The 57,671-nt window shown below is 42.0% G+C and carries 45 protein-coding genes, 19 tRNA genes, 5 rRNA genes and 1 pseudogene (2 of these 70 cut by a window edge); 66 read left to right on the top strand and 4 right to left on the bottom strand.

Features of this window, described 5'->3' with window-relative positions; genetic code table 11:
* The 43 genes from mfd to purH form a co-directional block, all read left to right on the top strand.
* Positions 1 to 2,254 carry the 3' portion of a transcription-repair coupling factor gene (gene mfd, locus LG375_RS07070; RefSeq protein WP_225745548.1) on the top strand. The gene continues 1,253 nt to the left of window position 1, outside the view, so the window shows 2,254 of its 3,507 coding nt (coding positions 1,254-3,507); the start codon falls outside the window, past its left edge; its stop codon occupies positions 2,252 to 2,254.
* Positions 2,255 to 2,438: 184 nt separating this feature from the next.
* Positions 2,439 to 2,714, top strand: coding sequence for an RNA-binding S4 domain-containing protein (locus tag LG375_RS07065; RefSeq protein ID WP_002886275.1), 276 nt, complete (start codon positions 2,439 to 2,441; stop codon positions 2,712 to 2,714).
* Positions 2,698 to 3,069: an FtsB family cell division protein gene (locus LG375_RS07060; RefSeq protein ID WP_002886276.1), complete on the top strand. Its 372-nt coding sequence runs from the start codon at positions 2,698 to 2,700 to the stop codon at positions 3,067 to 3,069. The genes LG375_RS07065 and LG375_RS07060 overlap by 17 nt, the downstream gene beginning before the upstream one ends.
* On the top strand, positions 3,069 to 3,200 hold the full coding sequence (locus LG375_RS07055) for an SP_0009 family protein (RefSeq protein WP_002883955.1): 132 nt from the start codon (positions 3,069 to 3,071) through the stop codon (positions 3,198 to 3,200). The genes LG375_RS07060 and LG375_RS07055 overlap by 1 nt, the downstream gene beginning before the upstream one ends.
* Entirely contained in the window at positions 3,197 to 4,489 is a 1,293-nt protein-coding gene (locus LG375_RS07050; RefSeq protein WP_225745547.1) for a serine hydrolase, read from the top strand. Before LG375_RS07055 ends, LG375_RS07050 begins: the two co-directional genes overlap by 4 nt.
* Positions 4,489 to 5,754, top strand: coding sequence for a tRNA lysidine(34) synthetase TilS (tilS, locus tag LG375_RS07045; RefSeq protein ID WP_225745546.1), 1,266 nt, complete (start codon positions 4,489 to 4,491; stop codon positions 5,752 to 5,754). The genes LG375_RS07050 and tilS overlap by 1 nt, the downstream gene beginning before the upstream one ends.
* A gap of 81 nt (positions 5,755 to 5,835) precedes the next feature.
* Positions 5,836 to 6,378, top strand: a complete 543-nt coding sequence (gene hpt, locus LG375_RS07040) for a hypoxanthine phosphoribosyltransferase (RefSeq protein ID WP_060972955.1) — start codon at positions 5,836 to 5,838, stop codon at positions 6,376 to 6,378.
* Between the two features lie 19 nt (positions 6,379 to 6,397).
* Positions 6,398 to 8,377, top strand: a complete 1,980-nt coding sequence (gene ftsH / locus LG375_RS07035; protein WP_073690159.1) for an ATP-dependent zinc metalloprotease FtsH — start codon at positions 6,398 to 6,400, stop codon at positions 8,375 to 8,377.
* A gap of 363 nt (positions 8,378 to 8,740) precedes the next feature.
* Positions 8,741 to 10,288 (top strand): 16S ribosomal RNA (locus tag LG375_RS07030).
* Between the two features lie 54 nt (positions 10,289 to 10,342).
* Positions 10,343 to 10,415, top strand: a tRNA-Ala gene (locus LG375_RS07025).
* A 146-nt stretch (positions 10,416 to 10,561) separates the two neighbouring features.
* Positions 10,562 to 13,461 (top strand): 23S ribosomal RNA (locus tag LG375_RS07020).
* A gap of 83 nt (positions 13,462 to 13,544) precedes the next feature.
* Positions 13,545 to 13,660: ribosomal RNA gene (gene rrf / locus LG375_RS07015) — 5S ribosomal RNA — on the top strand.
* Together the 16S, 23S and 5S rRNA genes with 18 tRNA genes alongside form the textbook arrangement of a ribosomal RNA operon.
* A 5-nt stretch (positions 13,661 to 13,665) precedes the next feature.
* A tRNA-Val gene (locus LG375_RS07010) sits at positions 13,666 to 13,738 on the top strand.
* Between the two features lie 2 nt (positions 13,739 to 13,740).
* A tRNA-Asp gene (locus tag LG375_RS07005) sits at positions 13,741 to 13,813 on the top strand.
* Positions 13,814 to 13,832: 19 nt separating this feature from the next.
* Positions 13,833 to 13,905, top strand: a tRNA-Lys gene (locus LG375_RS07000).
* Between the two features lie 5 nt (positions 13,906 to 13,910).
* Positions 13,911 to 13,992 (top strand) — tRNA-Leu (locus LG375_RS06995).
* Positions 13,993 to 14,004: 12 nt separating this feature from the next.
* Positions 14,005 to 14,077: transfer RNA gene (locus LG375_RS06990), tRNA-Thr, on the top strand.
* A 6-nt stretch (positions 14,078 to 14,083) separates the two neighbouring features.
* A tRNA-Gly gene (locus tag LG375_RS06985) sits at positions 14,084 to 14,155 on the top strand.
* Between the two features lie 6 nt (positions 14,156 to 14,161).
* Positions 14,162 to 14,247: transfer RNA gene (locus tag LG375_RS06980), tRNA-Leu, on the top strand.
* Positions 14,248 to 14,261: 14 nt separating this feature from the next.
* Positions 14,262 to 14,335 (top strand) — tRNA-Arg (locus tag LG375_RS06975).
* Positions 14,336 to 14,341: 6 nt separating this feature from the next.
* Positions 14,342 to 14,415 (top strand) — tRNA-Pro (locus tag LG375_RS06970).
* 5 nt (positions 14,416 to 14,420) lie between these two features.
* Positions 14,421 to 14,494, top strand: a tRNA-Met gene (locus LG375_RS06965).
* A gap of 16 nt (positions 14,495 to 14,510) precedes the next feature.
* Positions 14,511 to 14,584 (top strand) — tRNA-Ile (locus LG375_RS06960).
* Between the two features lie 19 nt (positions 14,585 to 14,603).
* A tRNA-Ser gene (locus LG375_RS06955) sits at positions 14,604 to 14,693 on the top strand.
* A 9-nt stretch (positions 14,694 to 14,702) separates the two neighbouring features.
* Positions 14,703 to 14,776 (top strand) — tRNA-Met (locus LG375_RS06950).
* A 3-nt stretch (positions 14,777 to 14,779) separates the two neighbouring features.
* Positions 14,780 to 14,852 (top strand) — tRNA-Phe (locus LG375_RS06945).
* Between the two features lie 9 nt (positions 14,853 to 14,861).
* Positions 14,862 to 14,932, top strand: a tRNA-Gly gene (locus LG375_RS06940).
* A gap of 31 nt (positions 14,933 to 14,963) precedes the next feature.
* Positions 14,964 to 15,037, top strand: a tRNA-Ile gene (locus LG375_RS06935).
* Between the two features lie 4 nt (positions 15,038 to 15,041).
* Positions 15,042 to 15,129: transfer RNA gene (locus LG375_RS06930), tRNA-Ser, on the top strand.
* A gap of 57 nt (positions 15,130 to 15,186) precedes the next feature.
* Positions 15,187 to 16,017, top strand: coding sequence for a rod shape-determining protein MreC (mreC, locus tag LG375_RS06925; RefSeq protein ID WP_225745545.1), 831 nt, complete (start codon positions 15,187 to 15,189; stop codon positions 16,015 to 16,017).
* 1 nt (position 16,018) lies between these two features.
* Entirely contained in the window at positions 16,019 to 16,543 is a 525-nt protein-coding gene (mreD, locus tag LG375_RS06920) for a rod shape-determining protein MreD (protein ID WP_107372435.1), read from the top strand.
* Positions 16,544 to 16,627: 84 nt separating this feature from the next.
* On the top strand, positions 16,628 to 18,139 hold the full coding sequence (locus LG375_RS06915) for a CHAP domain-containing protein (protein ID WP_225745544.1): 1,512 nt from the start codon (positions 16,628 to 16,630) through the stop codon (positions 18,137 to 18,139).
* A 211-nt stretch (positions 18,140 to 18,350) separates the two neighbouring features.
* Positions 18,351 to 19,316, top strand: coding sequence for a ribose-phosphate diphosphokinase (locus LG375_RS06910; protein WP_225745543.1), 966 nt, complete (start codon positions 18,351 to 18,353; stop codon positions 19,314 to 19,316).
* A gap of 91 nt (positions 19,317 to 19,407) precedes the next feature.
* Positions 19,408 to 20,583 carry a pyridoxal phosphate-dependent aminotransferase gene (locus LG375_RS06905; protein ID WP_073685338.1) on the top strand — a complete coding sequence of 392 codons (1,176 nt, stop codon included), beginning with the start codon at positions 19,408 to 19,410 and terminating at the stop codon, positions 20,581 to 20,583.
* Entirely contained in the window at positions 20,570 to 21,343 is a 774-nt protein-coding gene (gene recO / locus LG375_RS06900) for a DNA repair protein RecO (protein WP_225745542.1), read from the top strand. The genes LG375_RS06905 and recO overlap by 14 nt, the downstream gene beginning before the upstream one ends.
* Positions 21,344 to 21,554: 211 nt before the next feature.
* Positions 21,555 to 22,559, top strand: a complete 1,005-nt coding sequence (gene plsX, locus LG375_RS06895; RefSeq protein WP_013989885.1) for a phosphate acyltransferase PlsX — start codon at positions 21,555 to 21,557, stop codon at positions 22,557 to 22,559.
* Positions 22,559 to 22,804 carry a phosphopantetheine-binding protein gene (locus LG375_RS06890; protein ID WP_002889565.1) on the top strand — a complete coding sequence of 82 codons (246 nt, stop codon included), beginning with the start codon at positions 22,559 to 22,561 and terminating at the stop codon, positions 22,802 to 22,804. Before plsX ends, LG375_RS06890 begins: the two co-directional genes overlap by 1 nt.
* A gap of 262 nt (positions 22,805 to 23,066) precedes the next feature.
* Positions 23,067 to 23,774: a phosphoribosylaminoimidazolesuccinocarboxamide synthase gene (gene purC / locus LG375_RS06885; protein WP_155198566.1), complete on the top strand. Its 708-nt coding sequence runs from the start codon at positions 23,067 to 23,069 to the stop codon at positions 23,772 to 23,774.
* A gap of 66 nt (positions 23,775 to 23,840) precedes the next feature.
* On the top strand, positions 23,841 to 27,566 hold the full coding sequence (locus LG375_RS06880) for a phosphoribosylformylglycinamidine synthase (RefSeq protein ID WP_225745541.1): 3,726 nt from the start codon (positions 23,841 to 23,843) through the stop codon (positions 27,564 to 27,566).
* 154 nt (positions 27,567 to 27,720) lie between these two features.
* Positions 27,721 to 29,160, top strand: coding sequence for an amidophosphoribosyltransferase (purF, locus tag LG375_RS06875; protein WP_013989889.1), 1,440 nt, complete (start codon positions 27,721 to 27,723; stop codon positions 29,158 to 29,160).
* Positions 29,161 to 29,371: 211 nt separating this feature from the next.
* Complete coding sequence (gene purM / locus LG375_RS06870) at positions 29,372 to 30,394, top strand: phosphoribosylformylglycinamidine cyclo-ligase (protein ID WP_013989890.1); 1,023 nt, start codon at positions 29,372 to 29,374, stop codon at positions 30,392 to 30,394.
* Complete coding sequence (purN, locus tag LG375_RS06865) at positions 30,394 to 30,948, top strand: phosphoribosylglycinamide formyltransferase (RefSeq protein WP_225745540.1); 555 nt, start codon at positions 30,394 to 30,396, stop codon at positions 30,946 to 30,948. The genes purM and purN overlap by 1 nt, the downstream gene beginning before the upstream one ends.
* 76 nt (positions 30,949 to 31,024) lie before the next feature.
* Positions 31,025 to 32,572 (top strand): bifunctional phosphoribosylaminoimidazolecarboxamide formyltransferase/IMP cyclohydrolase, encoded by a 1,548-nt coding sequence (gene purH, locus LG375_RS06860; RefSeq protein ID WP_048790887.1) that lies wholly within the window; start codon positions 31,025 to 31,027, stop codon positions 32,570 to 32,572.
* Positions 32,573 to 32,764: 192 nt separating this feature from the next.
* On the opposite strand, the gene LG375_RS06855 is transcribed toward purH, so the two are convergent.
* Positions 32,765 to 33,604, bottom strand: coding sequence for a CHAP domain-containing protein (locus tag LG375_RS06855; RefSeq protein ID WP_155213439.1), 840 nt, complete (start codon positions 33,602 to 33,604; stop codon positions 32,765 to 32,767).
* A 306-nt stretch (positions 33,605 to 33,910) separates the two neighbouring features.
* Here LG375_RS06855 and purD point away from each other — a divergent pair, with 306 nt between their 5' ends.
* From purD to LG375_RS06810, 9 genes are all read left to right on the top strand, one after another.
* Positions 33,911 to 35,173, top strand: a complete 1,263-nt coding sequence (gene purD, locus LG375_RS06850; RefSeq protein WP_155213438.1) for a phosphoribosylamine--glycine ligase — start codon at positions 33,911 to 33,913, stop codon at positions 35,171 to 35,173.
* Positions 35,174 to 35,374: 201 nt separating this feature from the next.
* Positions 35,375 to 35,866, top strand: a complete 492-nt coding sequence (purE, locus tag LG375_RS06845; RefSeq protein ID WP_006150912.1) for a 5-(carboxyamino)imidazole ribonucleotide mutase — start codon at positions 35,375 to 35,377, stop codon at positions 35,864 to 35,866.
* A complete protein-coding gene (gene purK / locus LG375_RS06840) occupies positions 35,853 to 36,944 on the top strand; it encodes a 5-(carboxyamino)imidazole ribonucleotide synthase (protein WP_155213436.1) in 1,092 nt (363 codons plus the stop codon). Before purE ends, purK begins: the two co-directional genes overlap by 14 nt.
* Positions 36,945 to 37,895 (top strand): ketopantoate reductase family protein, encoded by a 951-nt coding sequence (locus tag LG375_RS06835; RefSeq protein WP_173018432.1) that lies wholly within the window; start codon positions 36,945 to 36,947, stop codon positions 37,893 to 37,895.
* Positions 37,896 to 37,903: 8 nt separating this feature from the next.
* Positions 37,904 to 38,131, top strand: coding sequence for a phosphoribosylaminoimidazole carboxylase (locus LG375_RS06830; protein ID WP_060972885.1), 228 nt, complete (start codon positions 37,904 to 37,906; stop codon positions 38,129 to 38,131).
* A 160-nt stretch (positions 38,132 to 38,291) separates the two neighbouring features.
* Positions 38,292 to 39,590 carry an adenylosuccinate lyase gene (purB, locus tag LG375_RS06825; RefSeq protein WP_070475791.1) on the top strand — a complete coding sequence of 433 codons (1,299 nt, stop codon included), beginning with the start codon at positions 38,292 to 38,294 and terminating at the stop codon, positions 39,588 to 39,590.
* A gap of 186 nt (positions 39,591 to 39,776) precedes the next feature.
* Positions 39,777 to 39,971 carry a class IIb bacteriocin, lactobin A/cerein 7B family gene (locus LG375_RS06820; protein ID WP_004181980.1) on the top strand — a complete coding sequence of 65 codons (195 nt, stop codon included), beginning with the start codon at positions 39,777 to 39,779 and terminating at the stop codon, positions 39,969 to 39,971.
* A gap of 26 nt (positions 39,972 to 39,997) precedes the next feature.
* Positions 39,998 to 40,198 (top strand): hypothetical protein, encoded by a 201-nt coding sequence (locus LG375_RS06815; protein ID WP_013989905.1) that lies wholly within the window; start codon positions 39,998 to 40,000, stop codon positions 40,196 to 40,198.
* Entirely contained in the window at positions 40,191 to 40,346 is a 156-nt protein-coding gene (locus tag LG375_RS06810; protein ID WP_013989906.1) for a class IIb bacteriocin, lactobin A/cerein 7B family, read from the top strand. Before LG375_RS06815 ends, LG375_RS06810 begins: the two co-directional genes overlap by 8 nt.
* 624 nt (positions 40,347 to 40,970) lie before the next feature.
* Here LG375_RS06810 and argS read toward each other — a convergent pair.
* The gene (gene argS, locus LG375_RS06805) at positions 40,971 to 42,662 is read right to left on the bottom strand and encodes an arginine--tRNA ligase (protein ID WP_225745539.1); all 1,692 of its coding nucleotides are present in this window, start codon (positions 42,660 to 42,662) and stop codon (positions 40,971 to 40,973) included.
* Positions 42,663 to 42,816: 154 nt separating this feature from the next.
* Here argS and argR point away from each other — a divergent pair, with 154 nt between their 5' ends.
* From argR to mutS, 3 genes are read left to right on the top strand one after another with little or no spacing between them, the layout of a single operon-like run.
* Entirely contained in the window at positions 42,817 to 43,245 is a 429-nt protein-coding gene (gene argR / locus LG375_RS06800; RefSeq protein WP_171963598.1) for an arginine repressor, read from the top strand.
* A complete protein-coding gene (locus tag LG375_RS06795; protein WP_198463554.1) occupies positions 43,245 to 43,604 on the top strand; it encodes a YlbF family regulator in 360 nt (119 codons plus the stop codon). The genes argR and LG375_RS06795 overlap by 1 nt, the downstream gene beginning before the upstream one ends.
* On the top strand, positions 43,597 to 46,155 hold the full coding sequence (gene mutS, locus LG375_RS06790) for a DNA mismatch repair protein MutS (RefSeq protein WP_225745538.1): 2,559 nt from the start codon (positions 43,597 to 43,599) through the stop codon (positions 46,153 to 46,155). The genes LG375_RS06795 and mutS overlap by 8 nt, the downstream gene beginning before the upstream one ends.
* Positions 46,156 to 46,188: 33 nt before the next feature.
* Here mutS and LG375_RS06785 read toward each other — a convergent pair whose 3' ends face one another.
* Both LG375_RS06785 and LG375_RS06780 read right to left on the bottom strand, forming a co-directional pair.
* Positions 46,189 to 46,644, bottom strand: a complete 456-nt coding sequence (locus tag LG375_RS06785; RefSeq protein ID WP_002889588.1) for a DUF3021 domain-containing protein — start codon at positions 46,642 to 46,644, stop codon at positions 46,189 to 46,191.
* On the bottom strand, positions 46,641 to 47,078 hold the full coding sequence (locus LG375_RS06780) for a LytTR family DNA-binding domain-containing protein (protein ID WP_013989911.1): 438 nt from the start codon (positions 47,076 to 47,078) through the stop codon (positions 46,641 to 46,643). The genes LG375_RS06785 and LG375_RS06780 overlap by 4 nt, the downstream gene beginning before the upstream one ends.
* Before the next feature lie 178 nt (positions 47,079 to 47,256).
* Here LG375_RS06780 and LG375_RS06775 point away from each other — a divergent pair, with 178 nt between their 5' ends.
* The 11 genes and pseudogenes from LG375_RS06775 to LG375_RS06725 form a co-directional block, all read left to right on the top strand.
* Positions 47,257 to 47,562: a hypothetical protein gene (locus tag LG375_RS06775; protein ID WP_037603797.1), complete on the top strand. Its 306-nt coding sequence runs from the start codon at positions 47,257 to 47,259 to the stop codon at positions 47,560 to 47,562.
* Positions 47,563 to 47,613: 51 nt separating this feature from the next.
* A complete protein-coding gene (mutL, locus tag LG375_RS06770) occupies positions 47,614 to 49,557 on the top strand; it encodes a DNA mismatch repair endonuclease MutL (protein ID WP_225745537.1) in 1,944 nt (647 codons plus the stop codon).
* Positions 49,558 to 49,687: 130 nt separating this feature from the next.
* Entirely contained in the window at positions 49,688 to 49,909 is a 222-nt protein-coding gene (locus LG375_RS06765; RefSeq protein WP_037597288.1) for a hypothetical protein, read from the top strand.
* 157 nt (positions 49,910 to 50,066) lie between these two features.
* Complete coding sequence (gene ruvA / locus LG375_RS06760) at positions 50,067 to 50,657, top strand: Holliday junction branch migration protein RuvA (protein ID WP_037599413.1); 591 nt, start codon at positions 50,067 to 50,069, stop codon at positions 50,655 to 50,657.
* 8 nt (positions 50,658 to 50,665) lie between these two features.
* Positions 50,666 to 51,220, top strand: a pseudogene (locus LG375_RS06755) (DNA-3-methyladenine glycosylase I).
* 96 nt (positions 51,221 to 51,316) lie between these two features.
* Positions 51,317 to 52,582 carry a competence/damage-inducible protein A gene (locus LG375_RS06750; RefSeq protein WP_225745536.1) on the top strand — a complete coding sequence of 422 codons (1,266 nt, stop codon included), beginning with the start codon at positions 51,317 to 51,319 and terminating at the stop codon, positions 52,580 to 52,582.
* 40 nt (positions 52,583 to 52,622) lie between these two features.
* Positions 52,623 to 53,762: a recombinase RecA gene (gene recA, locus LG375_RS06745; protein WP_002889600.1), complete on the top strand. Its 1,140-nt coding sequence runs from the start codon at positions 52,623 to 52,625 to the stop codon at positions 53,760 to 53,762.
* A 167-nt stretch (positions 53,763 to 53,929) separates the two neighbouring features.
* On the top strand, positions 53,930 to 54,328 hold the full coding sequence (spx, locus tag LG375_RS06740; RefSeq protein ID WP_002886328.1) for a transcriptional regulator Spx: 399 nt from the start codon (positions 53,930 to 53,932) through the stop codon (positions 54,326 to 54,328).
* A gap of 426 nt (positions 54,329 to 54,754) precedes the next feature.
* Positions 54,755 to 56,302 (top strand): 16S ribosomal RNA (locus LG375_RS06735).
* 54 nt (positions 56,303 to 56,356) lie between these two features.
* A tRNA-Ala gene (locus LG375_RS06730) sits at positions 56,357 to 56,429 on the top strand.
* A gap of 146 nt (positions 56,430 to 56,575) precedes the next feature.
* Positions 56,576 to 57,671: ribosomal RNA gene (locus LG375_RS06725) — 23S ribosomal RNA — on the top strand (it continues 1,804 nt past the right edge of the window).

Below are 57,671 nucleotides of genomic sequence, written 5' to 3'. Positions count from 1 at the left end.
GGAAGAATATGATTTAGATTTACCACTTAGTAGTTTTGGAGATTTGATTCCTTATAAGCCTCAATTAGTTCTAGGAAACTTATCCAATGGTTTTTACTTTGCTGATGAAAAGCTTGTTCTGGTCACTGAACGTGAGATTTTCCATAAAAAAGTAAAACGTCGTGCGCGTGCCAGTCACGTTTCCAATGCTGAGCGTCTAAAAGATTACAATGAGCTTGAAAAAGGTGATTATGTTGTACACCAGACTCATGGTATCGGACAATTTAAAGGTATTGAGACTATTGAGATTAAAGGGGTGCATCGTGACTACTTGACCATCCAATATCAGGATGCTGCAACAATTTCTCTACCTGTTGAGCAGATTGAGAGTCTCTCTAAGTATGTGTCAGCGGACGGAAAAGAGCCTAAAATTAATAAACTCAATGATGGGCGTTTCCAAAAGACTAAACAAAAAGTAAGTAAGCAAGTAGAGGATATTGCTGATGATCTCTTAAAACTTTACGCTGAGCGTAGTCAACTTAAAGGTTTTGCTTTTTCACCAGATGATGATAATCAAAGAGATTTCGAAGATGATTTCGCCTATGCTGAGACAGAGGATCAATTGCGTTCTATCAAGGAAATTAAGGCAGACATGGAGTCAGACAAACCCATGGATCGTCTCTTGGTTGGTGATGTTGGTTTTGGTAAGACAGAGGTAGCTATGCGTGCCGCCTTCAAGGCAGTCAATGATGGAAAGCAAGTTGCTATCTTAGTTCCTACAACGGTTCTTGCCCATCAGCACTATTTGAATTTTAAAGAGCGTTTTGAAAATCATGCCGTTGAAGTAGATGAACTCAGTCGTTTTAGAAGTAAAAAAGAGCAGAATGAGACTATTGAAAATCTAGCTAAAGGGCGTATTGATATTATTATTGGTACTCACCGCCTACTGTCTAAAGATGTTAAGTTTTCTGACTTAGGCTTGCTAGTAATTGATGAAGAACAACGTTTTGGCGTGAAGCATAAAGAGAAACTTAAGGAGTTGAAAGCTAAAGTTGATGTCCTTACTCTAACTGCGACACCTATTCCTCGTACGCTTCATATGTCTATGTTAGGTATTCGTGATTTGTCGATTATTGAGACAGCACCTACCAACCGTTATCCAGTTCAAACTTATGTTATGGAAACCAATCCTGGTCTTATTCGAGAAGCGATATTAAGAGAGATGGACCGAGGTGGTCAGATTTTTTATGTTTATAATCGTGTTGAAACCATTGATCAAAAAGTTTCTGAATTACATGAGCTAGTCCCTGAAGCACGTATCGGATTTGTTCATGGTCAGATGAGTGAGGTTATGTTGGAGAATACCCTCTTGGATTTCTTGAATGGTGATTACGATGTATTGGTAGCAACGACCATTATCGAGACAGGGATTGATATCTCCAACGTTAATACTCTCTTCATTGAGAATGCAGATCATATGGGCTTATCTACCCTTTATCAGTTGAGAGGTCGTGTGGGACGTAGTAATCGAATTGCTTACGCCTATCTCATGTATCGTCCTGACAAAGTGTTGACGGAAGTCTCTGAGAAGCGATTGGATGCTATTAAGGGCTTTACAGAACTGGGATCAGGTTTCAAAATTGCCATGCGTGATTTATCAATTCGTGGTGCAGGGAACATTCTTGGTGCTTCTCAAAGTGGTTTCATCGACTCAGTCGGGTTTGAGATGTACTCGCAACTCTTGGAAGAGGCTATCAATAAACGTCAAGGTAAAACTCAAGTTCGACGTAAAGGAAATGCAGAGTTCAATCTTCAGATTGATGCTTACCTCCCTTCTGACTATATTTCTGACGAGCGCCAAAAAATTGAAATTTATAAGCGTATTCGAGAAATTGAGAATCAGAAAGATTATCAAGACCTTCAAGATGAGCTTATTGACCGCTTTGGAGAATATCCAGACCAAGTTGCCTATCTCATTGAGATTGGTCTGGTTAAGGCCTATTTGGATGCTGCCTTTGCAGAATTAGTTGAGCGTAAGAACGATACTATCACTGTTCGTTTCGAAAAAGCCTCTCTCAAATTCTTCTTGACTCAAGATTATTTCGAAGCCATCTCTAAAACGCATTTAAAAGCAAAAATCAGTGATAACCAGGGGAAAGTAGAGATTACTTTTGATGTTCGTAACAAGAAAGACTATGAAATTCTTGAAGAATTAAAGATTTTTGGTCAGAAATTTATGGAAATCAAAGAACGTAAAGAAAAAAAAGAAGCTTAAGGAAAGTTTAAGTAAGTCTCTCTATACTATAAAACATCCTAAAACTTTTCTTTTTCATAAATCTCCTGAGAGGGTCGACTAGTGTCGATCCTCTTATTTTTGTATTGAAAAGGCTTTAGTCCCCTATTTTCTAAAAAAAATGCTATCATAGAAGAGATATCCTAACGAAAAGGAAACAGTAACATTGAGATTAGACAAATATTTAAAAGTATCACGAATTATCAAACGCCGTCCAGTTGCTAAAGAAGTGGCTGATAAAGGGCGTATAAAAGTAAATGGTGTACTCGCTAAGTCATCTACAGATTTAAAAATTGGTGACCAAGTGGAAGTTCGTTTTGGAAATAAACTCTTGACTGTCCGTGTTCTAGAAATGAAAGATAGTACGAAAAAAGAAGATGCGACAAAAATGTACGAGATTATAAGTGAAACAAGGATTGAAGCAGATGAGCAAGAAGCCTAATATTGTACAGCTTACGAATGATTATATTGATAATGCCAATCAAGAGCAACGATTAGAGCGTGCCGAACACGAACAAAGGAATCGCTTTATGGGGTGGATTCTCTTTGTGGTTGTTTTACTCTTTATCTTGCCAACCTACAATCTGGTTGAGACCTATATGAACATCAAACAGCAAGAGAAGGAAGTCTTGTCGCTTCAGAAAGACTATGATAAATTGTCAGATCAGACAAAGGAACGAAAGGATTTGGCTAAGAAACTTAAGGATGATGCTTTCGCCGAGAAATATGCGCGTGCTAAGTACTATTATTCACGTGAAGGAGAGTCTATCTATCCTGTACCAAGCTTATTACCCTAATGAAAGATTTACTTAAAACTGTAGAAACTTTTTTAACCTATTCAGAAGCCAAGTTAGAGGAACTATCAGAAAAAAATCAGCAACTTAAAACGGAATTACCGAGGAAAGAGGAGGTGAAGAAACAAGCATGAAAAAGCTCTTAATAGCTGCAACTGTTGTGCTTGTATCTTCTAGCCCTCTAGTCCTACTTCCTATGGAGAAGGAGCTAGCTCTGACCCCAAAACAGGTTCAAAAATTGACTCAAAATACTACAGCTAGCTTGAGTCAATTTAAACAGATTCCTAAAAATCCAAGAACGATAACAAATATCCTAACTTATAAGAACAAGGAATTAACCGAATTTAAAACCAGTATCCAAGCGGATACCAAACTATCGATTTCTGCTATTTTTTGGAATGCAAAAGGTGAACCTGTTTTCCAACTTCAAGATGGTGATTATGTAGCCGCTAGTCAGAAATCAATTGTGGATGATAGTATCTATAATCAAAAACCAGTAGATATGACCTTCTGGACTAAAGATGGTTTAACGGTATACAAAGAACCTTACGTGTTAGGAACCGAAAAAGCTGACTCTAAACTCGCTAGTTTCAAACCTATTAAGGTTAGCCAAGCAGCTCAGACGCATGCAGGGACCTACTATTTGGTAGACGGAGAGGGGTGGATTAACGCTTCTGATTTGTCAACGACTGATAATCGCATCGAGTCTGTTCAAAAAGTCCTTAATGAGAAGTATAACAATCAAGAGCGCATTTCAGTTTATGTTAAACAGCTTGATACGAACCGAGTAGCTGCTATCAATGACGAAAAAAGCATGTATGCAGCTAGCGTAGCGAAGCTTGGTGTACTCTACTATGCACAGGAACGTCTGTCTCAAGAGAAATTAGCATTATCAGATGAGTATCAATATACCTCTGCTGTGAATGGTTTTCCAGGTGCTTATGATCCAGATGGTTCTGGAAAGATTAGTAAGATGCCTGATGATAAGAATTATAGCTTGGAAAATCTGTTAAAGGCTGTAGCCCAAAACTCAGATAATGTAGCGACAAATATATTAGGTTATTATGTAACCAATCAGTATGACAAGGCCTTCCAAAAATCAGTAGATAAAGCCGCAGCGACTTCGTGGAATATGGATAAAAAGGAGTTGACTGCTAGAGCCGCAGGTACTTTGATGGAGGCTGTTTATAGACAAAATGGAGATATTATCAATTATCTTTCAAGTACGGACTATGATGGCGAACGTATTTCCAAAAACATTGATGTGCCTGTCGCTCATAAAATTGGTGATGCCTACGACTTTAAACATGACGTCGCTATTGTTTATGCAGATTCTCCCTTTATTCTATCGATTTTTACGGATAAAGAGGGCTATGACAAAATCACCTCAATTGCAGATGATGTTTATGGAATTTTAAAATAATGACACAAAAATTGTTGCAAATGATGCAAGCCAAGGGTTATTTTAACCAGCACAAGAAAATTTTAGTAGCAGTATCAGGTGGAGCAGACTCTATGAGTTTGCTGCACTTTTTGTATAACCATCAAAAAGATTTGGATATTCAGTTGGGGATTGCTCACGTTAACCATAAACAACGACAAGAGTCGGAGCATGAAGAAGCGTATTTACGTCATTGGGCAAAGGAACATAAGGTCCCTTTTCACTATAGTGCCTTCTCAGGAAAGTTTTCAGAAAATGCTGCCCGTACCTTTCGCTATGAGTTTTTTAAGCGGGTCATGAAAGATTATGAATATTCTGCTCTTGTAACAGCCCATCATGCAGATGATCAAGCAGAGACGATTTTTATGAGACTGTTGAGAGGAAGTCGTTTAAGACACCTGACAGGAATTTCAGCTATCAGACCATTTGGTACTGGTCAGATTATTCGTCCCTTTTTGCATCTTACGAAAGATCAGCTTCCCGTAACTTTCCATTTTGAAGATAGGAGTAATATGTCACTAGCCTATCTTCGGAATCGTATCAGATTGACCTATCTTCCTACCTTATCTCAGGAAAATCCTAAATTTAAGGAGCACCTTTGTCTTTTAGCCGAGGAGATTGGTCTTATGAAGCAAGCTTTAGGGGAGTTAACAAAGAATATTACTATTACTGATTTATCTGTTTTTCAGCAACAGTCAGATGCTGTCCAGATCTTTCTTCTTCAGAACTATTTAGATACCTTTCCTGATTTACAGCTTTCTAAAGGCCAATTTAATCAATTGATAAGTTATCTAAGGAAAAATGTTTCAGGAAAGATCCCCCTAAAAAATGGTTACGAACTAGTAAAAACACAGACATATTTCTTGATAAGGAAAGAAGCGTCTATTTCTTTATCGCCTCCTTGTCTCTTAGAATTTGGAAAATCTGTTGAGTTTGAGGCTTATACCTTGACTTTTTCAGAATTCAATGACGTTTCTAACACAGATGCTATTAGTATTTGGTCAGATGCCCCAATAGTGATTCGTCATAGAAAAGAAGGCGATAAGATTGACCTTGGTAGTCACCATAAAAAATTAAGACGACTGTTTATAGACAATAAGATTTTAGAGAAGGATCGTCAAAAAGCCATTGTAGGAGAACAAGATGGTCATATTATTTTTCTTTATGTTGCTGGGCGTCTCTATTTGAAAAAAAGACCTGAAAATGCTATACTTTATGGCACTGTAGTCATTTATAGGAATTTCTAATCAAATACCATGTTCAAATAACGATGATTGAAGTAAAAGTGGTATAATAACAGAATATTGACTTCGAGAAAGGGAACCCAAATGTTAGAAAAAGACATTAAAAAAGTCCTCTTTTCCCAAGAGGATATCGTAGCTAAAACTAAAGAACTAGGACAACAACTGACAGAGGATTATGCGGAGAAAAATCCTCTTCTAGTCTGTGTTTTGAAAGGTGCTGTTCCATTTATGGCAGAACTTATCAAACATATCGACACCCATATTGAGATGGACTTTATGGTCGTTTCAAGTTATGGTGGCGGAACTGTCAGCAGTGGTGAAGTAAAGATTCTTAAAGATGTTGACACTAATGTTGAAGGACGAGACATCATCTTTATTGAAGATATCATTGATACAGGTCGTACGCTCCTTTATCTTCGAGATATGTTCAAGTACCGTAAAGCCAATTCAGTCAAAATCGCAACTCTTTTTGATAAACCAGAGGGTCGTGTTGTTGATATTGAGGCAGATTACGTATGTTATGATGTCCCTAATGAATTTATCGTTGGTTTCGGACTAGACTATGATGAAAAATACCGTAACCTCCCTTATGTCGGTGTCCTAAAAGAAGAAATTTATACAAAATAAGTAAAGGTCTAATTAATTTATGAATAATAAAAATAATAATGGCTTCTTACGGAACGCTTTTCTCTACATCATAGTTATTATTGCGGTTGTAACCGGAGTACAATACTTTGCAGGAGGAAGCCAAAGCCCAAGTCAACAATTGTCTTACACACAGTTGGTTAAGAAAATTGAAGATGGTAAGGTAAAATCTATCACTTATCAGCCAGACGGTAGTATCATTGAAGTTAAAGGTAGCTACAAAAAGGCTGAGAAGGTTGATACTGACCTTAGTCTACCATTTTTAGGTGGTGCATCATCAGAGACACGTAGCTTTACGTCAACTGTGCTTCAGAATGAAACAACCATGCAGGCATTGCAATCAGCATCAGAAGCAGCTGATGTTAATGTTAAAATGATACGTGAAAGTTCAAGTGGTGCTTGGATTTCATATCTTTTTAGTTACCTACCTTTGATTGGGATTGCTATTTTCTTCCTTTTCATGATGAATCAAGGCGGTAACCGCGGTGCAATGAATTTTGGCCGCAACCGTGCTAAGACTCAATCAAAAGAGAATATTAAAGTTCGTTTCACAGATGTGGCTGGTGCTGAAGAAGAAAAAGAAGAACTTGTAGAAGTCGTAGATTTCCTCAAAAATCCACGTAAATATAAGGCACTGGGTGCACGTATCCCTAAGGGTGTTCTCCTTGAAGGCCCTCCAGGGACAGGTAAAACTCTGCTTGCTAAAGCTGTAGCTGGTGAAGCAGATGTTCCTTTCTTTAGTATCTCAGGTTCTGACTTTGTAGAGATGTTTGTCGGTGTCGGAGCAAGTCGTGTTCGTAGTCTTTTTGAAGACGCTAAAAAGGCTGAACGTGCTATTATCTTTATTGATGAAATCGATGCGGTTGGCCGTCGTCGTGGTACTGGAATGGGCGGCGGTAACGACGAACGTGAACAAACCCTTAACCAACTGTTGATAGAAATGGATGGTTTTGATGGAAATGAGAATATCATTGTCATTGCTGCAACCAACCGTAGTGATGTTCTTGATCCAGCCCTCCTACGTCCAGGACGTTTTGACCGTAAAGTTCTTGTTGGTCGCCCAGATGTAAAAGGCCGAGAGGCTATCTTGAAAGTCCATGCCAAGAATAAACCATTGGCTGAAGATGTTGACCTTAAGGTTGTGGCTCAACAAACTCCAGGTTTTGTCGGAGCCGACTTAGAGAATGTCTTGAATGAGGCAGCTCTAGTTGCAGCACGACGTAGTAAGACTAGAATTGATGCTAGTGATATCGATGAAGCAGAGGATCGTGTTATTGCCGGACCATCTAAGAAAGACCGCCAAGTTTCAGAAAATGAACGTAAAGTTGTGGCTTACCATGAAGCAGGTCATACAATTGTTGGTTTGACACTTTCTAGCGCTCGTGATGTTCACAAGGTTACTATTGTTCCACGAGGTCGAGCAGGTGGTTATATGATTTCTCTACCAAAAGAGGATCAGATGTTGTCATCTAAAGATGAGCTAAAAGAACAATTGGCAGGCCTTATGGGTGGACGCGTTGCAGAAGAAATTATTTTCAACGTTCAAACCTCAGGTGCTTCAAATGACTTTGAGCAAGCAACACAGCTGGCACGTGCAATGGTTACTGAATATGGTATGAGCGAAAAACTTGGACCAGTCCAATATGAGGGAAATCATGCGATGAATCCAGGACAATTTACGACAGATAAGTCTTACTCAGCTCATACAGCTCAACTTATTGATGAAGAAATTCGATCACTTTTAGTTGAGGCACACGATAAAGCGGCTGAAATTATCAATGCAAACCGAGAAACACATGCTCTCATTGCAGAAGCTTTGCTTAAGTATGAAACACTCGATGCTGCACAAATCAAGTCAATTTATGAGACTGGTAAGATGCCGGTGGATTCTCTTGCAGACTCAGAAGAGGATAACCATGCCCTATCTTACGACGAAGTCAAAGAAAGAATTGAAAATAAAAATAAAGATGAAGAAGAGTAAGGAGTTTTACTCTTCTTTTTTTTAAAGTAAAATCGAGAGAAAAAATACCATTTAAAAGCATTATAAAAAAAGAAAATTAAAATCACTGCAAGTTATTGACAAGATAAGTCAGAGATGATATTATAAATAAGCTGTTTCGGAAGAGGCGGCGAACACAAGAAGTAAAAAAACTTCAAAAAAGTGTTGACAAGTTATTCTAGATTTGCTAGAATATAGGAGTTGTCTTAAGAGAGACAAAGACCTTTGAGAACTGAATAAGAAACCAAGTGCAGGGTTATGATAGAAGAATTATAACCTGTCAATTTACAAGAATAAATCGTCAGACGACGGTAATGAGTTAACGCTCGAACAATTATTAAAGATTTTAATGAGAGTTTGATCCTGGCTCAGGACGAACGCTGGCGGCGTGCCTAATACATGCAAGTAGAACGCTGAAGAGAGGAGCTTGCTCTTCTTGGATGAGTTGCGAACGGGTGAGTAACGCGTAGGTAACCTGCCTTGTAGCGGGGGATAACTATTGGAAACGATAGCTAATACCGCATAACAATGGATGACACATGTCATTTATTTGAAAGGGGCAATTGCTCCACTACAAGATGGACCTGCGTTGTATTAGCTAGTAGGTGAGGTAACGGCTCACCTAGGCGACGATACATAGCCGACCTGAGAGGGTGATCGGCCACACTGGGACTGAGACACGGCCCAGACTCCTACGGGAGGCAGCAGTAGGGAATCTTCGGCAATGGGGGCAACCCTGACCGAGCAACGCCGCGTGAGTGAAGAAGGTTTTCGGATCGTAAAGCTCTGTTGTAAGTCAAGAACGAGTGTGAGAGTGGAAAGTTCACACTGTGACGGTAGCTTACCAGAAAGGGACGGCTAACTACGTGCCAGCAGCCGCGGTAATACGTAGGTCCCGAGCGTTGTCCGGATTTATTGGGCGTAAAGCGAGCGCAGGCGGTTTGATAAGTCTGAAGTTAAAGGCTGTGGCTCAACCATAGTTCGCTTTGGAAACTGTCAAACTTGAGTGCAGAAGGGGAGAGTGGAATTCCATGTGTAGCGGTGAAATGCGTAGATATATGGAGGAACACCGGTGGCGAAAGCGGCTCTCTGGTCTGTAACTGACGCTGAGGCTCGAAAGCGTGGGGAGCGAACAGGATTAGATACCCTGGTAGTCCACGCCGTAAACGATGAGTGCTAGGTGTTGGATCCTTTCCGGGATTCAGTGCCGCAGCTAACGCATTAAGCACTCCGCCTGGGGAGTACGACCGCAAGGTTGAAACTCAAAGGAATTGACGGGGGCCCGCACAAGCGGTGGAGCATGTGGTTTAATTCGAAGCAACGCGAAGAACCTTACCAGGTCTTGACATCCCGATGCTATTTCTAGAGATAGAAAGTTACTTCGGTACATCGGTGACAGGTGGTGCATGGTTGTCGTCAGCTCGTGTCGTGAGATGTTGGGTTAAGTCCCGCAACGAGCGCAACCCCTATTGTTAGTTGCCATCATTCAGTTGGGCACTCTAGCGAGACTGCCGGTAATAAACCGGAGGAAGGTGGGGATGACGTCAAATCATCATGCCCCTTATGACCTGGGCTACACACGTGCTACAATGGTTGGTACAACGAGTTGCGAGTCGGTGACGGCAAGCTAATCTCTTAAAGCCAATCTCAGTTCGGATTGTAGGCTGCAACTCGCCTACATGAAGTCGGAATCGCTAGTAATCGCGGATCAGCACGCCGCGGTGAATACGTTCCCGGGCCTTGTACACACCGCCCGTCACACCACGAGAGTTTGTAACACCCGAAGTCGGTGAGGTAACCTTTTGGAGCCAGCCGCCTAAGGTGGGATAGATGATTGGGGTGAAGTCGTAACAAGGTAGCCGTATCGGAAGGTGCGGCTGGATCACCTCCTTTCTAAGGAAAAACGGAATGTACTTGAGTTTCTTATTTAGTTTTGAGAGGTCTTGTGGGGCCTTAGCTCAGCTGGGAGAGCGCCTGCTTTGCACGCAGGAGGTCAGCGGTTCGATCCCGCTAGGCTCCATTGAATCGAAAGATTCAAGTATTGTCCATTGAAAATTGAATATCTATATCAAATTCCATATGTAATTAATTACATATAGATAGTAACAAGAAAATAAACCGAAACGCTGTGAATATTTAATGAGTTAGGTCGAAAGACCAAAATAAGGTTAAGTTAATAAGGGCGCACGGTGGATGCCTTGGCACTAGAAGCCGATGAAGGACGTGACTAACGACGAAATGCTTTGGGGAGCTGTAAGTGAGCAATGATCCAGAGATGTCCGAATGGGGGAACCCGGCAGGTAATGCCTGTCACTCATTACTGTTAAGGTAATGTAGAGGAAGACGCAGTGAACTGAAACATCTAAGTAGCTGCAGGAAGAGAAAGCAAAAGCGATTGCCTTAGTAGCGGCGAGCGAAACGGCAAGAGGGCAAACCGAAGAGTTTACTCTTCGGGGTTGTAGGACTGCAACGTGGACTTAAAGAGTATAGAAGAACTACCTGGGAAGGTAGGCCAAAGAGAGTAATAGCCTCGTATTCGAAATAGTCTTTATACCTAGCAGTATCCTGAGTACGGCGAGACACGAGAAATCTCGTCGGAATCTGGGAGGACCATCTCCCAACCCTAAATACTCTCTAGTGACCGATAGTGAACCAGTACCGTGAGGGAAAGGTGAAAAGCACCCCGGGAGGGGAGTGAAATAGAACCTGAAACCGTGTGCCTACAACAAGTTCGAGCCCGTTAATGGGTGAGAGCGTGCCTTTTGTAGAATGAACCGGCGAGTTACGATATGATGCGAGGTTAAGTTGAAGAGACGGAGCCGTAGGGAAACCGAGTCTTAATAGGGCGCATTAGTATCATGTCGTAGACCCGAAACCATGTGACCTACCCATGAGCAGGTTGAAGGTGAGGTAAAACTCACTGGAGGACCGAACCAGGGCACGTTGAAAAGTGCTTGGATGACTTGTGGGTAGCGGAGAAATTCCAAACGAACTTGGAGATAGCTGGTTCTCTCCGAAATAGCTTTAGGGCTAGCGTCGATGTTAAGTCTCTTGGAGGTAGAGCACTGTTTGGGTGAGGGGTCCATCCCGGATTACCAATCTCAGATAAACTCCGAATGCCAACGAGATATAATCGGCAGTCAGACTGCGAGTGCTAAGATCCGTAGTCGAAAGGGAAACAGCCCAGACCACCAGCTAAGGTCCCAAAATATATGTTAAGTGGAAAAGGATGTGGGGTTGCACAGACAACTAGGATGTTAGCTTAGAAGCAGCTATTCATTCAAAGAGTGCGTAATAGCTCACTAGTCGAGTGACCCTGCGCCGAAAATGTACCGGGGCTAAAACATATTACCGAAGCTGTGGATACCTTTATAGGTATGGTAGGAGAGCGTTCTATGTGCGAAGAAGGTGTACCGTGAGGAGTGCTGGAGCGCATAGAAGTGAGAATGCCGGTATGAGTAGCGAAAGACAGGTGAGAATCCTGTCCACCGTAAGACTAAGGTTTCCAGGGGAAGGCTCGTCCGCCCTGGGTTAGTCGGGACCTAAGGAGAGACCGAAAGGTGTATCCGATGGACAACAGGTTGATATTCCTGTACTAGAGTATATAGTGATGGAGGGACGCAGTAGGCTAACTAAACCAGACGATTGGAAGTATCTGGCCAAGCAGTGAGGTGTGATATGAGTCAAATGCTTATATCTATAACATTGAGCTGTGATGGGTAGCGAAGTTTAGTAGCGAAGTTAGTGATGTCACACTGCCAAGAAAAGCTTCTAGCGTTAATTATACTCTACCCGTACCGCAAACCGACACAGGTAGTCGAGGCGAGTAGCCTCAGGTGAGCGAGAGAACTCTCGTTAAGGAACTCGGCAAAATGGCCCCGTAACTTCGGGAGAAGGGGCGCTGACTTATGGTCAGCCGCAGTGAATAGGCCCAAGCAACTGTTTATCAAAAACACAGCTCTCTGCTAAATCGTAAGATGATGTATAGGGGGTGACGCCTGCCCGGTGCTGGAAGGTTAAGAGGAGTGCTTAGCGTAAGCGAAGGTATGAATTGAAGCCCCAGTAAACGGCGGCCGTAACTATAACGGTCCTAAGGTAGCGAAATTCCTTGTCGGGTAAGTTCCGACCCGCACGAAAGGCGTAATGATTTGGGCACTGTCTCAACGAGAGACTCGGTGAAATTTTAGTACCTGTGAAGATGCAGGTTACCCGCGACAGGACGGAAAGACCCCATGGAGCTTTACTGCAGTTTGATATTGAGTATCTGTACCACATGTACAGGATAGGTAGGAGCCTATGACCTCGGGACGCCAGTTTCGAGTGAGGCGTTGTTGGGATACTACCCTTGTGTTATGGCTACTCTAACCCAGATAGGTTATCCCTATCGGAGACAGTGTCTGACGGGCAGTTTGACTGGGGCGGTCGCCTCCTAAAAGGTAACGGAGGCGCCCAAAGGTTCCCTCAGAATGGTTGGAAATCATTCGCAGAGTGTAAAGGTATAAGGGAGCTTGACTGCGAGAGCTACAACTCGAGCAGGGACGAAAGTCGGGCTTAGTGATCCGGTGGTTCCGCATGGAAGGGCCATCGCTCAACGGATAAAAGCTACCCTGGGGATAACAGGCTTATCTCCCCCAAGAGTTCACATCGACGGGGAGGTTTGGCACCTCGATGTCGGCTCGTCGCATCCTGGGGCTGTAGTCGGTCCCAAGGGTTGGGCTGTTCGCCCATTAAAGCGGCACGCGAGCTGGGTTCAGAACGTCGTGAGACAGTTCGGTCCCTATCCGTCGCGGGCGTAGGAAATTTGAGAGGATCTGCTCCTAGTACGAGAGGACCAGAGTGGACTTACCGCTGGTGTACCAGTTGTTCTGCCAAGAGCATCGCTGGGTAGCTATGTAGGGAAGGGATAAACGCTGAAAGCATCTAAGTGTGAAGCCCACCTCAAGATGAGATTTCCCATGATTTTATATCAGTAAGAGCCCTGAGAGATGATCAGGTTGATAGGTTAGAAGTGGAAGTGTGGTGACACATGTAGCGGACTAATACTAATAGCTCGAGGACTTATCCAAAGAAAGTAACTGAGACATATTGACAACGATTTGGTTTCTTGATACAGTATAGATATTCAATTTTGAGTTGAGAATACTCAGAGTTAAGTGACGATAGCCTAGGAGATACACCTGTTCCCATGCCGAACACAGAAGTTAAGCCCTAGTACGCCTGATGTAGTTGGGGGTTGCCCCCTGTTAGATACGGTAGTCGCTTAGCGCAAAGGGAGTTTAGCTCAGCTGGGAGAGCATCTGCCTTACAAGCAGAGGGTCAGCGGTTCGATCCCGTTAACTCCCATAGGTCCCGTGGTGTAGCGGTTATCACGTCGCCCTGTCACGGCGAAGATCGCGGGTTCGATTCCCGTCGGGACCGTTCAAGTAGAAATATTTGAGACTCGTTAGCTCAGTTGGTAGAGCAATTGACTTTTAATCAATGGGTCACTGGTTCGAGCCCAGTACGGGTCATATATGCGGGTGTGGCGGAATTGGCAGACGCACCAGATTTAGGATCTGGCGCTTAACGGCGTGGGGGTTCAAGTCCCTTCACCCGCATTAGAAAAGTTAGCCGGCTTAGCTCAGTTGGTAGAGCATCTGATTTGTAATCAGAGGGTCGCGTGTTCAATTCATGTAGCCGGCATAAAATGCGAACGTAGTTCAGTGGTAGAACATCACCTTGCCAAGGTGGGGGTCGCGGGTTCGAATCCCGTCGTTCGCTTGAGGAGCCGGGGTGGCGGAACTGGCAGACGCACAGGACTTAAAATCCTGCGAAAGGAAACTTTCGTACCGGTTCGATCCCGGTCCTCGGCATAATATAAGAATGAGCACCCTTAGCTCAACTGGATAGAGTACCTGACTACGAATCAGGCGGTTAGAGGTTCGACTCCTCTAGGGTGCATTTTATCGGGAAGTAGCTCAGCTTGGTAGAGCACTTGGTTTGGGACCAAGGGGTCGCAGGTTCGAATCCTGTCTTCCCGATTTATGGCGGTGTAGCTCAGCTGGCTAGAGCGTCCGGTTCATACCCGGGAGGTCGGGGGTTCGATCCCCTTCGCCGCTATGTATATGGATTTCTTGGACCTTTAGCTCAACTGGTTAGAGCACTCGGCTCATAACCGAGCGGTCGTAGGTTCGAGTCCTACAAGGTCCATATATTAATTATAATATTTGGAGGATTACCCAAGTCCGGCTGAAGGGAACGGTCTTGAAAACCGTCAGGCGTGTAAAAGCGTGCGTGGGTTCGAATCCCACATCCTCCTTATAATTAACGCGGGATGGAGCAGCTAGGTAGCTCGTCGGGCTCATAACCCGAAGGTCGTAGGTTCAAATCCTGCTCCCGCAATATGGCTCGGTAGCTCAGTTGGTAGAGCAATGGATTGAAGCTCCATGTGTCGGCGGTTCGATTCCGTCTCGCGCCATTTTGTTAAGCGGGTGTAGTTTAGTGGTAAAACTACAGCCTTCCAAGCTGTTGTCGCGAGTTCGATTCTCGTCACCCGCTTTATTTGGATATTATAGCCAAGCATTTGCTTGGGCGCGTAGCTCAGATGGTTAGAGCGCACGCCTGATAAGCGTGAGGTCGGTGGTTCGATTCCACTCGTGCCCATATTGGAGAATTACTCAAGAGGCTGAAGAGGACGGTTTGCTAAATCGTTAGGTCGGGTAACTGGCGCGGGGGTTCGAATCCCCCATTCTCCGTACTATTATGACGAATTATCTTTTAGATAATTCGTTTTCTTTTTTTGAGGTGACAAAATGAAAAATAGTTTTTATCGATTTCTTCTTTATGGGTTTATTATTATTCTATTTTTTGTAATGCTTTTTTCTTTTGTCTTTACTAATAATAAATTAACGAAGGATATCTCTTTTAATGTATCTGGTTTAGTTACAAAAGTAGACTCTGTGGTTTCTGTTCCATTTACTGCACTATCAAAATCTCACAATGTTCTTTCTGATCTTTTATCAACTTATTCTGAGAATCGTGATTTAAAAAAATCTTTATCAAATTTAGAGAATCAATCGGCTATTATTTCTAACTTGCAAGAAGAGAATGATTCTTTAAGAGCATCGCTTAATCTTTCGGACAAGCTAAGTCGTGATAATGTTCTCACTGCTGAAGTTTCTATGAGACCTTCTGTGACTTGGTTAAAAGAGTTAACTATTAATGTGGGTAAGTCTAAGAATGTTAGTAAATCTATGCTAGCAACTTCTAATGGTGGAGTTATTGGCTTTGTAACTAAAGTTTATGATGATACAACAACTATTTCTTTACTCTCTAGTAGTTCTAGTGATAGCTACCTTGCATCTAGTGTTAAATCAGAGGACGATAATCAGATTTTCGGGATTATATCACGTTATGACAATAAAAAGAAGCTATTAGAGATGACACAACTCAATTCATCTTCTAACGTTAAGGTCGGCACTGAAGTAGTCACAAGTGGTCTTGATGATGTATCAGTAAAGGATGTTCCAATTGGTACTGTAGACTCTGTTATTGATTATGAAGGAAATCGTACGATTTTGGTAAAACCTTATGCTGATTTTAATAAAATTTCTTATGTTACTTTAGTTGGAGATGGTAAATAATATGAAATTATCCAAGTATTCTATTATTCCTTTCTTACTGAGTATTGTTCCTTTTCTATGGGATGGTCATATTTCGATGATACTTAATCATTATTTATCTCCTGAATTTTTTCTATCATCTCACCTTTTTATTATTTATATCTTCATCTTAACTCTTGATTTTCCAAATAAGTATGCATTTCTTTACCTAGTTTGTTTTGGATTTCTTTATGATACCTATTATTTCAAAACAGTTGGTATAGTGATTCTAACTCTGCCACTGTTATGCTATCTGTTAACTCAGCTAGGTCGAATTGTTAAGAGAAATACCTATGTTGATTTTTTGTTAATGTTTTTATTCTTATTTCTCTTTGATACCATAAATTTTGGCTTTGCCTTATTCTATGGTTTCTCCAATGAGTCTGTGACGGATTTTATTATTTATCAACTAAGTCCTAGTATAGTGTTTAATCTTTTGATCTTTATCTTTATTAAACCTATTCTTGAAAAATTATTTTTGTATCTGTCAGTTGATAGATTTAAATAGAACTGTAATATTGGCGTAACAAAGTTTGCGCCATTTTTTGATACAATAAGAAGGTCTTATCGAAAAGGAGTAGTATTTTATATTATGAAAAAACGTATTCTTTCAGCAGTGTTGGTAAGTGGTGTAACCTTATCAGCAGCTGCATCAGTACATGCAGAGGATTATGATTCGCAAATCGCTGCTGCAGATAACGCAATTAGTAACCTTGCTTCTCAACAAGAGACTGCACAAGCGCAAGTTGCTACAATCCAATCTCAAGTATCTACACTTAGAACACAAAAATCAGATTTGGAAACTAAAAATGCTGAACTTGAAAAAGTATCAGCAGATTTGGAATCTGAAATTCAAGAATTATCAAGTAAAATTGTAGCTCGTCAAGATTCTTTGGCGAAACAAGCTCGTAGTGCTCAACAAAATAACACTGCGACTAGCTACATCAACTCTATCTTGAACTCTAAGTCAATCTCTGAAGCTATTACTCGTATCACAGCTATTTCAAAAGTTGTTACGGCTAATAATGACATGTTGACAAAACAAGAGTCTGATCAAAAAGAGCTTGCTGCTAAGCAAGAACAAAACCAAGCTGCTATTAATGAAATTGCAACTAATAAAGCTGAGCTTGAAACAACAGAAGCTGGTTTGACAACTCAACAAGCTGAACTAGAAGCAGCACAAGTTACTTTGGCTGCAGAATTGGCTACAGCACAAGATGAAAAAACTTCACTTGTTTCTGCTAAATCAACTGCAGAAGCTGTGGCAGCTTCAACTGCAGCATCAGTTGCTCAGTCTCAAGCAATTGCAGAATCAGAGGCAGCAGCACAAGCAGTAGCATCTTCAGAAGCGGCAGCATTTGTAGCTCAATCAGAGGCGGCAGCAACTTCAGAAGCTGTAGCTCAACCTTCTGAAGCTACTGTTTCAGAAACAGCGACAGCCTCAGAAGTAGCACAAGAACCGGTTTCATCAGAAACTTCAGAAACTACTCAAGCACCAACTGTTGCAACTTCAGAAGCAACACAAGAGCCTGCTGCTCCAGCAACATCTGAAGCACAGCCAGAATCAGCTGCGTCAGAGGCACAACAAGAGCCTGCTGCCCCAGTAACATCTGAAGCACAACCAGAATCAGCTGCTCCAGCAGCTTCAGAAGCTCCTGCTAGCGAAGCACCTGCAGCAACATCTGAAGCACCAGCAAGTCAAGCACCTGCAGCTTCAGAAGCACCAGCTCCTGCTGCTGAAACTCCTAAAGTATCAGCTGCATCAACTCCTAATACATATCCTGTTGGTCAATGTACTTGGGGTGCTAAATCATTAGCTTCATGGGTTGGTAATTACTGGGGTAATGCTAAAAACTGGATTGCTAGCGCACAAGCAGCTGGTCACTCAGTTGGTACAACTCCTGTAGCCGGTGCAATTGCGGTTTGGCCAAATGATGGTGGTGGTTATGGTCACGTAGCTTACGTCACATCAGCATCAGGTGCAAATTCAATTCAAGTTATGGAATCAAACTATGCTGGTAACATGTCAATCGGTAACTACCGTGGTACATTTGATCCAACATCATCAGCTCATGGTGGTTCTGTATACTATATTTACCCATAATGAATACAAAAAGGCGATTCGAATTTTCTCGAGTCGTTTTTATTTTATGGCAAAATGTCTTTACTTTCTGGGACAGCTTTTAGACGGGAAAATGTCGAGGTTAAGGTTAAATCTTTTTAGTCTTGTTAAGTTACTGTGACACCATTTATTTTGCATTGAAAATCAATCTAAAAAAAGGTAGAATGGTTTAGTAGATATTTTGGAGGAAATCATGTCTTATACGAATTTGAAGTTGTTTGCTTTATCGTCTAACCAGGAATTAGCAGCAAAAGTTGCTGATATAATGGGTATTGAACTCGGAAAATCAAGTGTTCGTGAATTTTCAGATGGTGAGATTCAAGTTAATATTGAAGAATCTATCCGTGGTCATCACGTTTTTATTCTTCAATCTACAAGCTCCCCTGTAAATGATAACTTGATGGAAATCTTGATTATGGTTGATGCACTAAAACGTGCAAGTGCAGAAACAATCAGTGTTGTTATGCCTTATTATGGTTATGCACGTCAAGACCGTAAGGCACGTTCACGTGAACCAATCACATCTAAGTTGGTTGCTAATATGCTTGAGGTTGCAGGTGTTGATCGACTTTTGACAGTTGACCTCCATGCTTCTCAAATTCAAGGATTCTTTGATATTCCTGTAGACCATTTGATGGGTGCACCACTTATCGCAGATTACTTTGATCGTGCTGGTCTTACTGGAGATGATGTTGTTGTTGTTTCTCCAGACCATGGTGGTGTGACTCGTGCACGAAAACTTGCTCAATGTTTGAAAACACCAATTGCAATCATTGATAAGCGTCGTAGTGTTGATAAAATGAACACTTCTGAGGTTATGAATATTATTGGTAACGTTGAAGGTAAAACATGTATCTTGATTGATGATATGATTGATACTGCGGGTACAATCTGTCATGCGGCGGATGCGCTTGCTGAAGCTGGTGCAACTCATGTTTATGCCTCATGTACTCACCCTGTATTGTCAGGTCCAGCACTTGATAATATTCAAAAATCTGCTATTGAGAAGCTTGTCGTATTGGACACGATTTATCTTCCAGAAGAACGTTTGATTGATAAAATTGAACAAATTTCAATTGCTGATTTGATTTCAGAGGCAATTATTCGTATTCATGAAAAACGTCCATTGTCACCTTTGTTTGAAATGGGCCATAAATAGACTAAAGCTAGCCTAGGCTAGCTTTTTTGGTGTTTAAATGCGTTTGAGTTTTTGATATAATGTAAGGCATAATTGCAAAGAGGTGACCGTGATGGATTTAACACAACGTTTTAATAAAAATTTAGATAAGATTGAAGTTTCAATGATTCGTCAGTTTGACCAATCAATTTCAGATGTACCAGGGATCAAAAAGTTGACACTTGGTGAACCTGATTTTACAACTCCAGATCATGTAAAAGAGGCTGCTAAAGCTGCTATCGATGCTAACCAGTCGCACTATACAGGTATGGCAGGGCTTCCTGCTTTGCGTCAAGCAGCTGCGGAGTTTGTTAAGGAAAAATACAATCTTACTTATAACCCAGAAAATGAAATATTGGTGACTATTGGAGCTACAGAAGCTCTTTCTGCAACTTTGACAGCGATTTTGGAGCCAGGTGATACGATTCTTTTACCTGCACCAGCCTATCCAGGATATGAGCCGATTGCAAATCTAGTTGGTGCTGAAATTGTCGAAATTGATACAACAGCTAATGATTTTGTTTTGACTCCGGAGATGTTAGAAAAGGCAATTTTGGAGCAGGGAGATAAGCTCAAAGCCGTTTTGCTTAACTACCCAACCAACCCAACCGGTGTGACCTACTCACGTCAACAGATTAAAGATCTGGCTGAAGTTCTGAAAAAATACGATATTTTTGTTGTTAGTGATGAAGTTTACTCTGAACTAACTTATGTGGATCACCATGTATCTATTGCTGAGTATTTGCCGGAACAAACGATTTTGATTAATGGTTTGTCTAAATCTCATGCGATGACAGGGTGGCGTATTGGTTTGATTTTCGCACCTGCAGTCTTGACGGCTCAGTTGATTAAGAGTCACCAATATTTGGTAACAGCTGCAGCAACAATGGCGCAATTTGCAGCTATTGAAGCCTTATCTGCTGGTAAGGATGATGCCCAACCAATGAAAGTTGAGTACTTGAAGCGTCGCGATTATATTCTTGAAAAAATGACTGAACTTGGTTTCAGAATTATTAAACCTGATGGTGCTTTCTACATCTTTGCTAAGATTCCAGAAGGGTATACTCAAGACTCCTTTAAGTTCTGCCAAGACTTTGCTCGTGAAAAAGCCATTGCGATTATCCCAGGGGTCGCTTTTGGGAAGTATGGCGAAGGCTTTGTTCGCTTGTCGTATGCGGCTAGCATGGATACTATTGAAACAGCTATGACTCGTTTGAAAGAGTTTATGGAAGAACATGCAGAAGCTTGAGAGTAGAGGGCTTGTCCTATTCAATCGTAATTATCGTGAGAATGATAAACTAGTTAAAATTTTTACCGAGCAAGCTGGTAAACGGATGTTTTTTGTTAGAGGTGGTGGGACAGGTAAATTAAGTGCTGTCATTCAACCTTTGACCATCGCTGAATTCATGATGACTGTAAATGATGAAGGTCTATCTTTCATAGAAGATTATAGCCAGGCACAATCCTTCAAGGAAATTACAAGCGATATTTTCAAGCTGTCTTATGCGACTTATTTGGCTGCATTGACAGATGCTACTATTGCTGATGGTGTGACAGATGCGCAATTATTTGTATTCTTGGAGAAGACGCTTGAATTAATGGAAGAAGGCTTGGATTATGAAATATTGACTAATATCTTTGAGATTCAGGTTTTAGACCGTTTCGGCGTACGCTTGAATTTTCACGAGTGTGTCTTTTGTCATCGTGTAGGACTTCCTTTTGATTTCTCGTTTAAGTTCTCGGGGCTACTTTGTCCAAATCACTATGCAGAGGATGAAAGGCGTAGTCACTTGGACCCTAATGTTCCTTATCTTTTAGATCGTTTTCAGGGGCTTTCCTTTGAAGAATTGAGAAGCATATCTGTTAAGGATGACATGAAACGAAAGCTACGATATTTTATCGGTGACCTCTATGATAATTATGTTGGAATACATCTTAAAAGTAAGAAATTTATTGATAATCTAAATTCTTGGGGCCATATTATGAATAAAGAAGATAGTGCTGACTAGACATTATCTTCTTTTTGTTTCACGTGAAACAGGAAAGTAATGGTTTTCAGTCTCAGGGGTTAAAATGCAGGTCAGTTCGTGCTATAATAATAAGATAATAAGCTGAAAGACTCTGCTAGAAACAGTGAACTAGTCTATTTTAGTTACCTAATATTTTATTGAAAGAAATCTGAGTTTGTTTTTTATGGCAGAGGACGAGAGGGAGAATGCTATGCATGTAATTGCAGTAGATGCTATGGGTGGCGATAATGCGCCACAAGCAATTGTAGAGGGAGTCAACCAAGCTATAGCAGATTTCAAAGATATTGAAATCCAGCTTTATGGTGATGAAGCTAAAATCAAGACTTATTTGACAGCGAATGAACGTGTGAGCATTGTGCATACTGATGAAAAGATAAATTCGGATGATGAGCCAGCTAAAGCTATTCGCAAGAAGAAAAAAGCTTCAATGGTCTTAGGTGCACAAGCTGTTAAGGAGAAAAAAGCAGGTGCCGTGATTTCTGCGGGAAATACAGGTGCCCTTCTTGCCGCAGGTCTCTTCGTGGTCGGACGTATTAAGGGAGTTGAGCGTCCAGGTCTTATGTCAACAATGCCAAGTTTTACTGGTCAACCCTTTGATATGCTTGATTTAGGTGCAAATGCGGAAAATACAGCTAGTCATTTGCATCAATATGCTATTTTAGGCTCTTTCTATGCTAAAAATGTGCGTGGTATTGCCAACCCTCGTGTAGGTCTCCTTAATAATGGGACTGAGGAAACAAAGGGGGATAGTCTTCGTAAGGAGGCTTTTGAACTCCTATCTAAGGAGCCAAGTATTAACTTTGTTGGTAATGTTGAGGCGCGTGAAATTATGTCAGGAGCTGCTGATGTAGTAGTCGCTGATGGTTTCACAGGAAATGCAGTTCTTAAGGCAATTGAAGGAACGGGACTTGGTGCCATGAAGACTCTTAAGTCAGCTATCATGAATGGTGGTCTTAAAGCTAAGTTAGGTGCCTTCCTATTGAAGGATAGTCTAAAAGGTATGAAAGAGACTATGGATTACTCTAGCGCCGGAGGTGCGGTTCTCTTTGGTCTTAAAGCTCCCGTAGTAAAATGTCATGGATCTAGTGATGCTAAGGCAGTTTACTACACCATTAAGCAGGTTCGTACGATGCTTGATACTAAGGTTGTTGAGCAGCTAGTTGAAGCCTTTAGTCCGAAAGAGGAGGCTAACTGATGAGTAGAGTAGAAATTCTTCAGAAAATGCAGCTCGTGATTCAAGAGCAGATGGGTAAAGAGGACATTGTTTTAACTGAAGACACCAAATTAGATGACTTGGGTGTGGATTCAATAGAGCTTATGGAATTCATTATTAATTTGGAGGATGAGTTTGCTCTTGAGATTTCCGATGATACTATTGACCATATGGTTAAGGTAGCTGATTTGTTGGACTATTTGTCTGAGGAATTGAATAAAGAATAAGAAAGCTAGAGTTAGATAAGAGTATAATAGTTGTGTATTATATGATTGTTATTTTGTGGGAGTGAGGCAAGAAACTAAATGTTATATGGATTTAGTTCTGTCACACTCCTTTTTTCTATACATTTTTTATTAGGGAACTCTAAAAAAGAATCAAAAGACGAACGTTGTTTTTTTACTAAAGTAATAAAGTTTGCTATATATTGGTTTTTGGATTCTGGTGTGGTATAATTAGGAAGAATAAACTTGAAAGGCGAACAATACCATGTCAAACCAACTAATTTATACTGGTAAAGCTAAAGATATTTATAGTACAGAAGACGAAAATGTGATTAAGTCGGTCTATAAGGACCAAGCAACTATGCTTAATGGTGCTCGTAAGGAGACTATTAAGGGAAAGGGTGTGCTAAATAATCAGATTTCGTCTCTTATTTTTGAAAAATTGAATGCTGCGGGTGTAGCTACTCACTTTATCGAACGTATTTCTGACACAGAACAACTCAACAAGAAAGTGAAAATCATTCCTTTGGAGGTTGTTCTTCGTAACGTGACTGCGGGTTCTTTTTCTAAACGTTTTGGCGTGGAAGAAGGTTTGGACTTGAAAACTCCTATCGTTGAATTTTACTATAAGAACGATGATTTGGATGATCCATTCATCAATGATGAGCATGTGAAGTTCTTGGATATTGCCAATGATGAACAAATTGCTTATATCAAGGAAGAAACGCGTCATATCAATGAATTGCTGAAAGATTGGTTTGCACAAATTGGTCTTCGTTTGATTGACTTCAAATTGGAATTCGGTTTTGATAAGGATGGCAAAATTATCTTGGCAGATGAATTTTCACCAGATAACTGCCGCCTTTGGGATGCTGAGGGGCACCATATGGACAAGGATGTCTTCCGTCGTGATCTTGGTAGCTTGACAGATGTTTATGAAGTTGTATTGGAAAAATTACAAGGATTGAAGTAGCCTTTTACAAATAGAATACTTGGTCTTCACTACAATCTTTAAGTAGAAATAGATAAAGGAAATAAAATGGATAAACGTATTTTCGTTGAGAAAAAAGCTGATTTTCGTGTGAAATCTCACTCTTTAGTAAAAGAATTAAAGCATAATCTTCAGTTGAAAACTTTGAATGATCTTCGTATTGTTCAAGTTTACGATGTCTTTAATTTGGCAGAGGACTTGTTTGCGCGTGCGGAAAAACACATCTTCTCTGAGCAAGTGACCGATACTGTTTTGGATGAAGCTGCGGTTAAGGCTGATCTTGAGAAGTATGCTTTCTTTGCTATCGAAAGTTTGCCTGGTCAATTTGACCAACGTGCGGCATCTTCACAGGAAGCTTTGCTTTTGCTTGGTAGTTCAAATGATGTAACGGCGAACACAGCGCAACTTTACTTGGTTAACAAGGATATTGATGCGAATGAGTTGGAAGCTGTCAAAAACTACCTCTTGAACCCAGTGGATTCTCGTTTCAAAGACATCACTGTTGGCATTGCTAAACAGGATTTCTCTGAGTCTGACAAGACCATTCCAAGTTTGGATTTCTTTGAAACTTATACGGCAGAAGATTTTGCTAAGTATAAGGCAGAGCAAGGATTGGCAATGGAAGTGGATGACCTTCTATTCATTCAAGATTACTTCAAGTCTATTGGTCGTGTGCCAACTGAGACTGAGCTTAAGGTGTTGGATACTTACTGGTCTGACCACTGTCGTCACACAACTTTCGAGACTGAGTTGAAAAACATCGACTTCTCTGCTTCTAAATTTGAAAAACAATTGCAAGCGACTTATGACAAGTATATTGCCATGCGTGATGAGTTGGGACGTACTGAAAAACCTCAAACCTTGATGGATATGGCGACTATTTTTGGTCGTTATGAGCGTGCCAATGGTCGTTTGGACGACATGGAAGTGTCTGATGAAATCAATGCCTGCTCTGTTGAAATTGAAGTGGATGTCAATGGTGTGAAAGAACCATGGCTTCTCATGTTCAAAAACGAAACCCACAACCACCCAACGGAGATTGAACCATTTGGTGGTGCAGCTACTTGTATTGGTGGGGCCATTCGTGACCCATTGTCAGGTCGTTCATACGTTTACCAAGCCATGCGTATCTCAGGTGCTGGTGATATTACAACACCAATTGCTGAAACTCGTGCTGGTAAATTGCCACAACAAGTGATTTCTAAAACAGCGGCTCACGGTTATTCTTCATACGGTAACCAAATTGGTCTTGCAACAACCTATGTTCGTGAATACTTCCACCCAGGTTTCGTTGCTAAGCGTATGGAGCTAGGTGCCGTTGTCGGTGCGGCTCCTAAGGAAAATGTTGTCCGTGAAAAACCTGAAGCAGGTGATGTGATTATCTTGCTCGGTGGTAAGACTGGACGTGATGGTGTCGGTGGTGCGACAGGTTCTTCTAAAGTTCAAACGGTTGAATCTGTTGAAACAGCTGGTGCTGAGGTTCAAAAAGGGAATGCCATCGAAGAACGTAAGATTCAACGTCTTTTCCGTAATGGGGAAGTGACACGTCTGATCAAGAAATCAAATGACTTTGGTGCTGGTGGTGTCTGTGTGGCTATCGGTGAATTGGCAGATGGTCTTGAAATTGATCTAGACAAAGTACCATTGAAATACCAAGGTTTGAACGGTACAGAAATTGCCATTTCTGAATCTCAGGAACGTATGGCTGTAGTGGTTCGTCCAGATGATGTAGACGCTTTTGTTGCTGAATGTAATAAAGAAAATATTGATGCTGTTGTCGTTGCGACAGTGACTAAAAAACCAAATCTTGTCATGCACTGGAATGGCGAAACCATCGTTGATTTGGAACGTCGTTTCCTTGATACAAACGGTGTGCGTGTGGTTGTAGATGCTAAGGTGGTTGACAAGGATGTCAAGCTTCCAGAAGAACGCCAAACCTCTACCGAAACCCTTGAAGCTGATACTCTTGAAGTTTTGGCTGACCTTAACCATGCAAGTCAAAAAGGTTTACAAACCATCTTTGATAGCTCAGTTGGTCGTTCAACAGTCAATCACCCACTTGGTGGTCGCTACCAAATCACACCAACTGAAGCTTCTGTACAGAAATTGCCAGTCCAACATGGTGTGACAACAACTGCTTCTGTTATGGCGCAAGGGTTCAACCCTTATGTAGCAGAATGGTCTCCATATCATGGTGCTGCTTATGCGGTCATCGAAGCAACCGCTCGTTTGGTTGCTGCTGGTGCAAACTGGTCTATGGCTCGTTTCTCTTATCAAGAATACTTCGAGCGTATGGATAAACAAGCAGAGCGTTTTGGTCAACCAGTATCAGCTCTTCTTGGATCAATTGAAGCTCAGATTCAACTTGGTTTGCCATCTATTGGTGGTAAAGATTCTATGTCTGGTACCTTTGAAGAATTGACAGTACCACCAACCTTGGTTGCTTTTGGGGTAACAACTGCAGATAGCCGTAAGGTCCTTTCTCCAGAATTCAAAGCTGCTGGTGAAAACATCTATTACATCTCAGGTCAAGCTTTGGCACAAGAAATTGACTTCGATCTTATCAAGTCTAACTTTGCTAAGTTTGAAGCCATCCAAGCTGACCATAAAGTCACATCTGCATCAGCTGTCAAATATGGTGGTGTCGTTGAAGCGCTTGCTCTTGCAACATTTGGTAACCATATTGGTGCCACTGTAACCCTTGAAAATCTTGAGACTGCCTTGACAGCTCAATTGGGTGGATTCGTCTTCACATCTCCGGAAGATATTGCAGGGGTTGCCAAGATTGGACAAACAGTAGCTGACTTTACACTTACTGTCAATGATGTAACGCTTGATGGACACAAACTTGACAGTGCCTTCCAAGGTAAATTGGAAGAGGTTTACCCAACGGAATTTGCACAAGCAACTGAGTTGGAAGAAGTACCTGCTGTGGCATCAGATGCTGTTATCAAAGCTAAAGAAACAGTTGATACACCAGTGGTTTACATCCCAGTGTTCCCAGGTACTAACTCTGAGTACGATTCAGCTAAGGCCTTTGAAAAAGAAGGTGCAAAAGTCAACTTAGTACCATTTGTAACACTTAACGAAGAAGCTATTGTCAAGTCTGTTGACACCATGGTTGACAATATCGAAAAAGCTAACATTATCTTCTTTGCAGGTGGCTTCTCAGCAGCCGATGAACCAGATGGATCAGCTAAATTTATCGTTAATATCTTGCTCAATGAAAAAGTACGTGCAGCCATCGATAGCTTCATCGAACGTGGAGGTTTGATTATCGGTATCTGTAACGGATTCCAAGCTCTTGTCAAATCAGGTCTTCTTCCATATGGTAACTTTGAAGATGCAAGCAGTACTAGTCCAACCCTATTCTACAATGATGCCAACCAACACGTGGCTAAGATGGTTGAAACACGTATTGCCAACACTAACTCACCATGGCTTGCTGGAGTAGAAGTTGGTGACATCCATGCCATCCCAGTATCACATGGTGAAGGTAAATTTGTCGTGACAGCTGAGGAATTTGCAGAGCTTCGTGACAATGGTCAAATCTTTACCCAATATGTTGACTTCGAAGGTAAACCAAGCATGGATTCAAAATACAATCCTAACGGATCTGTGAATGCTATCGAAGGTATCACAAGCAAGAATGGTCAAATTATTGGTAAGATGGGTCACTCAGAACGTTTCGAAGACGGTCTCTTCCAAAATATTCCAGGAAATAAAGACCAACACCTCTTTGCGTCAGCGGTTAAATACTTTACTGGAAAATAATAGAGTGCCAAGTGTACTCAGTAATGATATTTTTCGATATGCAGTGGTTCTAAAGAGCTTGAAAGCTTGAGTTCCAATTAGTGAAATGAGAGGCTAGAAACAGTTTTTCGTTCGCCTTGCATAAGGAAAATATCAAAAATAAAAGGTATAAAAAATGACATACGAAGTTAAATCTCTTAATGAAGAATGTGGTGTTTTTGGTATCTGGGGTCACCCAGATGCTGCCAAATTAACTTATTTCGGACTTCACAGTCTCCAACACCGTGGTCAAGAAGGAGCAGGAATTCTCTCAAATGATGCGGGTCAATTGAAGCGTCATCGTGATATGGGGCTTCTCTCAGAAGTTTTCCGTGATCCAGCCAACTTGGACAAGCTAACTGGAACGGCTGCTATCGGTCATGTTCGTTATGCGACTGCTGGTGAAGCTTCGGTGGATAACATCCAGCCCTTCCTCTTTCGCTTTCATGACAATCAGTTTGGGCTTGCCCACAACGGGAACTTGACTAATGCAGAATCACTTAGACGTGAGTTGGAAAAAAATGGTGCAATCTTTAACTCGACTTCTGACTCAGAAATTTTGGCCCATTTGATTCGTCGTAGCCATAACCCATCCTTCATGGGTAAGGTGAAAGAAGCCTTGAATACTGTTAAAGGTGGATTTGCTTACCTCCTCATGCTTGAGGACAAGCTCATTGCAGCCTTGGATCCAAATGGTTTCCGTCCCCTTTCTATTGGTAAGATGGCCAATGGAGCTATTGTGGTTTCATCTGAAACCTGTGCCTTTGAAGTGGTTGGAGCAGAGTGGATTCGCGATGTGAATCCAGGTGAGGTTGTTATCATCGATGATAATGGCATTACTTACGATAACTATACAACGGACACCCAATTGGCTGTTTGCTCAATGGAGTATATTTACTTTGCCCGTCCTGATTCAAATATTCAAGGGGTCAATGTCCATACAGCTCGTAAACGTATGGGTGCTCAATTGGCACGTGAATTCAAACATGAAGCAGATATTGTAGTTGGTGTGCCTAATTCATCACTTAGCGCAGCCATGGGATTTGCAGAAGAATCAGGCTTGCCAAATGAAATGGGCTTGATTAAAAACCAATACACTCAACGTACCTTTATCCAACCAACACAAGAATTACGTGAGCAAGGAGTTCGTATGAAGCTCTCTGCCGTATCAGGTGTTGTTAAAGGCAAACGTGTGGTTATGATTGACGATTCTATTGTACGTGGGACGACCTCACGTCGTATCGTTAATTTGTTAAAAGAAGCAGGAGCAACAGAGGTTCACGTAGCAATCGGTAGTCCAGCCCTTGCCTATCCATGTTTCTACGGTATCGATATTCAAACACGTAAGGAATTGATTGCGGCCAATCATACAGTTGAGGAAACACGCGAAATCATTGGAGCGGATAGCTTGACTTACTTGTCTATTGATGGATTGATTGATTCTATTGGAATTGACACAGATGCACCAAACGGTGGCCTTTGTGTGGCTTACTTTGATGGTAAATATCCAACACCATTGTATGACTACGAAGAACGCTATTTGGAAAGTTTGAAAGAACACACTTCTTTCTATTAAGAGCAGTGCAGAAGAAAAAAGAGGAAAAAATTATGTCTAAAAATGCTTACGCTCCACGTCTCACTACTGACTAAAAGCTAAAGCATTTGTCAGTAGACACTTTGCCCTATGGGGTCAAAGCTAGAGACCTGACTAGTATTTTTAGATAAAAAGATGGTTCATCTAAAAATACGTCGCACTCTTTCTCGAAAAAAGAAAAGGAATAAATAAAATGACAAATAAAAATGCTTACGCTCAATCGGGTGTGGATGTTGAAGCAGGTTATGAAGTTGTTGAACGTATCAAAAAACACGTTGCTCGTACAGAGCGTGCAGGTGTCATGGGAGCTCTCGGTGGCTTCGGTGGTATGTTCGACCTTTCAAAAACAGGTGTCAAAGAGCCCGTTTTGATTTCAGGTACAGATGGTGTCGGTACTAAACTCATGCTTGCTATTAAGTACGACAAACACGATACTATCGGTCAAGACTGTGTCGCTATGTGTGTTAACGATATCATCGCCGCAGGTGCTGAGCCCCTTTACTTCCTTGACTACGTAGCAACTGGTAAAAATGAACCAGCTAAATTGGAGCAGGTCGTTGCTGGTGTTGCTGAAGGTTGTGTGCAAGCAGGTGCAGCCCTTATTGGTGGTGAAACTGCTGAAATGCCTGGTATGTATGGTGAAGACGACTATGATTTGGCAGGTTTCGCGGTAGGTATCGCAGAAAAATCTCAAATCATCGACGGCTCAAAAGTAGCTGAAGGTGATGTGCTTCTTGGACTTGCTTCAAGTGGTATCCACTCCAACGGTTACTCACTCGTGCGTCGTGTCTTTGCTGATTACACAGGTGAAGAAGTTCTTCCAGAACTTGAAGGCAAAAAACTTAAAGACGTTCTTCTTGAACCAACTCGTATCTACGTCAAAGCAGCTTTGCCACTCATAAAAGAAGAATTGGTTAACGGTATTGCCCACATCACAGGTGGTGGTTTCATCGAAAATGTACCACGTATGTTCTCAGATGACTTGGCTGCTGAAATTGACGAAAGTAAAGTCCCAGTTCTTCCAATTTTTAAAGCCCTTGAAAAATATGGTGAAATCAAACATGAAGAAATGTTTGAAATCTTCAACATGGGTATTGGTCTCATGCTTGCGGTTAAACCAGAAAATGTTGAACGTGTCAAAGAACTTCTTGACGAACCTGTTTATGAAATTGGTCGTATTGTGAAGAAAGATGGCGCAAGTGTGGTGATAAAATAATGGCTAAAAGGATTGCTGTTTTTGCCTCTGGCAACGGCTCAAACTTCCAAGTGATTGCGGAACAATTTCCAGTAGAATTTGTTTTTTCAGATCACCGTGATGCCTATGTCTTAGAACGTGCCAAGACCCTTGGTGTGGCTAGCCATGCTTTTGAACTCAAGGAATTTGACAATAAAGCAGCTTATGAAGAAGCTATCGTCAAACTCTTGAATGAACACCAGATAGATTTGGTTTGCTTGGCCGGTTATATGAAAATCGTCGGTCCAACCTTTCTGGCAGCTTATGAGGGCCGTATCATCAATATTCACCCGGCTTATCTTCCTGAATTCCCAGGTGCTCATGGTATTGAGGATGCTTGGAATGCAGGTGTTGACCAGTCTGGTGTGACTATTCACTGGGTGGATTCTGGCGTTGATACCGGTAAGGTCATCAAACAAGTCCGTGTGCCACGCCTTGAAGGTGATACCCTTGATACTTTCGAAACTCGCATCCACGAAACAGAGTACAAGCTCTATCCAGAAGTGTTGGATAGTTTGGGAGTTGCACGAAAATAAGAAAGCCCTAGAGCTGAAAGATAATTTTCGACTGTAGCAGATAAAGAACTTTTTTAAAAAAAGGAAAAGAAAGAAAATGACTAAACGAGCACTTATTTCAGTCTCAGACAAAGCGGGCATTGTTGAATTTGCCCAAGAACTCAAAAAACTCGGTTGGGACATCATCTCAACAGGTGGTACTAAAGTTGTCCTTGACAATGCTGGGGTAGACACTATCGCCATCGACGATGTGACTGGTTTCCCAGAAATGATGGACGGTCGTGTGAAGACTCTCCACCCAAATATCCACGGTGGTCTCCTCGCTCGTCGTGACCTCGATAGCCACCTTCAAGCGGCCAAGGACAATAATATCGAACTTATCGACCTTGTTGTGGTAAACCTTTACCCATTCAAGGAAACTATCCTCAAACCAGACGTGACTTACGCTGATGCGGTTGAAAACATCGATATCGGTGGGCCATCAATGCTTCGTTCAGCAGCTAAAAACCACGCTAGCGTAACAGTTGTGGTAGACCCTGCTGACTATGCTGTTGTTCTTGACGAATTGTCAGCGAACGGCGAAACAAGCTACGAAACTCGCCAACGTTTGGCAGCGAAAGTATACCGTCACACAGCTTCATACGACGCTTTGATTGCGGAATACTTCACAGCTCAAGTGGGTGAAACAAAACCTGAAAAACTCACTTTGACCTATGACCTCAAGCAACCAATGCGTTATGGTGAAAACCCTCAACAAGACGCAGACTTCTACCAAAAAGGTTTGCCAACGGCTTACTCAATTGCTTCAGCTAAACAGCTTAACGGTAAAGAATTGTCATTCAACAATATCCGTGACGCTGATGCCGCTATCCGTATCATCCGTGATTTCAAAGACCGTCCAACAGTTGTGGCTCTCAAACACATGAACCCATGTGGTATCGGTCAAGCTGACGACATCGAAACAGCTTGGGACTACGCTTATGAAGCTGACCCAGTATCAATCTTCGGTGGTATTGTAGTCCTCAACCGAGAAGTTGACGCTGCGACAGCTAAGAAAATGCACGGTGTCTTCCTTGAAATCATCATTGCACCAAGCTACACAGATGAAGCGCTTGAAATCTTGACAACTAAGAAGAAAAACTTGCGTATCCTTGAGTTGCCATTTGACGCTCAAGACGATAGTGAAGTGGAAGCAGAATACACTGGTGTTGTAGGTGGTCTCCTCGTTCAAAACCAAGACGTTGTTAAAGAAAGTCCAGCTGACTGGCAAGTGGTTACTAAACGCCAACCAACTGAGACAGAAGCGACAGCTCTTGAGTTTGCTTGGAAAGCAATCAAGTACGTCAAATCAAATGGCATCATCGTGACTAACGACCACATGACACTTGGTGTTGGCCCAGGTCAAACTAACCGTGTGGCTTCAGTCCGTATCGCCATTGACCAAGCTAAAGACCGTCTTGATGGTGCTGTTCTTGCTTCAGATGCCTTCTTCCCATTTGCAGATAACGTGGAAGAAATCGCTAAAGCAGGTATTAAAGCAATCATCCAACCGGGTGGATCAGTCCGTGACCAAGAGTCAATCGAAGCTGCTGATAAACATGGTTTGACAATGATCTTTACAGGCGTTCGTCACTTCCGTCACTAAGAATTTACAAAGCATCCAAGAATTTGGATGTTTTTTAGATTCCTTAAGTTTCCTTTAAGCTCTCCAAGTTATACTAATACTATCCTAAAAAACTTTTCTTTTTCATAAATCTCCTAAGAGCTCAGCACTGGCTGGGCTTTTTTATTTCGGTGCATGAAAAAAAACAACCGTTCTCACGATTGTTCAATAGATTTAAACCTTTTCAAGAACAGACTGGGTTACCCAAGTCTTGCGATTTCCGATTTGGACGAGGACACCATCGCTTGGTGGGTCAATTGCAAGAACTTTGAAGTTACCTGGAATAGTAAAGGTCTCACCAGGATTGAGGTACTGGTCTGATGTTGGATTGCCTTGTCCATCAACTTCAAGAACGGGCCCAGGGTCAACGATATTGTGTTTGGTTGGTGTGCCCCCTGCTAGGTCTTGGCTGGTGATGGTATTTCCTGACACAGACGTGACACGGAAGGTTCCTGTGAAGCGGACCGTATCGCCAACTTTGATAGAAGGGGTAGTAGGATTTCCATTTTGAGCTCCTGAATCGATGTCTTTAAAATGAATATAGCCAGACACTTGACTCTTATGGAAGCTACGTTTGTGGTATTTCTCAGGCCCTTGTCCCGCATCGTAGTTGTACTCTTCAATGGTCACCTGATCACCATGAACTTCCGCAACCCAAGCGACATGCCCCATATGACCAGCTCCATTGACACCAGCTGAAAACCAAGCGATACTTCCAACAGCAGGATTCATGTCAACACGGTGACCATTGGCACGTGCGATACTGCCCCAAGTGATGGCATTTCCATAACCTACAGGCAGAGTGAAACCGTTGGTGTTACTGAGGCGATAGGCCGCAAAGGATGTGCACTGACGCCAGTACATGGTCCATGGATCGACACCGAAGCCACCGTATTTCCAAGAGGAAGGATAGTCATCTCCGAGGACAGCCGCCTGAGCAGAGCTGCCACACGAAACCGATACAGTCGCTAGACAAGCTAGCGGTAAGAGACAATTTAGTAATTTTTTCTTCATTTTAACCTCCACCTACCTATTCGCAGTTTTTCAGGAAAATGAAGATATTTTTGCGTTTAAGCCTCCCTTAAGCTGTTTAGACTATACTATCATCAATCCTAAATAACTTTTTTCATTTTCATAATCTCCCAAGAGGCGGTCCAAGTGGCTGCCTTTTTTATGTCCAAATTTGGATACACACCCATATCTCCGAACAAATATGTTATAATGGTTATGTATAATTCGTGAAAATTGCTAATTTTTCCGAATGATTGTCGTTAACGGGCATTTGCCCCTAGTCTTATTTGATATTGAGGTATCTTTCAAATGAAACTTTTGGTTGTTGGTTCTGGTGGTCGTGAACATGCGATTGCCAAGAAATTATTGGAGTCTAAAGACGTTGAGCAAGTTTTCGTAGCTCCTGGGAATGACGGGATGACATTGGACGGTCTTGATTTGATCAATATCGGAATTTCCGAACATTCTAAGCTGATTGACTTCGCAAGGGCGAACGATATTGCTTGGACCTTTATCGGTCCAGATGATGCCCTTGCGGCTGGTATCGTGGATGATTTCAATGCGGCAGGACTCAAAGCCTTTGGTCCGACCAAGGCTGCGGCTGAGCTGGAGTGGTCTAAGGATTTCGCTAAGGAAATCATGGTCAAATACGACGTTCCGACAGCAGCCTATGGCACATTTTCAGATTTCGAGGAAGCAAAGGCCTACATCAAGGAAAAAGGCGCTCCAATCGTCGTCAAGGCAGACGGTTTGGCCCTTGGGAAAGGTGTCGTCGTTGCTGAAACGGTTGAGCAAGCCGTCGAAGCTGCTCACGAGATGCTTTTGGACAATAAATTCGGTGATTCAGGTGCGCGAGTGGTCATCGAGGAATTTCTTGACGGGGAAGAGTTTTCTCTCTTTGCCTTTGTCAATGGAGATAAATTCTACATTATGCCAACGGCTCAGGACCACAAACGTGCTTATGATGGGGACAAGGGCCCTAACACTGGTGGGATGGGTGCCTATGCGCCGGTTCCTCACTTGCCACAGAGCGTGGTTGACACAGCGGTTGACACTATTGTCAAGCCAGTCCTTGAAGGTATGATTAAAGAAGGTCGTCCTTACACTGGTGTCCTTTACGCTGGTCTTATCTTGACAGCTGACGGCCCTAAAGTCATCGAGTTCAACTCACGTTTTGGCGATCCTGAAACGCAAATCATCTTGCCTCGTTTGACTTCTGATTTTACGCAAAATATCACTGACATTTTGGATGGTAAAGAGCCAGCTATCACTTGGACGGACAAGGGTGTGACACTTGGTGTGGTTGTAGCCTCAAACGGCTACCCATTGGATTATGAAAAAGGTGTTAAGTTGCCGGCCAAGACAGAGGGTGACATCATCACTTACTATGCTGGAGCTAAATTTGCTGAAAATGGCCAAGACCTCCTCTCAAACGGAGGACGTGTTTACATGTTGGTCACAACAGCAGACACCGTCAAAGACGGCCAAAACATCATCTACAACGAATTCAACAAACAAAACACAGAAGGCCTCTTCTACCGAAACGATATCGGTAGCAAAGCAAACAAATAATCAGCGACCGTAGGTCGTAAAAGGCGAGCGAAAGCGAGCCAAACTAAGATAATGGTCGCCGTGGTGAAAAGACCAGAACAGTCTCTGTTCTGGTCGGGGGAAACATTGAGACATTAGGCTCAATGTTTAGGAATGAAACCGAAGGTTTGCTTCCGTCCCCACCACCTAAGACCGTTATCAAAAGAAGAAAAAGGAAAAATTATGACTAAACCAGTAATTTCCATTATCATGGGCTCAAAATCCGACTGGGCAACCATGCAAAAAGCTGCTGAAGTCCTCGACAACTTCGGTGTCGCTTACGAAAAGAAAGTTGTTTCCGCACACCGGACACCAGACCTCATGTTCAAACATGCCGAAGAAGCACGTAGCCGTGGCATCAAGGTCATCATCGCTGGTGCTGGTGGCGCTGCTCACTTGCCAGGTATGGTTGCTGCTAAAACAACCCTTCCAGTCATCGGTGTACCAGTCAAATCACGAGCTCTTAGCGGTGTAGATTCGCTCTATTCTATCGTTCAGATGCCTGGTGGGGTTCCTGTCGCAACCATGGCTATCGGTGAAGCTGGTGCGACTAACGCTGCCCTCTTTGCCCTCCGTCTCCTATCAGTAGAAGATAAGGCCATTGCAGATGCGCTTGCTAACTTTGCTGAAGAACAAGGAAAAATCGCAGAGGAGTCTACAAATGAGCTCAACTAAAACCATTGGTATCATCGGTGGTGGCCAGCTCGGTCAGATGATGGCTATTTCAGCTATCTACATGGGCCACAAGGTTATCACCCTTGATCCTGCAGCAGATTGTCCATCTTCTCGTGTGTCTGAGGTTATCGTGGCACCCTACGATGACGTAGACGCCCTTCGCCAGTTGGCAGACCGCTGTGATGTTCTCACTTATGAGTTTGAAAATGTCGACGCTGACGGCCTTGACGCTGTTATCAAAGACGGTCAGCTCCCACAAGGAACAGACCTGCTTCGCATTTCGCAAAACCGTATCTTTGAGAAGGACTTCCTCTCAAACAAGGCTAAAGTAACCGTTGCTCCTTACAAGGTTGTGACATCTAGCCTTGATTTGGAAGATATTGACCTTTCTAAAAAATACGTCCTCAAGACAGCGACAGGTGGTTACGATGGCCACGGTCAAAAAGTCATCACGTCAGCCGACGATTTGGAAGAGGCAAATGCACTTGCTAACTCAGCCGAGTGTGTCTTGGAAGAGTTCGTCAACTTCGACCTTGAGATTTCGGTCATCGTGTCTGGTAACGGCAAGGATGTGACGGTTTTCCCAGTTCAGGAAAATATCCATCGCAACAACATCCTCTCTAAAACAATCGTGCCTGCTCGCATTTCAGACAGTCTAGCTGAAAAAGCCAAAGCCATGGCAGTACGAATCGCTGAACAGCTGAACTTGTCTGGTACCCTCTGTGTGGAAATGTTTGCGACAGCTGATGACATCATCGTCAACGAAATCGCACCACGCCCACACAATTCAGGACACTACTCAATTGAAGCCTGTGATTTTTCACAATTTGACACGCATATCTTAGGTGTTCTCGGTGCACCGCTTCCAGCCATCCACCTTCATTCACCTGCTATCATGCTCAACGTCCTCGGCCAACACGTCGAAGCAGCTGAGCGTTATGTCACAGAAAATCCAAGCGCCCACCTTCACATGTATGGTAAACTAGAAGCGAAGCACAACCGCAAAATGGGTCATGTGACTTTGTTTAGTGATGAACCGGATAATGTGGTTGAGTTCGGGAAAGGAATTGATTTTTAGGTGAGAATAGCAATCCTAGGACTCGGAGTTATCGGGACCACTTACGCCTACGCTTTTCAAAAGGCAGGTCATCAAGTAGAACACGTACTTAGAGACAGTAAGCGGAACAATGCTCCAAAATCTCTCTCGGTTGATTTGCTAGATGGTCGCTATCATTCCAAGAGTGAAAACAAGCATGATACCTATGAGGTTCATGTGGCGGAAGCTGATTCGAAATATGATTTTATTTTTCTTAGTGTGCGTCATGGTTTTGTCAAAGAAGCTGTGGAAACCTTGCGAAAAAATAATATCAAAGGCACCCTCGTTTTCTTTTGCAATTTCTGGAATACTCGAAAAGAGGTCCAGGAGTGGGCAGAAGATTATGACTATATTCTGGCCTTTCCGACAGCGGGTGGTCACATGCAGGAGGACCATTTGGATGGTGTCTTGTTCGACCATTTAATGCTAGAAGGTGAGCAAAAAGCACACATTTCTAACTATGCTGATCTGACAGATTTATTGACTTCTGCAGATTTGAAGTGGGAAGTTCCTCATGATATGGTCGAGTGGATTTGGATTCACATGGCGATTAATGCGGGTGTTACTTCGACAGCTGCTCGTTCAGGAAATTTGGAAAATCCAGAAGAATTGGCTTTGAACTTAATGAATAGTTCTTCGGAATTATCATTGGCCATCAAGGCCATTCGAGAGGCTTTGAAAGTCGTAGAAGCACGTGGTGTAAATTTGAAGCTTTATAAAGCTGAACTCTTACCTTACAAAATTCCCTCATGGATTGCAGGAAAAGCCATGAAAATCATGTTTGCGAAAAGTGAGCTAACTCGAAAAATTATGACCTTACACAATGATAAACAGGATATTTTCTACTGTTGTCAAAGTGTCTATCAGACCGGTCAGGAGTTAGGTGTGGACATGCCCATTCTAGAAGCAAACATGAAGGGAATTTCGATTTAGGAGGTTTTATGATTCAACTCATCGTCAACGCATTTGTTGAAAAAGATAAGACTGGAGCAGTCGTCGAAGTCTTGTATGCTAGTAGCAATCACGAAAAAGTGAGAGCTAAGTATGAAGAGTTGATTGCTCAATATCCTGAAAACTATTTAGCTATTTATGATTTGCCGATGGATACTGATTTGAATACACTGGATCACTATCCATCAGTGTGGATTGGGAAAGAAGAATTTGAATAAGGTAATTTTTAGTTGATAAACCGATGTTTCACGCCGTGGGGAAAGCGTAAGCGACGGAAATTTTGAGACTTCAGGCTCAAGATTTAGTCATGAGATTCCGAAGGAAGCTGCTGACGTCCGCCCTACTTAAGTGAAACATCAAAAGAAAGGAAAAGAAAACATGATTGATAGATATAGCCGCCCTGAAATGGCGAACATTTGGACTGAAGAAAATAAATACCGTGCTTGGCTTGAGGTGGAAATCTTGGCTGACGAAGCATGGGCTGAGTTGGGAGAAATTCCTAAGGAAGATGTGGCTTTGATTCGTGAAAAAGCAGACTTTGACATCGACCGTATTCTTGAAATCGAGCAGCAAACACGTCACGATGTGGTTGCCTTCACACGTGCGGTTTCTGAAACGCTTGGTGAAGAACGTAAGTGGGTTCACTATGGGTTGACTTCTACTGACGTGGTAGATACTGCCTACGGTTATCTCTACAAACAAGCCAACGATATCATCCGCAAGGACCTTGAAAACTTCCTTAACATCATCGCTGACAAAGCGAAAGAACACAAGTTCACCATCATGATGGGTCGTACCCACGGTGTGCATGCTGAGCCTACAACTTTTGGTCTTAAATTGGCGACTTGGTACAGCGAAATGAAGCGTAACATCGAGCGTTTCGAGCATGCGGCTGCTGGTGTAGAAGCTGGTAAGATTTCTGGTGCGGTTGGGAACTTTGCCAACATCCCACCATTCGTTGAAAAATACGTCTGCGACAAGCTTGGTATCCGTGCTCAAGAAATCTCTACACAGGTCCTTCCTCGTGACCTTCACGCTGAGTACTTTGCGGTTCTTGCTAGCATCGCAACTTCGATCGAGCGTATGGCAACGGAAATCCGTGGTCTTCAAAAATCTGAACAACGTGAAGTGGAAGAGTTCTTTGCCAAAGGTCAAAAAGGTTCTTCAGCAATGCCTCACAAACGTAACCCTATCGGTTCTGAAAACATGACAGGTCTTGCACGTGTTATCCGTGGTCACATGGTAACAGCCTATGAAAATGTTGCTCTTTGGCATGAACGTGATATCTCTCACTCATCAGCTGAGCGTATCATCACACCAGATACAACCATCTTGATTGACTACATGCTTAACCGTTTTGGAAATATCGTCAAGAACTTGACGGTCTTCCCAGAAAACATGATCCGCAACATGAACTCTACATTTGGTTTGATCTTCAGCCAACGTGCCATGCTTACTTTGATTGAAAAAGGCATGACGCGTGAGCAAGCTTACGACCTTGTTCAACCAAAGACTGCCCAATCATGGGATAACCAAGTAGACTTCAAACCACTTCTTGAAGCAGATCCAGAGGTAACTTCACGTCTCACTCAAGAAGAAATCGACGAGATCTTCAACCCTGTTTACTACACTAAACGTGTGGATGAAATCTTCGAACGCATCGGTTTGGGTGACTAATTGAAGCAATACAGTAAAAAAGCAGGGCAGACCTGCTTTTTTTGATGGTGACATTTATGTCACTATTTTTTGTTTGATTGACAAATTATAATAATAACATAGCTCGAGAGAATACCAACGAGCTAGCGAGTGGAAAGAATAATGACACTCGTTATTATAATTCTAAAAATAGAAAAGGAGAATTGGATGGTATTGAATTTAGAAAATGTAAACTGTGTTACTCTTCAAGATGAAGAATTGATGATGGTTAACGGAGGTCTTGCACCGATTGTAATTGGTGGAGTTGTCGTAGGTTGGAAGGTCATTGGTGGCGTTGCAGGTGTTATAGCAGCAAGTGGTGCTGCAGGGATTGCAGCAGGTTATTATGCTAATCGTCCTTAACATTCAAGAATCATTGGAGGCAGACAATGTTTAAAGAGCTTGTAAAATATCTACCAGAGTTAATTATTCTTTTAATAAGCCTGCTCTATAATATTGCACGAATGATGAGCGATTTGGGTTATATTAAAGTTCCATCATGGATGTTATCCATCGATGTTCCAAATATAGCGTTGCTCTTAATCTTGATTATATTAATTTTGAAAATGCTAGGAGAAAAAGATGTCTAAAAAATATGAGTTGAGTAAAAAAGAATTACAGGAAATTCAAGGAGGTGTTGCACCAATTATGGTTGCTATTGGTTTAGGAAGTCTAGCAGTAGCATCATTTAGTTCAGGATATAAATTTGGAACAGATTTAGCTAGACGTGGACGATAGGTGACAGAATCACTCTGTGAAAGTGGTATTATAATTTCACATTGTATTGTTTACCAATTTAATTTAGAATTTCTATTCTTAAGCTACTTTTAAGTTTATTAGTTTATATTATAACCATCCTAATAAAACAACTAGCTTTGGTGAGCTAGTAGTAAACAAAACTTTTTCATAACTAATCTCCCCGAAGAAAGTCTAGAAATCTAGGCTTTTTTCTTCTTTTTTGAGCTTTTATTAGGGGATTTTAAGAAAACACTTGAAAACCCTTCCAAAACAAGGTAATATAGTTATATAAAGATTCTATTGGACAAGCGGTCACCTTGGAGGATTAGGAAGAAGAGGTTGGGAAGCCTGTACAATTGTATCTTTTCAGCGGTCTTTGGACTGTTGTGAAAATCCCTTAGGGGATTTTTTTCTGCGATTTAAGGTTTCTTTAAGGAAGGCGGGTTATACTTTAAGTCTCCTAAATAACTTTTACTGAACGCTGTTCAGTAAATCTCGTTGGCTTACACTTTTTGTAGAACAACGAACTTTTCTTTTTCATAATCTCCAAAAGAGCTTAACACCATGTGTTGGGTTCTTTTTTTGGCAATAAAAAAAAACGCCCTTAGGCGTTTTAAGTATAGATTACATCTCGTCTGGAGCTTCAACACCGAGAAGGCGAAGGGCTTCTTTGAGGACTGTTGCTGTTGCGTAGCAAAGAGCTAAACGGCTGTCACGTTCTGGGCTTTCGTCCAAGATACGTGTATGTGCATAGTATTTGTTAAAGGCTTGGGCCAAGCTGATAGCAAATTTAGCAACGATAGATGGTTCAAAGTTGTCTGATGCACGGTTGATGATACGTGGGAAGTCTTGGATGAGTTTGATGATTTCCCAGCTTTCAACGTCGTTTAGGCTGTATGTGGCATCTGCAGATGGTGTGAAGTCAGCCTTGCGCAAGATAGATTGGATACGAGCGTGTGCATACTGTACGTAAGGTCCAGTTTCCCCCTCGAAGGATACCATGGCATCAAGGTCGAAGTCATAACCATTCATGCGGTCTGTTTTAAGGTCGTAGAACTTGATAGCTCCGACACCAACAGCGTGGGCAACAGCTTCCTTGTTAGGCAAGTTTGGATTCTTAGCTTCGATTTGAGCTTGAGCACGGTTAACAGCTTCAGCGATAGTTGGCTCAAGTAAGATAACGTTACCCTTACGAGTTGACAATTTCTTACCGTTCTTAGTTACAAGACCAAAGGCAACGTGAGTCATATCGTCAGACCAGTCGTAGCCCATTTCTTTAAGAACAGCTTTCAACTGTTTGAAGTGGGCAGATTGTTCATTACCAACCACATAGATGGCTTTGGCAAAGTCGTAAGTACGTTTACGGTAGAGGGCAGCAGCCAAGTCACGTGTGATGTAGAGTGTTGCACCATCTGATTTTTTGATGAGGGCTGGGTGTTCGATACCGTATTTTTCAAGGTTAACCACTTGGGCACCTTGAGATTCTTGGAGAAGTCCTTTTTCTGTCAAGATGTCAACGACTTCATCCATCTTATCATTGTAGAAGGCTTCACCGTTGTAGCTATCAAATGAAACACCAAGTTCATCATAGAGACGGTTGAATTCTACTAAGCTTTCGTCACGGAACCATTGCCAGAGGGCAGTTGCTTCCTCGTCACCAGCCTCCAATTTACGGAACCATTCACGAGCTTCTTCGTCTACAGAAGGGTCTTCTTCAGCTTCAGCATTGATACGCACGTAAAGTTGAAGGAGTTCATTGATAGGGTTGGCTTTGACAGCTTCCTCGCTACCCCATTTCTTATAGGCAACAATCAGCATACCAAACTGTTTACCCCAGTCACCCAAGTGGTTGATGCGGACTGGTTTGTAGCCTTGTTTAGCTACGATGTTAGCAAGAGCGTCAGCGATAACTGTTGAACGCAAGTGACCGATAGAGAAAGGTTTAGCGATGTTAGGACTAGACATATCAAAGGCAATGTTACGTCCGTGACCGATGTTTTGGTCAGCGTAGTGGCTGCCTTGAGCGATGACTTGTCCAAGAACGTCCGCTGAGATTTTTGATTTATCAAGGAAGAAGTTGATGTAAGGACCAACAGCTTCAACTTTTTCAAAGTTTGAAGCATCAATTTTTTCAGCGATGTCTGCTGCAATCATTTGAGGAGCCTTGCGTAAGACTTTAGCCAATGAGAAGGCAGGGAAGGCAAGGTCCCCCATGTCAGCATTTTTAGGGGTTTCAAGCAGACTTTGAATGTTTTCTTGCTCCAATTCGGGAACAACTTTAGCAATTTCTGCTGCAATGAGTTCTTTAGTATTCATAGGTACTCCATTTCAAATCTTGTCATTCATACCTATTTTACCATTATTTTAGTTAATAGGGTAGGGACAAGAAAGCATCTCTCAAGAAGAATTTCATGAAAAAATACAAAAATTCTGTTATAATATGCAAGGAATATACATAAAAAGAGGAAAGATAATGAAGAGAGATCGTCAAGCTGTTATCAAACAGATGATTTCAAGAGATAAGATTGGGACACAAGAGGAAATTAAGCAACGCCTAGAGGCGGAAGGTATCACGGTTACACAGGCTACCTTGTCACGTGATTTGCGTGAGATTGGCCTGTTGAAGCTTCGTGATGAGGAAGGTAAACTTTACTATAGTTTGTCTGAGCATGTGCTTTCAAGTTTGGATCCTACGGTTAAGGACTATGTCAAATCAGTTTCCCGTGCCCAGTTTATGCTGGTTCTCCATACAGAGTTGGGTGAAGCAGATGTTTTGGCTAACTTGATTGATAGTGACGGCAATCCTGAAATTTTAGGAACCGTTGCTGGCGCAGATACCCTATTGGTAATCTGTAAGGACGCAGTGGTTGCTGAAAGATTGGAAAGTGAGTTTCACTGATGAAGACTCCCCATCAGGATTTCCAAAAAGCCAAAGAAGAGTTAATCGACCTCCTCAAACACCATGAGGCGGTTCTTGCTTTTCAAGAGGCTGAGAAAGCTATTGGACAGATTCCTCAGATTAGTTATCTGGCTGGACAGATGAAGGCCTATCAACAAGAAGCGGTGCTTTTTCAAAAAATTGAAAAACAACGTGCCTATGAGGAGGCAGGTGAGCAGGCAGATTTGATTCAGAATGAGTTGGAAAATTTGCCCATTGTTCAGGATTACCGTCAAAAGATGCAAGGTGCCAGTGACTTGATTCAATATGTGACCAAGTCTATCGAAGAAAAGATTAACGAGGGGTTAAGACATGGCTAAGGAAAAAATATCTCCAGGAATGCAGCAGTATTTGGATATCAAGGAAAATTATCCAGATGCTTTTTTGCTGTTTCGGATGGGGGATTTTTACGAATTATTTTACGATGATGCCGTTAAGGCTGCTCAAATTTTGGAAATTAGCCTAACCAGTCGTAATAAGAACGCAGATAATCCCATTCCTATGGCAGGTGTTCCTTATCATTCGGCTCAAGCCTATATTGATGTCTTGGTTGAGATGGGCTACAAAGTAGCCATTGCTGAGCAGATGGAGGACCCTAAACAGGCTGTTGGCGTGGTTAAGCGTGAGGTAGTTCAGGTTATCACGCCAGGGACAGTGGTTGACAGCTCTAAACCTGATAATGCCAACAATTTCTTAGTAGCCATTGACAAGGCTGGAAGTCGATTCGGCCTGGCCTATATGGATGTATCAACGGGTGAATTTTTTGCGACAGAGTTGGATGATTTTAGTTCAGTTTGTAGTGAAATTCAGAATCTTAAGGCACGTGAAGTAGTCGTTGGGTATGATTTACCTGAAGCTGATGAACAAGTTTTGGTCAAGCAACTCAACCTGCTTCTCTCCAAGGAAACAGAGGTTTACGATGATGTCCACTTGATTGACACTAGTTTGACAGATTTGGAAAGCAGTGTGGCTGGTAAACTTCTCCAGTATGTGCACCGTACTCAGATGCGTGAGCTTAGTCATTTACAAAAGGCTCAGCACTATGAGATTAAGGATTACTTGCAGATGTCCTATGCGACCAAGTCAAGTTTGGATTTACTAGAAAATGCTAGAACGGGCAAGAAACACGGATCTCTTTTCTGGCTCTTGGATGAAACCAAGACAGCTATGGGAATGCGTCTCTTGCGAACTTGGATTGATCGTCCTTTAGTGAATCAAACCACTATCACCGAGCGTCAGAATATTATCCAAGTTTTCTTGGACAATTTCTTTGAGCGGAGTGACTTGACTGAGAGTCTAAAAGGTGTTTACGATATTGAACGCCTGGCCAGTCGTGTTTCCTTTGGTAAGGCTAATCCAAAAGATTTGATTCAGCTAGGTCATACTTTGGCTCAAGTACCGGTGATTAAGGCGATTTTGGAGTCCTTTAATGATGAGGCCTTGTCACGTCTTTTACAAGAGTTAGATGCTCTGCCAGAATTAGAGAGTTTGATTCGGTCGGCTATTGATCCAGATGCTCCTGCAACCATTACAGAAGGTGGCATTATCCGTGCTGGTTTTGATGAGACCTTGGACAAGTATCGCAAGGTGATGAGTGAGGGAACCTCATGGATCGCAGATATCGAAGCCAAAGAACGTGAATCGTCTGGTATTACAACACTAAAGATTGATTATAACCGTAAAGATGGTTATTACTTCCATGTGACCAACTCTAACCTTAGCTTGGTTCCTGACCATTTCTTCCGCAAGGCAACTCTGAAAAATTCAGAGCGCTTTGGAACTGCTGAGTTGGCTAAAATTGAAGGTGAGATGCTTGAGGCGCGTGAAAAATCATCAACGCTAGAGTATGATATTTTCATGCGTGTCCGTGAGCAGGTTGAACGCTATATTGACCGTTTGCAATCTTTGGCTAAAGCTATTGCGACAGTCGATGTGCTTCAGAGTCTAGCTGTTGTAGCAGAGACCAATCATTATGTTCGCCCTATTTTCAATGATGAGCATCGTATTGTTATTAATCAAGGCCGTCATGCAGTGGTTGAGAAGGTTATGGGAGTTCAAGAATACATCCCAAACACCATTACATTTGACAGTCAGACCAATATTCAGCTCATCACAGGACCAAATATGAGTGGTAAATCCACCTATATGCGTCAGTTAGCCTTATCAGTAGTTATGGCTCAGATGGGGTCTTACGTGCCAGCAGATAGTATTGACTTGCCAGTTTTTGATGCTATCTATACACGTATTGGTGCTGCAGATGACCTGATTTCAGGGCAGTCGACCTTCATGGTTGAGATGATGGAGGCTAACCAGGCTATTAAGCGGGCGACACCTAATTCCTTGATTATTTTTGATGAGTTGGGACGTGGGACAGCCACCTATGACGGTATGGCTCTGGCCCAGTCTATTATTGAGTTTATTCATGACAAGGTAGGGGCTAAAACCATGTTTGCGACCCATTATCATGAGTTGACAGCTCTGTCAAATACTTTGACACACCTTGTCAACGTTCATGTGGCGACACTTGAAAAGGACGGTGAAGTGACTTTCCTTCACAAGATTGTCGATGGACCAGCCGACAAATCTTATGGTATTCATGTAGCTAAGATTGCAGGGTTACCAGCAGATTTACTGGAACGTGCTGACACTATTTTGACACAATTAGAGGGCGAGACAGTTGCCATCCAACCTCAGGAAAAGTTATTGCCTCAAGAGAAGCCTGCCACTGAAACACATGTCAACGAGCAAATCTCTCTCTTTGATGATTTTACTGAAAATCCAGTTCTTCAAGAGTTGCGTGATTTAGACATTTACAACATGACACCTATGCAGGTCATGATGGCTGTAGCAGATTTAAAACAGAAACTATAAAAGAAGCTTGTCAATTGACAGGCTTCTTGTCTTTTATAGGTGTTTCAATTCTTGATTGAGTTGTTCAATATCCTTTTTCATTTTCCAATAAGAGAAGACCCAAACGAGGAGATAGATAAGGCTAAATTCAATGACTAGCTCCAAGTAGAAAGTTAAACGTAAAGGGAACCATCCGCTGAGGGTAGCTAGTGGAATGAAACCTAGACAGGTCAAGGCGTAGTGAGTGAGAGTTGCACGAAGCAAACTCCATTCAGCTTTACGGAAAATATAACTAGCGACTTCAAAAAGGATGCCGATAGCAAACCAAGTGATGAGGCAGTAGGCCAATACTATAGATCCGTGAACCTGATGTGATGTCATCCATTGCCCAATGGCTGAGTGAGGATTTAGAGGCATGTAGCTTGGCGCCCAGATAAGAGACATAATCATAGATACAGCTAATCCAATAAGGATGCCACTTGTGCCTGATTTAAAAAATTGTTTTTTCATTGTAATTTCTCCTTTATTGCTTTGAGGTAACGGCGTGATGAGTAGGTAGTTTCCTTGTTTTTAAGGTGAATTTCTACGAGGCCGTTAGGGGTGATGTTGAAGCGTTCAATTTCTTTGAGGTTGACAATCTCTGATTGTGAAATTTTGATAAAGTAAGATGGCAGTTTTTCTAAAACTTGATAGAGACGTAAGCCTAAGGGGTACTCTCCTTGAATAGTTTCAGCTAGAACTTGTCGATTTTCGATGTAAATTCTGGAAATAGCTTTGGGTTCGATAAGATAAGTTTCTCCATCTTTTTTTCCTTTGAGTCGGTGGTTGTCATCCAAACTTTCGACAAACTCGACGACTTGCTGAATCTTTGGCGTCCGACTAGGTGCCTGAATCTGCAACGTCTCTTCTTGAAATACCGAGTCAATCTGAACTTTTATTTTCATAACTATCCTTTCTTGTTTGTAATTGAGGAGGCCTCCTCCCTTTCACACCTTTATTAAACACTATTTACTAGTCCACAGCAATAGCGTTTGTCTATGTGGTCCCATATGGTGTCTAAGTGGTTGAAAATATTTTAGAAAACCCCTATACTTAATGAAAACGTACTGACGAGGTAATCACATGAAATCTATAATGAAATGGTTAGCAGGAATTTTTCTTGCCTGCAGTCTGATTTTGAGTTTTTTTACACCTTTTGAAAAGGCACTAACACTGAACCTGCTCTTGCTTTATTTCTTTGTTAAGCAGTTTATGGATTCTACAAGCTCGCCTAAAACCTACCAATGGATTTTCCAAATCATCTACCTCTTGATTTTTTCTGGGCTCATTTGGTTCAACCTTCGTCATGGGGATATGATTGTTATAGCCACAGCCTTATCTTGGCTAACAGTTGTGTGTGAGTTGTGGCTTTATAGTAAGCATAAGTAACAGTCAGTACCAGTGAATTTATCAACCTTTTAGAAGGGAGAAAAAATAATTATGCCAAAAATCATCGAATTGCCTGAAGTTCTAGCCAATCAGATTGCTGCTGGGGAGGTCGTAGAGCGACCAGCTAGTGTAGTTAAAGAGCTGGTGGAAAATGCTATTGATGCAGGCAGCACCCAGATTACTATTGAAGTTGAAGAATCAGGCCTCTCAAAAATTCAAATTACAGACAATGGCGAAGGAATGGCTCAAGCTGACGTGGCTATGAGTTTGCGCCGTCATGCAACAAGTAAAATCAAAAATCAAGGAGACCTCTTTCGTATTCGAACTCTTGGTTTTCGAGGTGAGGCCCTGCCATCAATAGCTTCTATCAGTCATCTTACCATTGTGACGGCGGCTGATGGAGAAGCCTATGGGACTAAACTGGTTGCCAAGGGTGGGGAAATTGAGAGTCAGGATCCTATTTCAACACCAGTTGGAACAAAGATTACCGTTGAAAACTTATTTTATAACACCCCAGCTCGTCTCAAGTATATGAAGAGTTTACAGGCCGAGTTGGCTCATATTGTCGATGTTGTCAATCGTTTGAGTTTAGCCCACCCCGAAGTTGCCTTCACCTTGCTTAATGACGGTCGTCAGTTGACACAGACCTCAGGTACTGGAGACCTCCGTCAAGCTATTGCCGGGATTTATGGTTTGACAACGGCTAAAAAAATGGTGGAAATTTCAAATTCTGACCTTGATTTTGAAGTTTCTGGCTATGTTAGTCTCCCTGAGTTGACCCGTGCGAATCGTAACTACATCACGATTCTCATTAACGGACGTTATATTAAAAACTTCCTGCTTAACCGTGCTATTTTTGATGGTTATGGTTCTAAACTCATGGTAGGACGCTTCCCTATTGCAGTTATTGATATTCAAATTGATCCCTACCTGGCCGATGTCAATGTTCACCCAACCAAGCAGGAAGTACGTATCTCTAAAGAAAAAGAGCTCATGGCCCTTATCAGCTCTGCCATTGCTCAAAGCCTTAGAGAGCAGGATTTGATTCCTGATGCCCTTGAAAATCTAGCCAAGTCTAGTACCAGAGGTGCAACTAAGCCAGTTCAAACCAGTCTCCCACTCAAACAAACCAATCTTTACTATGATAGTAGTCGTAATGATTTCTTTGTCAAACCAGAGACAGTCCAAGAAGATATCAAACCTCTTGTATCGGAGTTAGAGTCCCCAGTTTCATCGGTAGAAAACAAACCGCAACCTTCTGTTAAACAGGCACAACGTTCAGTAGATGAAAGTGATGACAAACACGAAAAACTCGACTATAAAAACAAGTCGAAAATGAAGCGCATGCTTGAAACTCTAGATAATGAGGAAACATCAACCTTCCCTGAATTGGAGTTTTTTGGTCAAATGCATGGAACCTATCTCTTTGCGCAAGGACAAGGCGGACTTTACATCATTGACCAGCATGCTGCCCAAGAACGTGTCAAGTATGAGTACTATCGTGAAAAGATCGGTGAGGTTGACAGCAGTTTACAACAGCTTTTGGTTCCCTATCTCTTTGAATTTTCAGGTTCGGATTACATTAGTTTACAAGAAAAAATGGCTCTTCTTAATCAGGTTGGTATCTATTTAGAGCCTTATGGGAATAACACCTTCATTCTTCGTGAACATCCTATCTGGATGAAGGAAGAAGAGATTGAATCTGCAGTCTATGAGATGTGCGACATGCTTCTTTTGACGAATGAAGTGTCTGTTAAGACCTACCGTGCTGAGTTAGCCATCATGATGAGTTGTAAACGTTCAATCAAGGCCAATCATGCTCTTGATGATTACTCTGCGCGTGACCTCCTAGTGCAGCTTGCACAGTGTAAAAACCCCTACAATTGCCCTCACGGACGTCCTGTACTTGTCAACTTTACAAAGTCTGATATGGAAAAAATGTTCCGCCGAATTCAAGAAAATCATACCAGTCTACGTGACTTAGGAAAGTATTAAAACTTTTTTTCGTCTTACTTTACGAATAGGAACGTTAGATTTATAATAGTGATGAAGACAAGGAATCTTCTAATGTTTTAGCACATCATTGTAGGATGATTGACTGATTTTTAAGTTAGGAGGTGGAGTGATGAGACACCTAACAAAAACTAATAAACACTTTTTACTTGTTGGCTTAACATTTTTAGCGACTAGCTTGATTTTCTATATTTTGGCTTGGTTAGGTCGACCAAGTTTGGAGAATGCCCTAGTAAATGTTTCTAGCATTGCCTTTACTTTAGGCGTTGTAACATATATTCTATTAGGTCTAAAGATGATTACAGATACTTTAAAGACGAGTAGTCATCCTTAAAATGGAGCAAACAGAATCCACTTTCGAGTGGATTTTTTGTTACAATAGTACAGCAGTGCTTGAGGTGACAAAATAAACACTCAAGACAATTATCTTATAAGTATAAAATAACAAAGCAATCCATTGAAGATACGAACGAGAAAGGAAATCACACGCTATGTATGATTACATCAAGGGAACTCTAGTGAAAATTACCGCCAAGTATATTGTTATAGAAGCAAACGGCTTAGGTTATATTGTCACTGTAGCGAACCCATATAGTTTTTCTGACCAGATGAATCAGACTATCCAAGTCTACCTTCATCAGGTTATTAGGGATGACGCCCACCTTCTTTTTGGTTTCCATACTGAAGATGAAAAAGAAGTCTTCCTTAAGCTTATTTCAGTTTCTGGAATAGGTCCGACGACTGCTCTAGCCATTGTTGCTGTAGATGATAATCAAGGCTTGGTGGCTGCCATTGATAATAGTGACATCAAGTACCTGATGAAGTTTCCAAAGATTGGTAAAAAGACAGCTCAGCAAATGGTTCTAGACTTGGCAGGGAAATTTGCAGAGTTACCAACAGAAACGACCAAGACGACACCAAGTCAACCTGAAGGGAATCATCAGTTGGATGAGGCTATGGAAGCCTTGCTTGCTCTTGGTTATAAAGCTGCAGAACTTAAGAAAATCAAAGCCTTCTTCGAAGGTACTAATGAAACGGCAGAGCAATACATTAAATCAGCTCTTAAAATGTTGATGAAATGAGGTAAGTAATGGTCAATCGTTGTCGTTGGGTTCCAACAAACAATAAATTATATTGTGATTATCATGACAAGGAGTGGGGAAAGCCTATTGGTGACGATCAAAAACTTTTTGAGCTGCTTTGCTTAGAAAGTTATCAGTCAGGACTTTCTTGGTTAACTGTTTTAAATAAACGTCAGGCCTTTAATCGTGTTTTTCATAACTATGATATTGAGCGTGTTGCCCAGTTTAGCCTAAGTGAACTTGAAGAAGCGCTTCAAAATCCGGATATTATTCGTCACAAACTTAAGCTAGAAGCAACCGTAAATAATGCCAAACAAGTACTAAAACTCTAAGATGAATTTGGCTCCCTGTCCCATTATTTTTGGCAGTTCTTTGACGGAAAGCCCTTGATAAATAATGTTCCAACATATAAGGACGTCCCATCATCAACTGATTTATCCCAACAGATTGCCAAAAATTTAAAAAAGAGAGGGTTCAAATTTTTAGGACCGACTACTATATATTCATTTTTACAAGCCGCAGGATTTGTGAATGATCATGAAAATAACTGTGACTTCAAATAAATGAGTAGATTTGATTGACAAGACGAGAAAAACATGTTAGTTTATAAACGAACATGTTTTTGAGATTATTTTACGAATAGTAATATAGGTGAACCAATGAAAGCTGAATTGATTGCAGTAGGAACCGAAATCCTAACCGGGCAAATCACCAATACCAATGCCCAATTTTTATCTGAGAAACTAGCTGAACTAGGAATTGACGTGTATTTTCACACAGCAGTAGGAGACAATGAAAACCGCCTACTCTCAGTTCTAGACCAAGCTAGTAAACGTAGTGACTTAGTCATACTTTGTGGAGGACTTGGTCCTACTGAGGATGACTTAACCAAGCAAACACTGGCTAAGTTTTTAGGCAAAGAACTCATTTTTGATGAGGAGGCAAGTAAAAAATTGGACAGTTTCTTTGCTACTCGTCCTAAACACACACGAACGCCTAATAATGAACGTCAAGCGCAAATTGTTGAGGGGGCTATCCCCTTGCAAAATCCTACAGGTCTTGCAGTTGGAGGCGTCATTACTGCTCAAGGGGTGACCTATGTAGTCTTACCTGGTCCACCAAGTGAACTCAAACCTATGGTGAATCAGGAACTTGTTCCAGCACTTACTGAGAATCACGCAAGTCTTTATTCGAGAGTCCTAAGATTCTTTGGCGTTGGAGAAAGTCAATTGGTGACTATTCTGAAGGATTTTATTGTTAACCAAACAGATCCAACCATAGCTCCATACGCTAAAGTGGGGGAAGTAACACTTCGCTTGTCTACAAAGGCTTCTTCACGAGAAGAAGCAGATCAAAAACTAGATGTTTTAGAAAAACAAATTCGTTCTACTAAAACTCTAGATGGCAAATCCTTATCTGATTTTATTTATGGATATGGAGAGTCTAATAGTTTAGCCTTTGAAACTTTCCGTTTGCTTAAGAACCATGGCAAGACTATCACTGCAGCTGAAAGCCTAACAGCAGGTTTATTTCAGGCTAGTATTGCTGATTTTTCAGGAGCCTCACAAGTATTAAAAGGCGGCTTTGTTACTTACAGCATTGAAGAAAAATCTAAAATGTTGGATATTCCCTTGTCGCAACTAGAAGAACATGGTGTTGTCAGTCATTTTACTGCAGAAAAAATGGCTGAAGGTGCCCGAGCTAAAACAGATAGCGATTACGGAATTGCACTTACCGGTGTAGCTGGACCAGATTCATTAGAAGGACACCCAGCAGGTACAGTATTTATTGGTATTGCTGATAGGAATCAAGTAAGGTCAATCAAGGTTGTTATAGGTGGAAGAAGTCGTTCTGATGTTAGATATATTAGTACCCTCTATGCCTTTAACCTAGTTCGCCAAGCCTTATTACAAGAGACAACTTGATTTAAGTTTGTCTTTAACTATAGAAAGAAGAGGAAAATAAGTGGCTAAGAAAACAAAGAAAACAGAAGAAATTACAAAGAAATTTGGAGATGAGCGTCGTAAAGCACTTGATGATGCTTTGAAGAATATTGAAAAAGATTTTGGTAAGGGTGCGGTTATGCGTCTTGGTGAGCGTGCAGAGCAGAAGGTTCAGGTTATGAGCTCAGGCTCGCTAGCTTTGGATATTGCTCTTGGTGCAGGTGGTTATCCTAAAGGTCGTATTATCGAAATTTACGGACCAGAATCATCAGGTAAAACAACTGTAGCCCTCCATGCTGTTGCTCAGACACAAAAAGAAGGTGGAATTGCTGCCTTTATCGATGCAGAACATGCCCTTGACCCTGCTTATGCGGCAGCCCTAGGTGTTAATATCGATGAGCTTCTTTTATCACAACCTGATTCAGGTGAACAAGGTCTCGAAATTGCTGGTAAGCTGATTGACTCTGGTGCAGTTGATTTGGTTGTTGTTGACTCAGTTGCAGCCTTGGTACCTCGTGCAGAAATTGATGGAGATATTGGTGACAGTCATGTTGGGCTTCAAGCGCGTATGATGAGTCAAGCCATGCGTAAGCTATCTGCATCTATTAATAAAACAAAAACAATTGCTATCTTCATTAACCAATTGCGTGAAAAAGTTGGTATTATGTTTGGTAATCCAGAAACAACACCTGGTGGACGTGCTCTGAAATTCTATGCATCAGTACGTCTTGATGTACGTGGAAATACGCAAATCAAAGGGACTGGTGATAAAAAAGACCAAAATGTTGGTAAGGAAACTAAAATCAAGGTTGTCAAAAATAAGGTTGCTCCACCATTTAAAGAAGCCTTTGTCGAAATTATGTATGGTGAAGGGATTTCACAAACAGGTGAGCTTGTAAAAATCGCTAGTGATTTAGGAATTATTCAAAAAGCCGGAGCATGGTTCTCATATAATGGAGAGAAGATTGGTCAAGGATCTGAAAATGCTAAAAAATATTTGGCAGATCATCCAGATATTTTTGAAGAAATTGATCATAAAGTACGTGTACACTATGGTTTGATTGAACCAGATGAAGAGGATAGTGTTGAAGAAGCACAAGTTGAAGAAACGTCTGATGAACTTGTTTTGGACCTTGATTCAACCATTGAAATTGAAGAATAAGTGTAAAAGAGCCGAAGAGCTCTTTTTCTCTTTGATTTAATCTAAGTAAAAAAATCTATGATAATTGAAAAAGTCCCCTTAGATTCAAAATAGGTCGCTAGACCGATTTCTTAAACTAAGGACAATGATAAGATAATAGTATCATGTGACAGAAAGAGAGAATTAACATGATTAAGATTTATACAATCTCAAGTTGTACAAGTTGTAAAAAAGCAAAAACATGGTTGAACAACCATCAACTTCCTTATAAAGAACAAAACCTTGGTAAAGAACCACTTACAAAAGAAGAAATCTTAAACATCCTATCAAAAACAGAGAATGGTGTTGAGAGCATTGTTTCATCAAAAAATCGCTATGCTAAAGCTCTAAATTGTGATATCGACGAGCTCAGTGTTAGTGAAGTGATTGATTTGATTCAAGAAAACCCAAGAATCTTGAAAAGTCCAATCTTAATTGATGATAAGAGATTGCAAGTGGGTTATAAAGAAGATGACATCCGTGCGTTCTTACCGCGCTCAATACGAAATGTCGAAAATTCACAAGCACGCATGCGAGCAGCTCTATAAAAAATGAAAAAAGGAGATACTAGAGATCTTCTTTTTGCTTTCACTTATTGCATAGAAAATAAGTATTGACATTGGTTCACAAACTTGATAGACTAATAAAGTCTCAAGGAAATCGTTCAGTAACTGAAAAAAGTTTGAAAAAAACTTTAAAAAAGTTATTGACAAGACAAGTCAGAGATGATATTATAAATAAGCTGTTTCGGAAGAGGCGGCGAACACAAGAAGTAAAAAAACTTCAAAAAAGTGTTGACAAGTTATTCTAGATTTGCTAGAATATAGGAGTTGTCTTAAGAGAGACAAAGACCTTTGAGAACTGAATAAGAAACCAAGTGCAGGGTTATGATAGAAGAATTATAACCTGTCAATTTACAAGAATAAATCGTCAGACGACGGTAATGAGTTAACGCTCGAACAATTATTAAAGATTTTAATGAGAGTTTGATCCTGGCTCAGGACGAACGCTGGCGGCGTGCCTAATACATGCAAGTAGAACGCTGAAGAGAGGAGCTTGCTCTTCTTGGATGAGTTGCGAACGGGTGAGTAACGCGTAGGTAACCTGCCTTGTAGCGGGGGATAACTATTGGAAACGATAGCTAATACCGCATAACAATGGATGACACATGTCATTTATTTGAAAGGGGCAATTGCTCCACTACAAGATGGACCTGCGTTGTATTAGCTAGTAGGTGAGGTAACGGCTCACCTAGGCGACGATACATAGCCGACCTGAGAGGGTGATCGGCCACACTGGGACTGAGACACGGCCCAGACTCCTACGGGAGGCAGCAGTAGGGAATCTTCGGCAATGGGGGCAACCCTGACCGAGCAACGCCGCGTGAGTGAAGAAGGTTTTCGGATCGTAAAGCTCTGTTGTAAGTCAAGAACGAGTGTGAGAGTGGAAAGTTCACACTGTGACGGTAGCTTACCAGAAAGGGACGGCTAACTACGTGCCAGCAGCCGCGGTAATACGTAGGTCCCGAGCGTTGTCCGGATTTATTGGGCGTAAAGCGAGCGCAGGCGGTTTGATAAGTCTGAAGTTAAAGGCTGTGGCTCAACCATAGTTCGCTTTGGAAACTGTCAAACTTGAGTGCAGAAGGGGAGAGTGGAATTCCATGTGTAGCGGTGAAATGCGTAGATATATGGAGGAACACCGGTGGCGAAAGCGGCTCTCTGGTCTGTAACTGACGCTGAGGCTCGAAAGCGTGGGGAGCGAACAGGATTAGATACCCTGGTAGTCCACGCCGTAAACGATGAGTGCTAGGTGTTGGATCCTTTCCGGGATTCAGTGCCGCAGCTAACGCATTAAGCACTCCGCCTGGGGAGTACGACCGCAAGGTTGAAACTCAAAGGAATTGACGGGGGCCCGCACAAGCGGTGGAGCATGTGGTTTAATTCGAAGCAACGCGAAGAACCTTACCAGGTCTTGACATCCCGATGCTATTTCTAGAGATAGAAAGTTACTTCGGTACATCGGTGACAGGTGGTGCATGGTTGTCGTCAGCTCGTGTCGTGAGATGTTGGGTTAAGTCCCGCAACGAGCGCAACCCCTATTGTTAGTTGCCATCATTCAGTTGGGCACTCTAGCGAGACTGCCGGTAATAAACCGGAGGAAGGTGGGGATGACGTCAAATCATCATGCCCCTTATGACCTGGGCTACACACGTGCTACAATGGTTGGTACAACGAGTTGCGAGTCGGTGACGGCAAGCTAATCTCTTAAAGCCAATCTCAGTTCGGATTGTAGGCTGCAACTCGCCTACATGAAGTCGGAATCGCTAGTAATCGCGGATCAGCACGCCGCGGTGAATACGTTCCCGGGCCTTGTACACACCGCCCGTCACACCACGAGAGTTTGTAACACCCGAAGTCGGTGAGGTAACCTTTTGGAGCCAGCCGCCTAAGGTGGGATAGATGATTGGGGTGAAGTCGTAACAAGGTAGCCGTATCGGAAGGTGCGGCTGGATCACCTCCTTTCTAAGGAAAAACGGAATGTACTTGAGTTTCTTATTTAGTTTTGAGAGGTCTTGTGGGGCCTTAGCTCAGCTGGGAGAGCGCCTGCTTTGCACGCAGGAGGTCAGCGGTTCGATCCCGCTAGGCTCCATTGAATCGAAAGATTCAAGTATTGTCCATTGAAAATTGAATATCTATATCAAATTCCATATGTAATTAATTACATATAGATAGTAACAAGAAAATAAACCGAAACGCTGTGAATATTTAATGAGTTAGGTCGAAAGACCAAAATAAGGTTAAGTTAATAAGGGCGCACGGTGGATGCCTTGGCACTAGAAGCCGATGAAGGACGTGACTAACGACGAAATGCTTTGGGGAGCTGTAAGTGAGCAATGATCCAGAGATGTCCGAATGGGGGAACCCGGCAGGTAATGCCTGTCACTCATTACTGTTAAGGTAATGTAGAGGAAGACGCAGTGAACTGAAACATCTAAGTAGCTGCAGGAAGAGAAAGCAAAAGCGATTGCCTTAGTAGCGGCGAGCGAAACGGCAAGAGGGCAAACCGAAGAGTTTACTCTTCGGGGTTGTAGGACTGCAACGTGGACTTAAAGAGTATAGAAGAACTACCTGGGAAGGTAGGCCAAAGAGAGTAATAGCCTCGTATTCGAAATAGTCTTTATACCTAGCAGTATCCTGAGTACGGCGAGACACGAGAAATCTCGTCGGAATCTGGGAGGACCATCTCCCAACCCTAAATACTCTCTAGTGACCGATAGTGAACCAGTACCGTGAGGGAAAGGTGAAAAGCACCCCGGGAGGGGAGTGAAATAGAACCTGAAACCGTGTGCCTACAACAAGTTCGAGCCCGTTAATGGGTGAGAGCGTGCCTTTTGTAGAATGAACCGGCGAGTTACGATATGATGCGAGGTTAAGTTGAAGAGACGGAGCCGTAGGGAAACCGAGTCTTAATAGGGCGCATTAGTATCATGTCGTAGACCCGAAACCATGTGACCTACCCATGAGCAGGTTGAAGGTGAGGTAAAACTCACTGGAGGACCGAACCAGGGCACGTTGAAAAGTGCTTGGATGACTTGTGGGTAGCGGAGAAATTCCAAACGAACTTGGAGATAGCTGGTTCTCTCCGAAATAGCTTTAGGGCTAGCGTCGATGTTAAGTCTCTTGGAGGTAGAGCACTGTTTGGGTGAGGGGTCCATCCCGGATTACCAATCTCAGATAAACTCCGAATGCCAACGAGATATAATCGGCAGTCAGACTGCGAGTGCTAAGATCCGTAGTCGAAAGGGAAACAGCCCAGACCACCAGCTAAGGTCCCAAAATATATGTTAAGTGGAAAAGGATGTGGGGTTGCACAGACAACTAGGATGTTAGC

Origin of the sequence: Streptococcus sp. Marseille-Q3604 (assembly GCF_916619785.1) — a bacterium.
Lineage (GTDB): Bacteria > Bacillota > Bacilli > Lactobacillales > Streptococcaceae > Streptococcus.
Note: the sequence above shows the minus strand (reverse complement) of the source record. Positions and strands in the feature narration are given on the sequence as shown.

Excerpts from the sequence above, each read along its gene's own strand:
- plsX (WP_013989885.1), top strand. The coding sequence starts at position 21,555 with ATGCATGTAATTGCAGTAGATGCTATGGGTGGCGATAATGCGCCACAA.
- LG375_RS06795 (WP_198463554.1), top strand. The coding sequence starts at position 43,245 with ATGAAGACTCCCCATCAGGATTTCCAAAAAGCCAAAGAAGAGTTAATC.
- mutL (WP_225745537.1), top strand. The coding sequence starts at position 47,614 with ATGCCAAAAATCATCGAATTGCCTGAAGTTCTAGCCAATCAGATTGCT.
- ftsH (WP_073690159.1), top strand. The coding sequence starts at position 6,398 with ATGAATAATAAAAATAATAATGGCTTCTTACGGAACGCTTTTCTCTAC.
- purF (WP_013989889.1), top strand. The coding sequence starts at position 27,721 with ATGACATACGAAGTTAAATCTCTTAATGAAGAATGTGGTGTTTTTGGT.
- purN (WP_225745540.1), top strand. The coding sequence starts at position 30,394 with ATGGCTAAAAGGATTGCTGTTTTTGCCTCTGGCAACGGCTCAAACTTC.
- LG375_RS06830 (WP_060972885.1), top strand. The coding sequence starts at position 37,904 with ATGATTCAACTCATCGTCAACGCATTTGTTGAAAAAGATAAGACTGGA.
- LG375_RS06855 (WP_155213439.1), bottom strand. The coding sequence starts at position 33,604 with ATGAAGAAAAAATTACTAAATTGTCTCTTACCGCTAGCTTGTCTAGCG.
- LG375_RS06775 (WP_037603797.1), top strand. The coding sequence starts at position 47,257 with ATGAAATCTATAATGAAATGGTTAGCAGGAATTTTTCTTGCCTGCAGT.
- purC (WP_155198566.1), top strand. The coding sequence starts at position 23,067 with ATGTCAAACCAACTAATTTATACTGGTAAAGCTAAAGATATTTATAGT.
- purE (WP_006150912.1), top strand. The coding sequence starts at position 35,375 with ATGACTAAACCAGTAATTTCCATTATCATGGGCTCAAAATCCGACTGG.
- LG375_RS06750 (WP_225745536.1), top strand. The coding sequence starts at position 51,317 with ATGAAAGCTGAATTGATTGCAGTAGGAACCGAAATCCTAACCGGGCAA.
- LG375_RS06880 (WP_225745541.1), top strand. The coding sequence starts at position 23,841 with ATGGATAAACGTATTTTCGTTGAGAAAAAAGCTGATTTTCGTGTGAAA.
- LG375_RS06905 (WP_073685338.1), top strand. The coding sequence starts at position 19,408 with ATGGATTTAACACAACGTTTTAATAAAAATTTAGATAAGATTGAAGTT.
- argS (WP_225745539.1), bottom strand. The coding sequence starts at position 42,662 with ATGAATACTAAAGAACTCATTGCAGCAGAAATTGCTAAAGTTGTTCCC.
- ruvA (WP_037599413.1), top strand. The coding sequence starts at position 50,067 with ATGTATGATTACATCAAGGGAACTCTAGTGAAAATTACCGCCAAGTAT.
- LG375_RS07050 (WP_225745547.1), top strand. The coding sequence starts at position 3,197 with ATGAAAAAGCTCTTAATAGCTGCAACTGTTGTGCTTGTATCTTCTAGC.
- LG375_RS06890 (WP_002889565.1), top strand. The coding sequence starts at position 22,559 with ATGAGTAGAGTAGAAATTCTTCAGAAAATGCAGCTCGTGATTCAAGAG.
- LG375_RS06910 (WP_225745543.1), top strand. The coding sequence starts at position 18,351 with ATGTCTTATACGAATTTGAAGTTGTTTGCTTTATCGTCTAACCAGGAA.
- LG375_RS07060 (WP_002886276.1), top strand. The coding sequence starts at position 2,698 with ATGAGCAAGAAGCCTAATATTGTACAGCTTACGAATGATTATATTGAT.
- mreC (WP_225745545.1), top strand. The coding sequence starts at position 15,187 with ATGAAAAATAGTTTTTATCGATTTCTTCTTTATGGGTTTATTATTATT.
- LG375_RS06820 (WP_004181980.1), top strand. The coding sequence starts at position 39,777 with ATGGTATTGAATTTAGAAAATGTAAACTGTGTTACTCTTCAAGATGAA.
- hpt (WP_060972955.1), top strand. The coding sequence starts at position 5,836 with ATGTTAGAAAAAGACATTAAAAAAGTCCTCTTTTCCCAAGAGGATATC.
- LG375_RS06780 (WP_013989911.1), bottom strand. The coding sequence starts at position 47,078 with ATGAAAATAAAAGTTCAGATTGACTCGGTATTTCAAGAAGAGACGTTG.
- LG375_RS06765 (WP_037597288.1), top strand. The coding sequence starts at position 49,688 with ATGAGACACCTAACAAAAACTAATAAACACTTTTTACTTGTTGGCTTA.
- purM (WP_013989890.1), top strand. The coding sequence starts at position 29,372 with ATGACAAATAAAAATGCTTACGCTCAATCGGGTGTGGATGTTGAAGCA.
- LG375_RS06810 (WP_013989906.1), top strand. The coding sequence starts at position 40,191 with ATGTCTAAAAAATATGAGTTGAGTAAAAAAGAATTACAGGAAATTCAA.
- purK (WP_155213436.1), top strand. The coding sequence starts at position 35,853 with ATGAGCTCAACTAAAACCATTGGTATCATCGGTGGTGGCCAGCTCGGT.
- purD (WP_155213438.1), top strand. The coding sequence starts at position 33,911 with ATGAAACTTTTGGTTGTTGGTTCTGGTGGTCGTGAACATGCGATTGCC.
- purH (WP_048790887.1), top strand. The coding sequence starts at position 31,025 with ATGACTAAACGAGCACTTATTTCAGTCTCAGACAAAGCGGGCATTGTT.
- LG375_RS06915 (WP_225745544.1), top strand. The coding sequence starts at position 16,628 with ATGAAAAAACGTATTCTTTCAGCAGTGTTGGTAAGTGGTGTAACCTTA.
- spx (WP_002886328.1), top strand. The coding sequence starts at position 53,930 with ATGATTAAGATTTATACAATCTCAAGTTGTACAAGTTGTAAAAAAGCA.
- recO (WP_225745542.1), top strand. The coding sequence starts at position 20,570 with ATGCAGAAGCTTGAGAGTAGAGGGCTTGTCCTATTCAATCGTAATTAT.
- LG375_RS06785 (WP_002889588.1), bottom strand. The coding sequence starts at position 46,644 with ATGAAAAAACAATTTTTTAAATCAGGCACAAGTGGCATCCTTATTGGA.
- purB (WP_070475791.1), top strand. The coding sequence starts at position 38,292 with ATGATTGATAGATATAGCCGCCCTGAAATGGCGAACATTTGGACTGAA.
- LG375_RS06815 (WP_013989905.1), top strand. The coding sequence starts at position 39,998 with ATGTTTAAAGAGCTTGTAAAATATCTACCAGAGTTAATTATTCTTTTA.
- LG375_RS07055 (WP_002883955.1), top strand. The coding sequence starts at position 3,069 with ATGAAAGATTTACTTAAAACTGTAGAAACTTTTTTAACCTATTCAGAA.
- mreD (WP_107372435.1), top strand. The coding sequence starts at position 16,019 with ATGAAATTATCCAAGTATTCTATTATTCCTTTCTTACTGAGTATTGTT.
- tilS (WP_225745546.1), top strand. The coding sequence starts at position 4,489 with ATGACACAAAAATTGTTGCAAATGATGCAAGCCAAGGGTTATTTTAAC.
- mutS (WP_225745538.1), top strand. The coding sequence starts at position 43,597 with ATGGCTAAGGAAAAAATATCTCCAGGAATGCAGCAGTATTTGGATATC.